This window comes from Streptomyces sp. NPDC006552 (assembly GCF_040611655.1).
Lineage (GTDB): Bacteria > Actinomycetota > Actinomycetes > Streptomycetales > Streptomycetaceae > Streptomyces.
This window is the reverse complement of the sequence record NZ_JBEXOS010000008.1, coordinates 110,832-159,237: the sequence shown is the minus strand read 5'-3', so window position 1 is coordinate 159,237 and position 48,406 is coordinate 110,832. Positions and strand designations below refer to the sequence as shown.

The following is a 48,406-nucleotide window of genomic DNA, read 5'->3' as shown; positions in this document are numbered from 1 at the left end:
GCCGTTCCCCGCGCCCCTGAGGGGGTTGCGGCTTCGCCGCTGCCCCCTCGGGGGCGTCCGGTGAGATGGCGCACGAAGTGCGCATCTCAGGGGCGCGGGGAACTGCGCGAGAAGCCCCACCGGCCGGCAGACGAAGAACTGCGCGGCCCGCCCCCACCGGGCCGCGGCCGATAACCCGTTACGCCGGACGCAGTCCCTGGTCACCGACCTCCGTGACGAACGACGCCGCCGTACTGATCGGCGCCCCGGGTGCCGAGACGAGCGGGACCGTCTTGAAGTCGGCCCGCGCCTCCTCCCGCCCGAGCCCCACGGTGACGTACCCGCGCCGCCCGTCGTAGAACTTCATGTGCGGATTGGCCCGGGTGTACGTCTCCCAGTTGGCCGGCCGCTCCGCCCCGTCCTTGCCGGAGGCGATGGACGTGGCGACGATCTCCGTGCCGACGGTGCGCGACGCCGGATCGGCGAAGTCCTCCTTGATGTCGAAGGCGTAGCCGACGTGCACGTCACCGGTGAGGACCATGAGGTTCTCGACGCGGGCCGCCTTCGCCCCGGCGAGGACCCGCGCCCGCGACGCCCGGTACCCGTCCCACGCGTCCATGGACAGCTTCGCGTCCGCGGTGAGGTCGAGCTTGCGCTCGGAGAAGGTGACCTGCTGCGGCACGACGTTCCACAGCGCGCGCGAGCGGCGCCAGCCGTCGATGAGCCAGCGCTCCTGCGTGGCGCCGGTGATGGTGCGCGCCGGGTCGTCGGACTCGGGTCCGGGCGCGTGGGCGGTGTCGCCGTAGGCCTGGTCGGAGCGGTACTGCCGGGTGTCGAGGATGTCGAACTGGGCGAGCCGGCCCCAGACCAGGCGGCGGTAGAGCTGCGCGTCGGGCCCGGTGGGCAGCTGGGGGCGGCGCAGCGGCTGGTTCTCCCAGTACGCGCGGTACGCGGAGGCGCGGCGCAGCAGGAACTCGGCCGGCCGGTCGTCGTTCTCGGAGATGTCGTCGGCGTAGTTGTTCTCGGTCTCGTGGTCGTCCCAGGTGACGACGAAGGGGTGCGCGGCGTGCGCGGCCCGCAGGTCCGGGTCGGACTTGTACAGGGCGTAGCGCAGCCGGTAGTCCTCCAGGGTGACCGTCTCGCGGTTGAAGACGTCGGGCAGGACGCGGTCGGTGTACTTGCGGTTCCCGCCCACGGAGTTGACGGCGTACTCGTAGAGGTAGTCGCCGAGGTGGAAGACGACGTCGACGTCGTCCTGGGCGAGGTGCTTGTACGCGGTGAAGTAGCCGTCGTGGTACGCCTGGCAGGAGACCGCGGCCAGGCTCAGCCGCGCGACGCGGTCGCCGGCGGCCGGGGCGGTGCGGGTGCGGCCGCTCTCGCTGACCCAGCCGCCCACGCGGAAGCGGTAGTAGTAGACGCGGCCCGGCGCGAGGTGCTCGACCTCGACGTGGACGGAGTGGTCGAACTCGGGGTGCGCGGTGGCGGTGCCGCGCCGGGCGATCCGCCGGAAGCGCTCGTCGTGGGCGAGCTCCCAGCGCACCTCGACGCGCTGGGCGGGCAGCCCGCCGCCGGTCTCGTACGGTTGCGGGGCGAGCCGGGTCCACAGCAGCACGGAGCCGGGCAGCGGGTCACCGGAGGCGACACCCAGGGTGAACGGGTCGGCGGTGATCTTGCGGGCGTCCAGCTCGGCGGCGGCCGCGGCGCCGGCGGCCGGCAGGTTCACACCGAAGGCCAGCGCCGAGGCCGCGCCCGCGACGGTGAGGAACCGGCGGCGGCCCAAGTGCTGGGCTGCTACGCGGAGTTCGGGTGCGTGCTGCGGTGTGCGAGACATGGAGCCCCTCCCCTGACTGCTGGCAACATCTGCTGTCAGGGGAATTGGAGTCGGCCGCGACGACGTTCGACTGTCGCGTACACAACAGCCACATGGCGGATCGGTGATCTCCGGGTGCCCGCTCCGCCCGTACGCTGCGGCCCCATGGACGATCAGCGAACCGCCAAGACGAGAACCGCCGTGGTCACCGGCGCCGGCTCCGGCATCGGCCGGGCCGTCGCCCTGGAGCTGCTGCGCGCCGGCTGGCGCGTGGCCCTCGCCGGCCGCCGTACCCAGACCCTGGAGGAGACGGCGGCGCTCGCCCCGGGCGCCGAGGCCCTCGCCGTCCGCACGGACGTGTCGGACCCGGACGACGTGGCGCACCTCTTCTCCGCCGTGGGCGACCGGTTCGGCCGGCTCGACCTGCTCTTCAACAACGCGGGCACCTTCGGGCCCGGCGGGGTGCCCGTCGAGGAGCTGGCGTACGACGCGTGGCGGCACGTCGTCGACACCAACCTCAACGGGGCGTTCCTGTGCGCGCAGGCGGCGTTCCGGCAGATGAAGGAGCAGGACCCGGGGGGCGGCCGGATCATCAACAACGGGTCGATCTCCGCGCACACCCCGCGCCCGCACTCGATCGCGTACACGGCGACGAAGCACGCCCTCACCGGCCTGACCAAGTCGCTCTCCCTGGACGGCCGCCCGTACCGGATCGCCTGCGGGCAGATCGACATCGGCAACGCCGCCACCGACATGACCGCCCGCATGCAGTCCGGCATCCCGCAGGCCAACGGCGAGCTGGCGGCGGAGCCGGTGATGGACGTGGCGGACGTGGCCCGCACGGTGCGGCACATGGCCGAGCTGCCACTGGAGGCCAATGTGCAGTTCGCGACGGTACTGGCCACGAACATGCCGTTCATCGGCCGGGGATGACCGGTTCGGCACCGCGTGCCGCAGCACCGGTTGCTTGAGAAGTACATCTCTACAAACGGAATGATGCCTACCGCCGGATGACCGGGCACCGCGGCCCGTATGCTCAGCTCCTCTCCACGAGAACTTCACATTTGGAGTGCATCTTGCGCATACGTTCCGCAGCCCCGGCCGCCGTCCTCGCCGCGGCGGCCCTCGCGGGTTCGCTGCTCGCCGCGGACCCGGCGTCCGCCGCCGCCCACCAGGGCGGGCTGCACCTCGGCTACATCCAGTACGACAGCCCGGGCTCGGACCGCGGCAGCAACACCTCGCTGAACGGCGAGTGGGTGAACATCCACAACAACTCCCGCTCCGCGCTCCAGCTCAAGGGCTACAAGCTGAAGGACAACACCGGCTACACGTACACCTTCGGCAGCTACAACATCGGTGCGGGCAAGACGGTCAAGGTCCGCACCGGCAAGGGCACGAACGCCGCCGGGGTCCGGTACTGGGGCCGGGGCGCGTACGTCTGGAACAACACGGGCGACAAGGCCCGCCTGTTCAAGCCGAGCGGTGCCCAGCTCGACTCCTGCTCCTGGAGCCGGCTCGGCTCGGGCGGGGTCAGCTGCCACTGAGCACCGCCCGCGAGACCACCACGAGGGGGGAGGGAGAGGGCGCCTGGCCTGGGGGGACAGGCGCCCTCTCCCGCGCGCGGGACGCAGTTGCTTTGATGGCCCCCATGACCGACGACGTCCTGCGTTACACCGCCTTCACCACGACCCCCGCCGGCGGCAACCCGGCCGGGATCGTCCTCGACGCCTCCGCCCTCGGCGCCGCCGACATGCTCGCGATCGCCGCCGGCCTCGGGTACAGCGAGTCCGCCTTCGTCACCCCGGGCCCGGACGCGAGCGACGAACGGGCCTATACCGTGCGGTACTTCAGCCCCAAGGCCGAGGTCTCGTTCTGCGGCCACGCCACCGTCGCCGCCGCCGTCGCCCTCGCGGAGCGCCGCGGCACCGGCGGCTACCTGTTCCACACCCAGGCCGGCGAGGTCCCGGTCAGCGTGGAGCGGGACGGGGGCGTCCTGCGCGCGACCCTCACCAGCGTCGCCCCGCACATCGAGGACGTGGCCGGCGACGATCTCACCGAGGCCCTGGCCGCGCTCGACTGGCCGGCCGCCGACCTCGACCCGGCCCTGCCGCCCCGCATCGCCTACGCCGGCGCCCGCCACCTCGTCCTGGCGGCGGCGACCCGGCAGCGGCTGGCCGACCTCGCCTACGACTTCGAGCGGCTCGCCGCGCTGATGCGCCGGCTGGACCTGACGACGGTCCAACTGGTGTGGCGGGAGGACGAGGCCACCTTCCACGTGCGCGACCCGTTCCCCGTGGGCGGCGTCGTCGAGGACCCCGTGACCGGCGCGGCCGCCGCCGCGTTCGGCGCGTACCTGCGCGAACTGGGGCTGGTGCCACCCGCGGCCGAACTCACCCTGTACCAGGGCGCGGACATGGGCCGCCCCGGCGAACTGGCCGTGTCGCTGCGGGAGGGCGATCCGCGGGTGCGGGTGAGCGGGGCGGCGGTCCCGATCCCGTAGCCGCGGGGCGGCGGGGGCTTTTGGAGGGCGGCCGGGCTCTTGGTGGCGGCGGGGCCGCGGGTCAGGCCTGGCCGGTCTCGAAGCGGGTGATCTTGCCGTCCGTCACGTCGAACGTCCACGTGGTGCGCATCTCGCCCCACGCGTCGTTGCTGTAGCGGGCGACGAGGGAGCGGCCGCCGGCCTTCTCCTTCTCGATCTCCATGTGGCCGTGCGAGTCGAAGATCTCGCGGGCCGTCCAGTCGGCGAGATCCCGCTCGGCGCCGTCGTCGGCCATGGTCGCGCCCGGCGCGAGCGCGGCGCGGAAGGCCTCTTCGTCGTGGGCGTTGAGCGCCGTGACGAAGGCACGGACGGCGGGGTCGCTGAGCTTTGCGGTCTGCATGGGCATGCGCCCAGGTTTGCACCGGGTCCCGGGAGCCGCCACCCGAATGGGCCCGCGCGCGAGGTGCGCGGGCCCCGGCTGCCGGACGGTGGGGGCATGACCTGCACACGCGCACGTACCGTCCGCTCCTGCCGTCTCTCCCGTTCCGCCCCCACGACGTGCGGCTCCCGCCGCCGCGACCTCGGGCTGCTCGCGCTGCGCCTGGGCACCGGCGGGGTGCTCGCCGCCCACGGCGCGCAGAAGCTGCTGGGCTGGTTCGGCGGGGGCGGTGTCTCCGGCACGGCCGCCGCCATGGACGCCATGGGGTACGCCCCCGCCAAGGCCAGCGCTCTCGCGGCCGGGCTCGGCGAGGCGGGCGGCGGGGCGCTCCTCGCCCTCGGCCTCGCCACCCCGCTGGGCGGCGCGGCGGCGGCCGGGACCATGGCCGGCGCGGCGGCCGTGCACGCCCCGAACGGATTCTTCGCGATGGAGGGCGGCTACGAGTACCCGGCGTTCCTCGGCTTCGTCGCGGCGGGCCTCGCGGTGACCGGCGCGGGCCGCTACTCCCTCGACCACGCACTGGGTCACGCCCTCGACCGGCACTGGATGGTGCCGGCGGCGCTGGTGGGGGCCGCGGCGGCGACGCTGGCCGTGGTGGGCTCGCGGACCAAGCGGGTGCGGGAGGCCGGTCCCTCCCCGGAGGACCCGGCCTCGGAGTCCGCCTCGTAGGCGTAGGCCGCCTCGACGGACGTGACGTAGACCGAGACGTGGGGCATGACGTAGGGCCGTGCCAGGGCACGCCTCGGAGCCCGCCGAGTGGGCGCGGGGCCGTAGGCTCGTCCGTCGTGACGACGAACGACGACGGACTCTGGACGGCCATCGACCGGCTGCGCGCCTGGCTGGACGAGAACAACCAGCACCCTCCCCAAGAGGCCCTGCTCCTAAGGATGTTGAAGCTCTCGGAGGAGGTGGGCGAGGCCGCGCAGGCGGTCATCGGTGCCGTCGGGCAGAACCCGCGCAAGGGCGTCAGCCACACCTGGCAGGACGTCGAGTCGGAGCTGTGCGACGTGGTCGTCACGGCGCTGGTCGCGCTCAGTACCCTCACCCCGGACGCTCGCGGGACGCTCTCCGCGCACCTGACGAAGGTGTCGGAGCGCTCGCTCGGGCCCGCGCCGGACGGCGGGCGGAGCTGATGCCCCCGCACGAGAAACCCGTGGTCGTCCCGCACGACCCGGCGTGGGCCGCTCAGGGCGCCGCCCTCTGTGCCCGGCTGCGGGGCGCGCTCGGCCCGTCGGCCCTGCACGTCGAGCACATCGGATCGACGGCCGTGCCGGGCATGGCCGCCAAGGCGGTCTACGACGTGCAGGTGAGCGTCGCGGACCTGGACGCCGCCGCTGCCGCGTTCGACCCGCCGCTGACCGCGCTCGGCTTCGTCCGGGCGCCCTACCTGGCCGACCACGTCCCCGCCGGGAGCGAGGCCCGGGAGGACCCCGCCGGCTGGGCGAAGCGCTACTGGTCGCGGCGGACGGCGGACGCCGCGCCCGTCAACCTGCATGTGCGCCGCGCCGGTTCGCCGAACGAGCGGCTGGCGCTGCTGTTCCGGGACTGGCTGCGCGCGACCCCGGCCGCCGTCCCCGCGTACGCCCGCTTCAAGTACGTACTGGCGGAAGCCGTCCCCGACACCGGCACGTACGCCGACGTGAAAGATCCCGTCGTCGACCTCATCGGTGTCGTGGCCGAGCGGTGGGCCGCGGAGACGGGCTGGCGGCCGCACGGTTGACGCCTTGCGGGACGCCGGCCGCTGGTCGCTCGGCCGGGGCCCCGCGACTAGGCTCTGGTGATCGGCAGCCACACGCAGGGGGACCCACGATGAGCGGTTTCGACGGCGCGATCGTCACGGCGGTCAGCAGCAACGGCACGTACTCCTTCACCAAACCGGCCCGCGACAGCATCACGCTGCTGGCCGGGCTCGGCGTCGAGGGCGACGTGCACGCCGGCGTCACCGTCAAGCACCGCTCGCGCGTGGCCAAGGACCCGACGCAGCCGAACCTGCGCCAAGTCCACCTGATGCACGAGGAGTTGTTCACCGAGGTGGCCGGGGCGGGCCACCGGGTGGCCCCCGGCGAGCTGGGCGAGAACGTCACCACGCGCGGCATCGACCTGCTCGCCCTGCCCACCGGCACCCTGCTGCACCTCGGCGACGGCGGCGCGGTCGTCGAGATCACCGGCCTTCGCAACCCGTGCACCCAGATCGACCGCTTCCAGCCGGGGCTCCTCAAGCGCGTCGTGGGCCGTGACCCGGCGACCGGCGCGGTCGTCCGCAAGGCGGGCGTCATGAGCGTCGTACGGGAGGGCGGGACCGTACGCCCCGGCGACGCCATCCGCGTACAGCTGCCGGCCGAGCCGCACCGGCCGCTGGAGAAGGTCTGACGGAGCCGCGCGCGGGGCCGGCGGCGCCGCGCCCGATGCCCTGCGAGGCCCCGGCAGGTGAACGGCTACCATCGCCGCCATGACAGACAGGCGCCTGACCACCGAACTCCCCCGCATCGGCGTGGCCATCGTCACCATGGGCAACCGGCCCAAGGACGTCGACGCGCTGCTGGAGTCGGTGGCGAAGCAGGACGCCCCGCCGGCCCGCGTCGTCATGATCGGCAACGGCACGCCGCTGCCCGCCTTCACCGGCCTGCCCTTCGAGGTCACCACCGTCGAACTCGACGACAACCTCGGCTGCCCCGGTGGCCGGAACGTGGCGCTCGCCCGGCTGCGGGAGTTCGGTGACGTGGACGTGGCCGTCGAACTCGACGACGACGGGCTCCTCGTCGACGCCGACGTCTTCTCCACGATCCAGGACCTGTACGCGGCCGACCCCCGCCTGGGCGTCGTCGGTTTCCGCATCGCGGACGAACTCGGCGAGACGCAGCGCCGGCACGTGCCCCGGCTGCGCGCGAAGGACCCGATGCGGCGCGGCCTGGTGACCGCGTTCCTCGGCGGCGCCCACGCCTTCTCGATGAAGATGCTCGCCGAGACCGGCGACTGGCCCGCCGACTTCTTCTTCACGCACGAGGAGACCGACCTCGCCTGGCGCGCGCTCGACGCCGGCTGGAAGGTCCTGTATGAGCCGTCCCTGCTGCTCCAGCACCCGAAGACGTCCCCGGCGCGGCACGCGGTCTACTACCGGATGACCGCCCGCAACCGCGTCTGGCTGGCCCGCCGCCGCCTCCCGCTCCCGCTGATCCCCCTCTACCTGGGGACATGGACGCTGCTGACCCTGGCACGGACCCGCTCGCTCGGCGGCCTGCGGGCCTGGGCGGGCGGCTTCCTGGAGGGAGTGCGGGCCCCTGCCGGGGAGCGGCGGCCGATGCGGTGGCGCACGGTGTGGCGCATGACGCGGCTGGGGCGGCCGCCGCTGATCTGAATTCTTCGAGCGGGAGATCGAGCCCTTCTCCCCAGGATCGCTCGAAGCGGTTCAAAACATAGTTGTCGTCATCGGCGGTCAGGCTGCTCGGCGTTTCCTGTGACAACAGCCTCGTCGTGTTCGTCGACTATTACTTCCACATCAACCACGCGGGGTGTCGGCTTCGTCATCATCTGGACACCGATGTAACCCGCGACCTTCTTCACCATCGGGTAGATGACGCCTTGAGTGAGCGCCTTCTGGGGCAGCTTCTTGGCGACCTGCTCCGCCATCATTTCCGGCAGCGGCGGAGAGAGCGCCGACCTTGCCGGTTTCGTAGCGGATGGAGTCGTCGGCCGCCTTGTCGAGGACCGCGACAGTGATGCCCGCCGCAGTAGCACTGGGCCCAAGTGGCCAGGTTCCGCATGGTAGTTGCGCGTTCCGCGCGTCAGTGATGGTGCACGGATGTGCCGGCTCGTGCGGGGCACCCGTGGAGCATGGCTTCTCTCGTCGAGGTGACCGCCGTCCTGGCCCAGGACAACAGACCGGACGGGCCTCCGTGGCTGAAGTGGGTGTTCCTGGCGTTCGTCGTCGTCAACGCGCCGTGGGTCCTCTACAAGCTGCATCAGCACGGTTACTTCAAGAAACGCCGCTAGGGGCCGTCCGGCGGGACTTTGATCAGTATGGTCATAGCGTCATGAAGGCTCTGGTCCTGCTCCTCGCCGCGCTTGGCCTCTTCGTCATACCGACCTCCCTGGTGTGGCTGGTAGGACGGCGGGCGAGGGCCCCGCATTGGATGCTGATCGCGTTCCTGCTGGCCGGATGGACGACAGTGGTCGTCGGTTGGGCCCTCTCGCAGCGCGCTCAGCCGAGCCTGTTTCCCGACACGTCGCCCTGTCACGGCACGCGCAGCACTCCTGTTTCGCGGTATTTCCCGCCCGACTCGTTCTGCCGCCACACCGACGGGGAGTTGCGGACGGTCAACGGGTCGAACGCCCGGCTCGTCTTCTGGACCGCGGCCAACGCCACCCTGGCCCTGGCGATCGGCTCCGCCTTCGCACGGCGTCAGACGCCCGTGACCAGTGAGTTCCGTGGTCATGGGTGCTGAGCGGCAGACGAGTCGGGCTGTACGCCGGGTTCTGTCGCCCGGTCACCTCGCGGTGGCCGGGGAGACGGCCATCCATCTAGGGCCGGTGTTGCCACCGGCCTCGTGCGGTCTACCCGCGGACTCGGGCGGGCAGCCCTCGAACGTCCGCGCAGAGCCGCCGAAGCGGCTCCTCTTGACCTTGCTCCAGGTGGGGTTTACCTAGCCGCCTGAGTCACCTCAGGCGCTGGTGGTCTCTTACACCACCGTTTCACCCTTACCCGGTGCCTGAGCGCCGGGCGGTCTGTTTTCTGTGGCACTGTCCCGCGGGTCACCCCGGGTGGCCGTTAGCCACCACCTTGCCCTGTGGAGCCCGGACGTTCCTCGGGGGGTTCCGGAGAATCCCACGCGGCCGTCCGCCCGGCTCGTCTGCCGTGCCGACCATGATACCCGGCGTCCGCGGACGCCCCGCTCGCCCGGGCCGCGCCGCCTTGACCCTTCCGTAGCGTCAACGTTTTTACTGAGGCCATGAGGATCGGAGAGCTCGCCGCGGCGGTCGGCGTCACCACCCGCGCCATCAGGCACTACCACCACCTCGGGCTGCTCCCGGAGCCCGAGCGGCAGGGCAACGGGTACCGCGTGTACGGGCTGCGGCACGCCGTCGAGCTGGCGCGTATCCGGCGCCTGACCGAGCTGGGGCTCGGCCTCGGCGAGGTGCGGGACGTGCTCGCCGACGACGCCGGGCGCGAGCTGGCCGAGGTCCTCGCCGAGCTGGACGCCGATCTGGCCCGGCAGGAGGCGGCGATCCACGCGCGGCGGGCCCGGCTGCGGGAGCTGCTGGCCGCCGCCGAGCAGGGCCGGCTGCCGGACGAGGGGCCCGTCTCGACCGAACTGGCTTCTCTTCTGGCCGAGTTGGGGGAACTGGACCTGATGTCGCCGATGGCCGCGAAGGACCGTGAGCTGCTGGCCCTGATCGACACCACGGCGCCGCCCGAGGTCCGCGGTCCCCTGATGACGGCGCTGTTGCCCACGGTCACGGACCCGGCCGCGATGGACGCCGCCCGTGACGTGTACGCCCGGCTCGACGCCCTCGCGGACGCCGCGCCGGACGATCCGCGGGTGGCCGAGGCGGCGCGGGCCCTGGTCGCGTGCCTGCCGCCGGAGCTGCCCGACGCCGGGACGCCGGCGCCGGCCGGTTTCCTCGCCGCGGTCCTCGCGGACTGCTCGCCCGCACAGGCCGAGGTGGTGCGGCTCGTGCTGGACGCGGTCGCCGGTGGCGGTGCGCGGTGAAGCGGGTCACGCGGGCGCTGGCCTGCGGGGTGATGGGCGCCGAACTCGGTTTCGCCGTATGCCTGTTGGTGGGGGTGCGCGTGCCCTGGTTCGTCGAGGCCGTCGTGGTCGGGGTGGTCGCCGTGGAGGCCGCCCTGCTCATCGCCGCGTACCGGCGCGGGGGCCGGGCCGCCCTCCGGGAGGTCCTGCCGCCGGCCGCGCGCCGCCTCGTCGGGCATGAGCTGCGGGTTTTCGGTAGCCTCGGGCTGTGGGTGGCGCGGCGGCGGCACGGCGTGCCCGCGGGGGCGGACGCCTTCCCGTACGCGCGGGCGCAGGCCTCGATGATGTACGCGTTCACGTTCGTCTGCGTCGTCGAGACCTTCGGGATGGGGGCGCTGCTGCGGGACTGGCCCGCGCTGCACCGGATCGTGCTCGTGCTCGACGTCTACACCGTGCTGATGGTGCTCGGGCTGCACGCGGCGGCCGTGACGCGGCCGCACGTCGTCACCGCCGAGGCGGTGCGGGTGCGCCGGGGCGCGTGGACCGATCTGCGGATACCGCTGGAGCGGATCGCTGCCGTGCGCCGGGAGAACCGTTACACGCACACGGAGGCCGACGGCGAGCTGCACCTCGATGTCGCCTCGCAGACCAGCGTCACCCTCGAACTCAGCTCCCCGGTACGGCACTTCACCCTCTTCGGGCGGGCCAGGGAGGTGTGGTGCGTGCGGCTGCACGCGGAGGATCCCGACCGGCTGGCGCGCAGCGTCGCGGCCCGGCTCACGCCGGCGCGAACCGCACCTTCGCCTGTCCCGGGTCGGCCTGGGTGAGCCGCACGCGCAGCCGTTCGCCCAGCGGCAGCGCGGCGGAGCCGCCCTCGACGCGGGCGACGACGGCCGGTTCGGTCAATTGTACGGTGCCGACGGCCGGTTCCTTCTCCTTCACGTCCACCACGTAGGCGTCGAACAGTTCGCCGACCCGGTGCCGCAGCAGCGCCGCCTCCACGAGGTCGACGCACTCGCGCTCCACGGTGTTGGCCCGCCGGGTGCCGTCCGCCATCTCCTTGGGCAGCGCGGTCAGCGCCGCGACCGCCCACTCCGGCGGCGGCTGCCCGGCGCAGGCGGCGAGGCACAGTTCGGCGGCGTACCTGTCGACGAGGCGGCGCAGCGGCGCGGTGCAGTGGGTGTAGGGCGCGGCGACGGCGGCGTGGGTGGTCAGGGCGGGCCGCTCGCCGCCGGTGAACGAGGTGTAGCCGGCGCCGCGCAGCAGGGTCGTGCACTCCTGGAGGAACGCCGCGTGGTGGGGGCGGTGGGGGTCGAGGGAGCGGATGAGGGCGGCGTAGGGGACGTGGTGCGGCCAGTCGATGCCCAGCGCCTTCGCGGTGTGGCGCAGCCGGCCGACGGCGCCGTCGGGGGCGGCGGGCAGCGTGCGCAGGATGCCGGTGCCCGCGGTGAGCATCAGGTCGGCGGCGGCCATGCCGGTGAGCAGGGAGATCTGGGCGTTCCAGGAGTCGGCGGGCAGCGGGGCGCGGTAGGCGAGTTCGTACGTGGTGCCGCGGGCGACGATCTCCTGCTCGGGGACGTCGAGGGAGATGCCGCCGCGGTCGGCCTCCCGTTCCTCGCGCAGCCGTCCGATGTCCTGGAGCAGGGCGAGGCTCTCCTCGGCGCTCGCGTCGTCGATGGCCCGCTGGACGCCTTCGTAGGCGAGTTTGGCGCGGCTGCGGACGAGGGCGCGGACGACGTCGGTGCGCTGGGTCCGGCCGTCCGCGTCCAGGTCGATCGTCCAGACTACGGCGGGCCGGGTCCGGCCGGGCAGCAGGCTCGCGGCGCCCTCACTGAGGACGGCCGGGTGGAGCGGGACCTTCTCGTCCGGGAAGTAGAGGGTGGTGACGCGGCGGTGGGCCTCCGCGTCGAGGGCGCCGCCGGGCGTGACGAACGCGGCGACGTCGGCGATCGCGTACCGCACCCGGTAGCCGCCGCCGGGGCGCCGGGACAGGTGCATGGCCTGGTCGAGGTCGGTGGAGGTGGGCGGATCGACCGTGAAGAACGGGATCGCCGTCTCGTCCCGCTCGGGCAGCCGGGGCGGCGCGGCGGCCACCTGTTCGGCCTCGGCCAGCACGTCGGCCGGGAACTCCTCGGGCACGCCCAGCTCCGTACGCAGGTCGCGCAGCACGGCACCGAGCGGCGCCTGCGCTGCGCCGGACACGCGGAGGTGACGGCGGGGCATGGGTCGAGCGTAGGCCGTGGGGGGCGGGGTGGCATGGCGGTGCGTGGGTGCGGGGTGTGGGCGGGCGGGGTGGACGCGGGGCCGCATGGTGCGGCCGGGCCTGACAGCCGGGTGGGACTGGCGCCGGGTCACATCGTTCCGCCCGCCCGGCTCGACGGCACGACCGTTCCGCGCGCCGATTACCCTGGCGCGGGGCCGCACCCCTGCCCGCCGCTCAGAAGGAGAACGCACGTGCTCGTCTTGCTGCCGCCGTCCGAAGGAAAGGCCGCTCCGGGGCGGGGCGCGCCGTTGCAGCCGGAGTCGTTGTCGCTGCCGGGGCTCGCCGGGGCGCGGGCCGCGGTTCTGGACGAGTTGGTCGCGCTCTGCGCCGACGCCGCCGAGGACGATGTGAAGGCGCGCGAGGTGCTCGGGCTGAGCGAGGGGCTGCGCGGCGAAATCGCCAAGAACGCGGAGCTGCGCACCGCGCCCACCCGCCCGGCCGGCGAGATCTACACCGGCGTCCTCTACGACGCCCTGGACCTGGCCTCGCTCGACGCCGCGGCGAAGAAGCGGGCGGCGCGGGCGCTGCTCGTCTTCTCCGGGCTGTGGGGCGCGGTGCGGGTGACCGACCGGATTCCCTCCTACCGTTGCTCGATGGGCGTGAAGCTGCCCGGACTCGGCGCGCTCGGCGCGTACTGGCGGGCGCCGATGGCCGAGGTGATGCCGGAGGCGGCCGGCAGCGGCCTCGTCCTCGATCTGCGCTCGGCCGCGTACGCGACCGCGTGGAAGCCGAAGGGCGAGGTGGCCGGGCGGACGGCGACGGTGCGGGTGCTGCACGCGCCGACCCGCAAGGTCGTCAGCCACTTCAACAAGGCGACGAAGGGCCGCATCGTGCGCTCGTTGCTGACCGCGGGCGCGGCGCCCGCGTCCCCGGAGGAACTGGTCGACGCGCTGCGGGAGCAGTCGTACGTGGTCGAGGTCGACCGGCCCGCGCAGGCCGGCCGGGCGTGGAGCCTGGACGTGCTTGTGGACGAGGTGCACTGAGTCCCGTCCGACCACTGTTGCAGCATGCGCAATGGGCTTTGCGCATGCTGCGCACCCCGGGGCAGGATGGCCCCATGACCTCCTCTGAGACCTCCTCCGTGCTCGATCTCGCCCCCGTCGTCCCCGTCGTCGTGGTGGAGGAGGCCGCCGACGCCGTGCCGCTCGCGCGGGCGCTGGTCGCCGGCGGGCTGCCCGCGATCGAGGTGACCTTGCGCACGCCCGCCGCCCTGGACGCGATCCGGGCGATCGCGGCCGAGGTGCCGGACGCGGTCGTCGGCGCGGGCACCGTCATCTCCCCCGCGAACGTCACCGACGCCGTCACCGCCGGCGCGCGCTTCCTCGTCAGCCCCGGCTGGACGGAGACGCTGCTCGGCGCGATGCGGGAGTCCGGGGTGCCGTTCCTGCCGGGCGTCTCGACGACGTCCGAGGTCGTGGCGTTGCTGGAGCACGGGGTGCGCGAGATGAAGTTCTTCCCCGCGGAGGCCGCCGGCGGCACGGCGTACCTCAAGTCGCTCGCCGGGCCGCTGCCGCAGGCCCGCTTCTGCCCGACCGGCGGGGTCTCCCCCGCGAACGCTCCCGCGTACCTGGCGCTGAAGAACGTCGGCTGCGTGGGCGGCAGCTGGATGCTCCCGGCCGACGCCGTCACGGCGAAGGACTGGGCACGGGTGGAGACCCTGGCCCGCGAGGCCGCCGCCCTGCGCGCCCAGGGCCGCACCAGGTCCTGAGAACCGGCCCTAGGAACCGTCCCGGCCCAGGTGCGCCGTCTCGTTGAGGCAGCGCACACTCGCGTTGCCGTCGGCGTAGTACGCGATCGTCGTCAGGGACGCAGCCGACAGCTCCATGCGGAACAGTGCCTCGGAAGGCGCGCCGAGCGCGAGCCGGACGAGTGTCTTGACCGGCGTGACGTGGCTGACCAGCAGGACGGTGCGGCCCCGGTGGGCGGCGGTGAGCCGGTCGCGGGCCGCGGCGACCCGCTCCGCGACCGCCGCGAAGCTCTCGCCGCCGCCGCTGGGGGCGGCGTCGGGCGCGGCGAGCCAGGCGGCCATGTCGGCCGGGAAACGCTCCCGGACCTCCTGGAACGTCAGCCCCTCCCAGGCCCCGAAGTCGGTCTCGCGCAGGCCGTCGTCGACCGTGACGGCGAGGCCGAGCCGCTCCGCCACGGTCTGCGCGGTCTCCCGGCAGCGGGTGAGCGGCGAGGAGACGATCGCCTCGACCGTGCCGCGCCGCGCGAGGGCCTCCGCCACGTCCCGCGCCTGGCGGCGGCCGGTGGCGGACAGCTCCGGGTCGCTGCCCTCGCCCCGGAGGTACCCGCTTCCGGAGAACCGTTTCTCCGGAGTGAGGGCCGTCTCGCCGTGGCGGAGCAGCAGGAAGGTGGCCGGGGGACCCAGGTCGGGCCCCGCGGCCGGTGACCTCTCGGCGTCCGCGCCGGTCAGAGCCCCGACTCCGCCGTACGGACCAGGATGCGGCGGCAGTTCTCGCAGCGGACCACCGTGTCGGGGGCGGCCGCGCGGACATCGTTCAGCTCGGTGATGTTCAGCTCCAGGCGGCAGCCCTCGCAGCGGCGCTGGAACAGCTTGGCCGCGCCGACGCCGCCCTCCTTCTCCCGGAGCTTGTCGTAGAGCTTCAGCAGGTCGGCGGGGATGGAGCCGGCCACGACCTCGCGCTCCTTGGTCACCGTCGCCGCCTCCAGGTCCAGCTGGCCGGACGCGGCGTCCCGGCGGGAGGTCGCGTCGTCCACCTTGGCCTGGACGGCGGCGAGGCGCTCGGCGTACTCGCGCACCCGCTCCTGCGCCGACTCGCGGCGCTCCATGACCTCCAGGACGACGTCCTCCAGGTCGCCCTGGCGCTTGGCCAGCGAGGCGATCTCGCGCTGGAGGTTCTCCAGGTCCTTGGGCGAGGTGACCGCGCCGGAGTCCAGGCGCTGCTGGTCCCGGGTGGCGCGCTGGCGGACCTGGTCGACGTCCTGCTCGGCCTTGGTCTGCTCGCGGGAGCAGTCGCTCTCCTCCGTCACCGCGGCGATGTGCAGGTCGCGCAGTTGCGCGAGGTCCTTGGTGAGCGAGTCGATCTCGGCGTGCTCGGGCAGGGACTTCTTCTTGTGCCTCAGCTGCTGGAGGCGGACGTCCAGATCCTGGACGTCGAGGAGGCGGATCTGGTCGGCGGGCGCGGCGTTCAGTTGGGGGCTCCAAAAGTAGTCAGGGGTGCGCGGTGGGACGCCGCGTGGGCGGTCCAGGGGTCGGTGACCGTACGCGAGACGTGGACCCGCAGGCCCCATCCCTCGCGGTCGGAGATCTCGTCGAGCTGGGCGGCGGCCAGCTCGCACCAGGGCCACTCGGTGGCCCAGTGCGCCGCGTCGAGCAGCGCGAGAGGGGTGTGGGCGCGGGCCTCGCTCGCCGGGTGGTGGCGCAGGTCCGCGGTGAGGAAGGCGTCGACGCCCGCGGCGCGCACGTCGTCGAAGAGGCTGTCGCCGCTGCCGCCGGAGACCGCGAGCGTCCGGATCGTCGCGTCGGGGTCGCCCGCGACGCGGATGCCCTGCGCGGTGGCGGGCAGCCGCTCGGCGGCGCGGGCCGCCAGCTCGCGCAGGGTCAGCGGGTGGTCGAGCGCGCAGACGCGGCCGAGGCCGCGGCGGCCCGCGGGGTCCGCCGGGTCGGGTACGAGCGGGCCCTCGACCCGGAGGCCGAGCGCGCCGGCGAGCGCGTCGGAGACGCCCGGGTCGGCCTTGTCGGCGTTGGTGTGCGCGACGTGCAGGGCCACGTCGTTCTTGATCAGGGTGTGCACGGCGCGGCCCTTGAAGGAGCCTGCCGCGACCGTCGTCGTCCCGCGCAGATAGAGCGGGTGGTGCGTGACCAGCAGGTCGGCGCCGAGCTGCACGGCCTCGTCGACGATCTCCTGGACCGGGTCGACCGCGAAGAGCACCCGGCGGATCCCGGCGTCCGGGTCCCCGGCGACCGTGCCGACCGCGTCCCAGCCCTCGGCGAGAGCGGGCGGCCAGAGGGCGTCGAGCGCGGCGGTGACTTCAGACAGACGGGGCACGCAGACAGGTTACCCGCGCCGCGTACCCCTCCCCCCAGCCCGGTGACCTCACGAGGCCGGTGCGGGGGCCGCCGGGGAACGCGTCGGCGGCGGTGGCGCCGTGGCCGCCGGTGAGGATCGGCCATCGGCGGCGTACGGTCCGGCCGCCCGACCGCACCCGTCCCGGCGCCCGCCGCCGGTCGGTGAGCACACCAAGCACTTGTGGCACAGCCGATCGGGGACACGGCCACCCTTTGGTGTGAAGAGGCGGGCGGTGCGGGCCGGGGAGGCAGGGGCGAAAACTAGCTTCGGCGGTGCGGAGGGGGCCGCGGCAGGGCGGGACACCAGGCAACCGAGGTACCCGGACGACAGGAGGCGACGGACCTTATGACGGCCTTGGCCACCGAGCCCGCGGCCGGCCCGCGCGCGCAGCCGCCGCGGACCGGCTGTGTGATCACGGCGGACGCCACGTACGCGGCGCGGCTCGCGCACGACGGGGCGAGCCCCGGGTCGTGGTTCCCCGAGCGCTGGACGCTGGACGGGCCCGAGCCGTACGCGGTGCCGCTCCCCGCCCACCAGCCGGAGGAGCCGGGCACCGACGTGCTGCCGCTGACCGACGGCCGGGTGCTGATCCGGCGCGCGGCCGACGGGCGGCATCTCTTCTCCCTCCTCTACCCGACCGGCCCCGGCACCGGCGAGGTGCAGCTGGGCGCCGTGGAGTGCGGCGCGCTGACGCTGCTGCCCCCGGCTCCGGACGGACGGCGCGCGTACGCGCTGGCCGTGGGCGAGCGGACGACGGACGTGTGGCTGGTGGCGGGCGGCGCGTTCGGGCCCGAGCACCTGGCGGAGATCGAGGGGCGCTGTTCGGGCGGGGTGTGGCTGGACCGCTCGGGGCGGCTGCTCGCGCTGGACCGGGCGGAGCCGGGCGGCGGTCCCGTCAAGACGGTGGCGGTCGACCTGGACCGGGGCGGCGAGGTCTCCCCGCTGCTGCAGATCACCGAGGAGAGCACGGACCGGCTGCTCTGCGCCGACCTGGACAGCGGCCTGATCATGGTCCGTTCGGATGCGGCGGAGCCGGGGCGGCCGCGGCTCGGCTGGGGCGTGCTCGGCAGTACGCTGCCGCTCCGTTTCCCGCGGGCGCTGCGGCCGGCGAAGTGCGCGGTGACCCCGTTCGCCGTGCAGCCCGGGCAGACGCTCATGCCGGAGGGGTGCGCGGTGGCGTTCCGGGTCGACGGCCCGGGCGGGACGGGTGACGGGGCGCCGTGGCTGGGTGTCTGGCGCCCCGCCGAGGGGACGCTGCGGCAACTGCCCGCGCCACGCGGCTGGCTGGCGGGGACCGGTTTCTGGACGCGGGAAGGGGTGCTGACGCTGCCGTACGCCACCGACGAGGTGCCCTGCGGTCTGGCCCGGCTGCCCGCGCCGGAGCCCGAGGCGCCGCGCGGGACCGTGCGGGACGACGCGCCCGCGCCCGCCGCGCCCCGTCCGGTGCCGTTGGCGCAGGCGCCGCTCGGCGGCCGCAAGGCGGCCGGTTAGACTCACCCGGCTGTAAGTGAAGGATGGTGTACGGGTTTACGGGGTGAGTTTTCCGATGACGGGAAGCAACGGCATAGCCGCCGGCAGGGACGGCGCGGAGCGGATCGACGGCCCGGACACCGGGCCCGGCCGGCACCGCGGCGCGGTCACGATGTCCTCCGCCCAGGAGGAGCAGCCGGAACCGCGCGGACGGCACCGGGGGCCTCGCGCCGACGAGGCGTAGGGCGCGCGGTACGTGTAACGGGGCGCGGGGCCCGGCTTACGGCCGGGCGCCGCGCCCCGTGCGCTGCGCCCGGTGTGGCGCGTGCCGGCTCAGCCGTGCTTGAGGCCGAGCACCTCGGCCGCCGCGAACGTCTCTCCCCGGGGACGGTCCCGGTAGTACGGGGTGAGCAGCGCGTCGAGTTCGTCGTACGTGAACGCGTCCTCGGCGGTGTCGAACTTCGCCGCCACCCGGGGCCGTTCGACGACCGCGACCATGCCGCCGTGCACGACGAGGAGCTGGCCGTTGACGTGCGCCGCCGCGGGTGAGGCGAGGTAGCCGACGAGCGGGGCGACGTGCTCCGGGGCCAGCGGGTCGAGGCCCGCGGCGGGCTCGGCGAACCCGGCGAAGACGTCCTCCGTCATCCGGGTGCGGGCCCGCGGGCAGATCACGTTGGCGGTGACGCCGTACTTGGCGAGGGCCAGCGCCGTGGAGGTGGTCAGGCCGACGATGCCGCCCTTCGCAGCGGCGTAGTTGGGCTGGCCCGCCGACCCGGCGAGGAACGCCTCGGAGGAGGTGTTGACGATCCGTCCGTGGACCGGGGTGCCGTCCGTCCTGGCCCGCTCCCGCCAGTGGCGGGCCGCGAAGTGGGTGGTGTTGTAGTGGCCCTTGAGGTGGACGTGGATGACCGAGTCCCACTCGTCCTCGGTCATCGAGAAGATCATGCGGTCGCGCAGGATGCCGGCGTTGTTGACGAGGATGTCCAGTGTGCCGTACGTGTCCACGGCCAACTGGACGAGTCCCGCCGCCTGTTGGTGGTCGGCGACGTCTCCGCTGTGCGGGGTGGCCGTGCCGCCGGCCGCACGGATCTCCTGGGCCACCTGTTCCGCCGGGCCGGGGGTGGCCGCCCCCGACCCGTCCCGGCCCGGCTGCCCGAAGTCGTTGACGACCACGTTCGCGCCGAGCCGCGCCAGCTCCAGCGCCTCGGCCCGCCCGAGCCCCCGCCCGGCCCCGGTCACGACGGCCGTACGGCCCTTCAGCGGCGTTGCCATGTCATGCGCCTCCTGTCCCTGTGCCTGTCCGAACACGCCCGAGATCGAGCCCTTCGTGGCCGGGCGGTCCTCCCGCGCCCCTGACGGGCCTAGATCTCGATGCACGTTCTCAGGGCGGAGCCGGTACGCATGTGGTCCAGCGCCTCGTTGATCCCCGCCAGCGGCACCCGGTGCGTGATGAGGGACTCCAGGTCGATCCGGCCGGCCCGCCACAGCGCGATCGCTCGTTCGTAGGAGCGCAGGACGTCCCCGCCGCCGTACATGGACGGCAGGATCCGCTTCTCGTCGAAGAACAGCTCGAACATGTTGAGTTGCAGGAAGTCGTCCATGGCGCCCGCGCCGACGACGACGAGGGTGCCGCCGCGCCGCGTCGTCTCGTACGCGGTCCGCGCCGTCGCCGACTTCCCGACGACCTCGAAGACGTAGTCGAACCCCTCCCCCGCCGTGATCCGCCGCTTGGCGTCGGCCAGTTCGCCGGGGGCCACCGCCTCGGTCGCGCCGAAGCGCAGGGCCCCCTCGCGCCGCGCCGCGACAGGGTCGACGGCGACGATCTGGGCGGCGCCCTTGAGCCGCGCTCCCTGGATCGCGGAGATGCCGACACCGCCGCAGCCGATGACCGCGACCGACGAACCCGCCTGTACGTCCGCGGTGTTGAGGGCGGCGCCGAGCCCGGTGGTGACGCCGCAGCCGATGAGCGCCGCGATGTCGAACGGCACGTCGTCGGGGACCGGGACCGCGCACCCCGCGTCGACCACGACCTCCTCGGCGAACGTGCCGGTGCCGGCGAAACCGAACACGTCGCCGCCGGGCCGCTTGAAGTTGGGGGTCCCCGCGTTCATGAACCCGGCGAGGCAGAGCTGGGTCTGGCCGCGCCTGCAGGCGGGGCAGGCGCCGCAGGCGGGCAGCCAGCAGACCAGCACGCGCTGCCCCGGCGTCAGGTGCGGCACGCCGTCCCCCACATCGAGGAGCTCGCCCGCGCCCTCGTGGCCCGGGACGAAGGGGGCGGGCTGCGGCAGCACCCCGTTCATGGCGGAGACGTCGGAGTGGCACAGCCCGGTCGCCCGGACCCGGATCCGCACCTTGCCCGGGCCGAAGCCGACCGCCTCGACGTCGTCCAGTACCTCCAGTTTCTCCTGGCCTGTCTCGTGCAGTACGGCTGCTCGCATGGCGTGCGGCTCCTTCGCGTGAGGTGCGGTGCGTGCTGGTCAGCTGTGGTCGATGACGGTGTCGGCCAGGACCGGGGCCTCGGCGCGCTCCGGGGCGCTCACCGCGGCCCGGACGCGGCGCGGCTCCTGCCACATCCGCACGCGCAGCGTCTCGCCGGGGAAGGCGACGCCGGCGAACCGGGCGGCGTAGCGGGTGACCCGGGAGGCGTCACCGCCGAGCAGGGTGTCCACGACCGCCTTGAGCGTCATGCCGTACGAGCACAGGCCGTGCAGGATCGGCCGGTCGAACCCGGCGAGCGCGGCGAACTCCGGGTCGGCGTGGAGCGGGTTCCAGTCGCCGGAGAGGCGGTAGAGGAGGGCCTGGTCCTCACGGACCGGGCGGTCGACGGTGCGGTCCGGCTCGCGCGCGGGGTCCGGCAGGCGTCCGGAGGGTCCGCGCTCGCCGCCGAACCCGCCCTCCCCGCGGACGAAGACCTGGGCGTCGCTGGTCCACAACGGCCCGTCCGCGTCAGCCGCTTCGGTGCGCAGGACCACGACGGCGGCCTTCGTCTTGTCGTGGACGGCGGCCACCTTCGCCGTCGTGCGCGCGCGGCCCGCGACCGGGATGGGGCGGTGCACCTCGATGCGCTGGCCGCCGTGCAGGACGTGCGCGAGGTCCACGTCGATGCCGGGCAGGGCGAGGCCGCCCGCCGTCGCCGTCCCGGCGCCCGCGACGGTCGCGAAGCTCGGCAGCACCTGGAGCCGGGACTCCAGGGTGTAGCGCAGTTCGCGGGGATCGGTGGCGGGGACACCAGCGCCGATGCCGAGGTGGTAGAGCTGGACGTCCCGGTGGCCCCAGGCGATCTCGGCGGTCCGGGGTTCGGCGGCTACGGCCTGTACGGGGTCGATGGGCATGGGGCGGGCGCTCCTCACACGGGCCGGGCGGACGGGCGGCGAGACCTCGGTGCGGCCGTCCGCACCGTCGGCCGCACCGAGGTCGTCGCGGGCCGGTTCTAGAACCTGTTTCATTCCGTCCGGCGATCCTCATGTATAGCCAAGAGCCGGTGGGTTGGGAAGGCCCGGGGACGGCTTTCCTGACGTCGCGTCAGTTCGCATACCGAGTGCCGTCATGACATTTGTCCTGCCCAGGTCGGGACAGGCACCTCTGCCGCGCCCCGGCCCCCGGTCCGTACCGTCGTGGCCATGACGAAGAGGGCGACAGAAGCGGCCGTGTCCTTCCGGGGGGCCGTCAAGACGTTCGGGGAGCTGCGGGCGGTCGACGGGCTCGACCTGGAGATCGCGGCGGGCGAGACGGTGGCGCTGCTCGGCCGCAACGGCGCGGGCAAGTCCACCACGATCTCGCTGCTGCTCGGTCTGGACGAACCGACCGAGGGCCGCGTCGAACTGTTCGGCGCCGCGCCGCAGGACTCCGTACGCGCCGGCCGGGTCGGCGCCATGCTCCAGGAGGGCCGCGCGGTGCCCCGGGTCACCGTCGCCGAGCTGCTGGGCTTCGTGGCCGGCCGCTACCCGGCGCCCATGGCCGTGCCGGAGGCGCTGCGGCTGGCCGGGATCGAGGAGCTGGCCGGGCGGCGGGTCGACAAGCTGTCCGGCGGGCAGACGCAGCGGGTGCGGTTCGCCGTGGCGCTGGCCGGGAACCCCGCGCTGATCGTGCTCGACGAGCCGACGGCCGCGCTCGACGTCGAGGCGCGGCACGCCTTCTGGGCGTCGATGCGGGCCTTCACCCGGCGCGGGCACACGGTCCTGTTCTCCACGCACTACCTGGAGGAGGCCGACGCCAACGCGGACCGGATCGTCGTGATCGACCACGGCCGGGTCGTAGCCGACGGCAGCGGCGAGGAGCTGCGCCGGGCGGGCGGCGGCAGCCTGGTCTGCGTCGACCTGGCGGGGCGCGGCACGGAGGGGCTCGACCTGCTGCCGGGTGTGCTCTCCGTGGAGATCCGCGGCGACCGGGCCCGGCTGCGCAGCGAGGACCCGGACGCGACGGTCATGGCGCTGGCCGCGCTGGACGCCGTACGGAACCTGGAGGTCGCCCCGGCCTCCCTCGACGACGCCTTCATGGCGCTGACCGCGGACCCCCGCGACCTGGAGCGTGTGTGATGTGGGACTATCTGCTGCTCGAAGTACGGCGCACGCTGCGGGACGGGAAGTTCGTCGTCGGCACGGTCGCGATGCCCGTGATGATGTACCTCCTGTTCACCAACATCGGCGGCGCCGACGGGACGTGGAAGACCGCCTCGATGATCGGCATGGCGGCGTACGGGGCGCTCGGCGCGGCCCTCAACACGGGGGCCGGGGTCGCCGAGGACAAGGCGATCGGCTGGCTGCGCCAGCTGCGGATCACCCCGATGACCCCGCGCCAGGGCGTGCTGGGGCGGGCCCTGACCGGGGCGGTGACGGTGCTGCCGGCGATCACCGCCGTGCTGCTCGCGGGTGCTGTCGTCAACGGCGTGCGGATGGACGCGTGGAAGTGGCCGGTCGTCGCGGTGCTGCTGTGGGCGGGCTCGCTGCCCTTCACCATGCTGGGCCTGGGCAACGGCTACCGGCTCACCTCGCAGGCCATGGGCGGCATCAACATGCTCTGCTATCTGGGGCTCGCGGTCCTCGGCGGTCTGTGGTTCCCGGTGGAGCTGTTCCCCGGCTGGCTGCGGCACGTCTCCTCCTTCACCCCGACCAACCGCTTCGCGCAGCTCGGCACGGCGGTCGCCGACGGGCACGCCCCCTCCCTCGCGGCGCCGGCCATCCTGCTCGGCTGGCTGCTGGCCTTCGGTTCCTACGCCCTGGTCTCGTACCGCCGGGCCGCACGCACCATCTGACCGGCACGACGGGGAGCGGAGAATCACGGACATGTCCTACTGGAGCAGGGTCCACGGTCACTTCCAGGAGCTGCGCGCGACGCAGGCCGAGTGGAAGGCGGAGAACGAGCGGGTGAAGGCGGAGCGCCGGGCGCGCGGCGAGCACGGCCGCCCGCCGGAGGAGCTGGGCCCGCCGCCGTCCGGCTTCGCGCTGCTGCCGTGGCTGCTCCTGGGCCTGGGCGCCTTCTCGAACATCGTCCAGGGCAAGACCGGCAGCCCCTGGCTCGGCGGCCTCGGGCTGCTCACCTTCAACTCCCTCTACGTGTATGTGGTGTTCCGGGCGTTCCACAAGAAGAGCCGCACCGCCACCTCGACCCGGGTCGCGCTGCTCCTGATGACCGTGCTGACCTGTGCCCTGGTCGGCGGGTTCGGCGGCAGCTGGCTGGCGTTCTTCCCGCTGCTGGGGCTCGCGGCCGGCGCGATCGTGCGCGGCCCGCACGTGGGCAAGGCGGGCCTGGCGCTGAGCGCGCTGGCGGGGTTGGTGGCCGGCCTGAAGGAGGGCTGGGACTCGATCGCCGTGGTCTACGGCACGTTCCTGTCGATGATGGTGACGGCGGCGATCCTCTCCCTCTCCGAGGCCGTACGGGAGCTGCGGGCGGCCCGCGAGGAGCTGGCGCGGCAGGCGGTGGAGAAGGAGCGGCTGCGCTTCTCCCGCGACCTGCACGATCTGCTCGGGCACACGCTGTCGGTGATCGTGGTGAAGTCGGAGGCGGCGCGGCGGCTCGCGCCGCGCAGCATGGACGCGGCGCTGGAGCAGGTCCGCGACATCGAGGCGGTGGGCCGCCAGGCGCTCACCGAGATCCGGGAGGCGGTGACCGGGTACCGGGAGGGCAGCCTCGCCACCGAACTGGACCGGGCCCGCTCGGCGCTGACCGCCGCCGGGATCGAGCCGGTCGTGCGCCGCTCGGGGCCGCCGCTGTCGGCGCAGACGGAGGCGCTGTTCGGCTGGGTCGTGCGGGAGGCGGTGACCAACGCGGTGCGCCACAGCGCGGCCACGACCTGCACGATCTCGGTGGAGGGCGCGGCGGAGCGGGTGGTGCTGCGGGTCACGGACGACGGGGCGGGTCCGGCCCCCGCGCCCGGGCCCACGGCCGGTCCCGCGGTCGGCGGCACCGGCATCAAGGGCCTCACCGAGCGGCTCGCCGCGGCGGGCGGCTCCCTGACGGCGGGGCCGGGCCCGCGGGGCGGATTCGTGGTGCGGGCCGAACTCCCGCCCGGCGAGCCGGAGTCGGCGCGGGAGGCTGCGCCGGCGGAGCAGGTCCGGGCGGCCGGCCGGGGCGGCGCCGCGTAATCTGCCCCCGTGACAGAGATGCCGCAAGACCACCGGACCGCCAAGAGTGTGCGTGTCCTGCTCGCCGAGGACCAGGGGATGATGCGGGGGGCGCTGGCGCTGCTGCTCGGCCTGGAGGCGGACATCGAGGTCGTGGCGCAGGTCGCGGCGGGCGACCTCATCGTCGACAAGGCGCTGGAGTGCCGTCCGGACGTCGCTCTCCTGGACATCGAGCTGCCCGGCCGCAGCGGGCTCGACGCGGCCGCGGAGTTGCGCGAGCAGGTGCCGGACTGCCGGGTGCTGATCCTGACGACGTTCGGGCGGCCCGGGTATCTGCGGCGGGCGATGGAGGCGGGCGCGGCCGGTTTCCTCGTCAAGGACGGGCCCGTCGAGGAGCTGGCCGAGGCGATCCGCAAGGTGCTGCGCGGCGAGACGGTGGTGGACCCGGCGCTCGCCGCGGCGGCGCTCAGCGCGGGGCCCAATCCGTTGACGGCGCGGGAGGCGGATGTGCTGCGGGCCTCTGCGGAGGGGGCGACGGTCTCGGACGTGGCCGGGGCCCTGCATCTCTCGGAGTCGACCGTGCGGAACTATCTCTCCTCGGCGATCGGCAAGACCGGGACGCGGAACCGGACGGAGGCGTTGCGGGCGGCGCGGCAGCAAGGGTGGGTGTAGGTGCGGGTCCGTCGCCGGGTGCGGGTCCGGTGGGGGCTGGTCGCGCAGTTCCCCGCGCGCGAAGCCCCACGGCGGGACAGCCGAACAACGGCCTCCCAGGGAACCTACTCCTCCGCACCCCCGGCGCCGGCCCTCGGCATCCACACCAGCAGCACCACCACCGCCACCCCCAAGATCCCCGCCCCACAGAGGAACGCCCCCGCATACCCCCGGGTCAGCCCGACCGGCCCCGCCACCCCCGCGGAGCGGCTCGCCGCGACGGTCGAGAGGATCGCGAGGCCCAGCGAACCCCCCAGCGTGCGGCTCGTGTTGACCAGCCCGGACACCAGCCCCGCGTCCCCCGGCGCCGCCCCGGACGTCGCCAGCGACGCGAGCGGCGTCATCGCGAACCCGGCGCCGGCCATCATCACCATGCCGGGCAGCATGATCGTCGTGACGTAGGACCCGTCCGCGCTCATCGTCGACTGCCAGGCGAACCCGGCCGCGGTGACGAGGACCCCGGCCACCGCCACGTTCCGCGCCCCGGCGATCCGCATCAGCCGCGGCGCCGTCTTCGAGCCCGCGACCACCGCGAGCGAGCTGGGCACCAGGGCCAGGCCCGCCTCGATCGGGGTGTAGCCGAGCACGTTCTGCGCGTACAGCGTCATGAAGAACCACATGGCGAAGCTGCCCATGCCGCAGACGAACATCGCCGCGTTGGCCGCGGCCACCGACCGCACCCGGAACAGTCCGAGCGGCATCAGCGGCAGCCGCGTACGGGCCTCGACGGCGAGGAAGGCGGCGATCAGCGCGAGCGCGACGCCGAGCGGCACCAGCGTGGCGGCGGCGCCCCAGCCCCGCGCCTCGGTCTGCACGATGGCGTAGGCGAGCGTGGCGGTGCCCGCCGTCACGAGGAGGGCGCCCGGCAGGTCGAGGCGGCGCTCGCCGCCGGCCCGGGACTCGCGGATCCAGCGGGCGGCGGCCGCGAGGACGACGGCGCCGAGGGGCACGTTGATGAGCAGCACCCAGCGCCAGTCCAGGCCCTCGGTGAGGACGCCGCCGACCAGTCCGCCGGCCGCGCCGCCACCCGCGCCGACCGCGGTCCAGGTCGCGATGGCGCGGGCCCGCGCCGCCCCTTCCGGTACGGCGGAGGTGAGGATCGTGAGGGTGGAGGGGGCGAGCACGGCGGCGCCCAGGCCCTGCGCGGCCCGCGCGGCGAGGAGCTGCCAGTCGTCCTGCGCGAGGCCGCCGGCGAGCGAGGCCAGGGTGAACAGGCCGAGGCCGACCAGGAACATCCGTTTGCGGCCGAAGAGGTCGCCCGCCCGGCCGCCGAGCAGCATGAACCCGGCGAACGCGATCGAGTACGCGTTCACCACCCACTGCAGCCCGGCCGGGCTCAGGCCGAGGTCGGCGCGCATGGAGGGCAGGGCGACGTTCACGACGGAGACGTCGAGGACGACGAGGAACTGTCCGGCACAGGCCACGGCCACCACCAGCCAGGCGGGCGGGGCGGCGGCGCGGCGCGGGCGTGTCCCGGACGGGATCGCGGTCTGGGGCTCGGGCTCGGTCCCGGGAGGGGTCTGCGGCATAAGTGTCATGGTCGCAGCCCGCGCGCACCCCGTACATCGGGATTTGGCCGCAGCCCCACCGGGCCCCGGGACACCCGCCTGCCGACCTAGGTCCTGTCCGCAAACCCCCGTCCGACCCTCGCGGGTCCGCGCCCGACGGCGTCCGCCCCGCAATCTTCTTGCCCCGCGGCCGCCCCTCGCGCACACTCCCCCGATGACCACCTCGCCCTTCACCCGCAAACCCGTCCTGACCGGGGAACACACCGTGCTGCGTCCCTTCACCGAGGCCGACGCGGACGTCATGGCCGGGATCCTCACCGATCCCGAGCTGCTGTACTTCACCGGCGGCGATCCGGCCCCCTTCGGCCTCGCCCACCTGCGGTCCTGGTACGGCTCGCGCGGCGCGCAGGACGACCGGCTGGATCTCGCCGTCACCGATCGGGCGAGCGGTGAGCTGGTCGGCGAGGTCGTGTTGAACGAGTGGGAGCCGCGCCACCGCCGCTGTACGTTCCGCACGCTGATCGGGCCGCGCGGACGCGGCCGTGGGCTGGGCACGGAGGCGGTGCGGCTCGTCGTCGGGTACGGGTTCGAGGTGCTCGGCATGCACCGCGTGCAGCTGGCGGCCTACGCCGACAACGCCCGGGCGCTGCGCGTCTACGAGAAGGCGGGGTTCGTCGTGGAGGGCGTCCGGCGCCAGGTCGAGCTGCGGGACGGAATCTGGCGGGACGAGGTGCTGATGGCGGTGCTCGCCGACGAGTGGGCCGGGGGCGGCGGACCGGCGTGACCACCGCCGCCCCGCCGAGTCCGGTGTTGCACGCGGGCCCGGCAGGGCGCGCCGGCTAGCGGAAGGCCGCGTGGCCGGTCAGCGCCTGGCCGAGGGCGAGCGTGTGCATCTCGGTCGTGCCCTCGTACGTCAGGACGGACTCCAGGTTGTTGGCGTGCCGGATCACCGGGTACTCCAGCGAGATGCCGTTGGCGCCCAGGATCGTGCGGGCGGTGCGGCAGATCTCGATGGCCTCGCGGACGTTGTTCAGCTTGCCGAAGCTGATCTGGGCCGGGTGCACGCCGGCGGGCGAGTCCTTCAGGGCGGAGAGCTGGAGCGCGGTCAGCGTCGCCTTGTGCAGCTCCAGCGCCATGTCGACCAGCTTCTGCTGGGTCAGCTGGAACGCGGCGATCGGCCGGCCGAACTGCTCGCGCTGCACGGCGTAGTCGCGGGCCGCCTGCCAGGCCGAGCGGGCGGCGCCGGTGACGCCCCAGACGATGCCGTAGCGGGCCTCGTTCAGGCAGGTGAGGGGCGCGCCGACACCCCGCGCCGCGGGGAGCCGCGCGGACGCGGGCAGCCGTACGCCGTCCAGGACCAGCTCGCTCGTCACCGACGCGCGCAGCGACATCTTGTGCTTGATGAGCGGCGCGGAGAAGCCGGGGGTGTCGGTGGGCACGACGAAGCCGCGTACGCCGTCCTCGGTCTGCGCCCAGACGACGGCGACGGCCGCCACCGAACCGTTCGTGATCCACATCTTGCGGCCGTCGAGCACCCAGTCGTCGCCGTCCCGGCGGGCCCGCGTCGTCATCGAGGCCGGGTCGGAGCCGTGGTCGGGTTCGGTCAGGCCGAAGCAGCCGATGGCCTCGCCCGCCGCCATCCGCGGCAGCCACTCCTGCTTGTGCTCCTCGGAGCCGAAGCGGTGGATCGCGAACATGGCCAGGGAGCCCTGGACGGAGACGAAGGAGCGCAGGCCCGAGTCGGTGGCCTCCAGCTCGCGGCAGGCGATGCCGTAGGCGCGGGCCGACATGCCGGCGCAGCCGTACCCCTCCAGGTGCATGCCGAGCAGGCCCATCCGACCGAACTCCCGGGCCAGTTCGGGCAGGTGCGGCAGCTCGCCGGATTCAAACCACTCGGCGATGTGCGGCTCGACCTTGTCGTCGAGGTACTGGCGCACGGTGTCCCGCACGGCCCGCTCCTCGTCGGTCAGGAGGGCTTCGAGGTTCAGCGGGTCGACGGGGTCGAGTGCGGGGAACGGCATGGCGATCAGGCTCCTTGCGGTTGAGGGTCGTCGGGCGCGGCGGACAGGAGACGGTCGATCTCCGTCTCCCCGTACCCGAGTTCGGCGAGAATGTCGCGGCTCTGCTGTCCGAGGGTGGGCGGTGCGCTGCGTACGGGCGGCCGCTCGCCGCGGAAGGTGACCGGGAACGCCACCTGTTTCAGGGGCCCCACCACCGGGTGGTCCACCTCCTGCACCATGGCGAGGGCGGCGGTCTGCGGGCAGGCGTAGACCTCGTCGAGGGTGCGGATGGCGGCGACGGGCACGCCCAGCGGTGCGAGCAGGCCGGTCCAGTGGGTGACGGGCTCGTCGACCAGGACCGCTTCCAGTTTGGCGTTGAGGGCCGTCCGGTGGGCGACCCGGTCACGGTTGGTGGCGAACCGCGGGTCGTCCGCCCACCCCGGGTGGCCGAGGGCGCCCGCGAGGCGGCGGAACAGGACGTCGTTGCCGACCGCGATCACGAAGTGGCCGTCGGCCGCCCGGTACGCCTGGTACGGGACGAGGCTGGGGTGGCCCGAGCCGAGCCGGGTGGGGCGCTCGCCGGTGGCGAAGTAACCGGTCGCCCAGTTGATGTGCAGGGCGAGCTGGGACTCGTAGAGGGAGGTCGTCACGGACTGCCCACGGCCCGTGCGCTCGCGCTCGACGAGGGCCGCGGTGAGGCCGACGAGGCCGAACAGGGCCGCGCCCAGGTCGCCCATGGCGTATCCGGCCTTGACGGGCGGGCCGTCCGGTTCGCCCGTCAGGGACATCAGGCCGGCGCTCGCCTGCGCCACCATGTCGTAGCCGGGCTCGTCGCGCAGGGGCCCGGTGTCGCCGAACGCCGAGATGTGCAGGATGACCAGGCGCGGGTAGCGGGCGGCCAGCTCCTTGTGGTCGAAGAGGCGGGCGAGGGTGGAGCCGGGCCGGAAGTTCTCGACCATCACGTCCGCGCCGGCGAGCATCCGGTGCACGGCTTCCTGGCCGGCCGCGGACGTGAGGTCGAGGGTGACGGAGCGCTTGCCCCGGTTGGCCGCCAGGTAGTAGGTGGCGTCGGGGCCGTTGAAGGGCGGGCCCCAGGAGCGGGTCGGGTCGCCGCCGTCCGGGTGTTCGACCTTGATGACGTCGGCGCCCAGGTCGGCGAGGGACATGGTGACGTACGGGCCCGCGAGGATCTTCGAGAGGTCGACGACCTTCGTGCCGGCCAGGGGCGCCGGTCCGGCGAAGCGCTCCGGTGGCGGGGTGGCGTGGGCCCGTGTCGCGCGGCGGGCCTCGGTGTCGGTGCGGGGTATCGGCTCCACGGACCCCGACCCTACGCACCGCCGCCGGACCGACACCCCCGGCCCCGGGGAACAGAATGCGGGGTCATGTAAACAAAAGGTCAAGGTTCGGGTTCGTACGACGATCGTCGGAATAGTCGCCTCGGGAAACAAGTTCGACCTACACACAAGTAGCCCGCAGCAGACTCGTCCGCACGGACGCGAACCTTTCCGACGCCGAACTTCCCCGACGCCGCCCCTTTTCCGACGCCGCCCCCCATTCTTTTCGACGCCGACGCACGCGCGCCCACCGCCGTACGCGCCCCCTCGCCGTTCTTCGAGACCGCCTTCCGGAGGCCCTCCGTCATGTCCCAGCCGACGACCGTCCCGCGCAGAACAGCCGGTGTCGTCCCCGTCCTCGCCTTCGCCGGCATCGTCGTCGCGGTCATGCAGACCCTGCTGGTGCCGGTGATCAAGGACCTGCCCGCCCTGCTGAGCACCGCGCCCTCGAACGCCACCTGGGTGATGACCGCGACCCTGCTCGCCGGCGCCGTCTCCACCCCGATCATGGGCCGCCTCGGCGACCTCGCGGGCAAGCGCCGGATGCTCCTCATGAGCCTGGCGATCATGGTGGTGGGGTCGCTGGTCTGCGGCTTCACCGACCAGCTCGTGGTCATGATCGCGGGCCGCGCGCTCCAGGGCTTCGCCATGGGCGCCATCCCGCTCGGCATCGGCCTGATGCGCGACATGCTGCCGCCCGAGAAGCTCGGCTCGGCCATGGCCCTCATGTCCTCCTCCATCGGCGTCGGCGGCGGCCTCGCGCTGCCGCTCGCCGCGCTCGTCGCACAGCACGCCGACTGGCACGCGCTGTTCTTCGGCGCCGCGGGCCTCGGCGTCGTCTCGATCGTCCTCACCCTGGTCTTCGTCCCGGAGAGCCCGCTGCGCGCCAAGGGCACCTTCGACGTCGCGGGCGCCCTCGGCCTCTCGCTCGGCCTCGTCCTGTTCCTGCTGCCGATCACCAAGGGCAGCGACTGGGGCTGGAGCAGCGGCACCACACTCGGCCTGTTCGCCGCCGCGCTCCTCGTGCTCCTCGCCTGGGGCGTGATGGAGCTGCGCCTGAAGGCCCCGCTGGTCGACCTGCGCACCACCGCCCGCCGCGAGGTGCTGCTCACCAACCTCGCCTCGATCATGGTCGGCGTCGCGTTCTACGCGATCTCCCTGGTCCTGCCGCAACTGCTCCAGCTGCCCTCCGCCACCGGCTACGGCCTCGGCCAGTCGATGGTCGTCGCCGGGCTCTGCGTGGCCCCGCTCGGCCTGACGATGATGTTCACGGCCCCCGTCTACGCCCGCCTGTCCGCGCGCTTCGGCCCGAAGGTCACCCTGATCCTCGGCATGCTGATCATCGGGATCGGCTACGGCGCGGGGCTCGGCCTGATGAGCGCCGCCTGGCAGACCATCGTGATCTCGGTGGTCGTGGGCGCGGGCATCGGCCTCGCGTACTCCTCGCTGCCCGCGCTGATCATCGGCGCGGTGGACGCCTCCGAGACGGGCGCCGCCAACGGCCTCAACACCCTGATGCGCTCCATCGGCACGTCGGTGTCCTCGGCGGTCATCGGCATGGTCCTCGCCAATACGGCCGACCACGTCGGCGGCGCCGCGGTCCCCACCATGCACGGCTTCCGTGTCTCCTTCCTCATCGCCACGGGCGCGGTCGCCGGCGGTCTCCTGCTCGCCCTGTTCCTGCCCGGGCGGCGCGCGGCCACCGTGCGCCAGCACGTCCAGTTGCGCGCCAGCAGCGCGGAGGACGCCGGTCTGGCCCGTGCCGAGCAGGCCCTCGCCGACTTCCGCGGCCAGGTCCTGGACCCGGCGGGCCTGCCCGTCGCCCACGCCAAGGTGACGCTCATCGACCGGCACGGCCGCCAGGCCGGCGCGGCGCTGACCGACGCCGAGGGCCGGTACGCGCTCACGGTCCCGGCCGGCGGCGCGTACGTCCTCGCGGCGACGGCCCCGGGCCACGCCCCGCACGCCTCGGCCGCAACGCACCACGGCGAGCAGCGGCCGGTCCAGGTCGACCTGGCGCTGCGGGCGGTCGCGGAACAGGTCTGACCCGACCCGGCCGAGAACGGCGAACGGGGCTGCGGGCAGCCCCGCTGAAGACGCGTCGCGCAGGTTGCGCGGCGCGTCTTCTCGTGTGCGGGGCACGTCGTCCTGTGCGGGGCGGCCCGCCCGGGTGTGACCGGGCCTGCCGACCGGGCTCGGCGCGGCGTACGGCAGCATGAGCCCATGACCAGCACACCGCCCACCCCGAACGCCGACGTCCTCGCCGCCTTCGAGCGGGCCAAGGGGTTCATGCCGCGCGGCGAGGGCCTCGCGCTGTACGCGGCCGCGGTCGAGGCCGCCGCACTCGGACTGCCGCTCCTGGAGGTCGGCACGTACTGTGGCCGCTCCACCCTGCTGCTCGCCGACGCGGCCCGCGCCGCCGGGGTCATGGCGCTCACCGTCGACCACCACCGCGGCAGCGAGGAGCAGCAGCCGGGCTGGGACTTCCACGATCCGCAGACGGTCGATCCGGTCGTCGGGCTCATGGACACGCTGCCCGCCTTCCGGCGGACGCTGCACGCGGCGGGCCTGGAGGAGCACGTGATCGCGCTGGTCGGCCGCTCACCGCAGGTCGCCCGGGTCTGGGGCGGCGCGCTCGGCCTGGTCTTCGTCGACGGCGGCCACACCGACGAGCACGCGAACGCCGACTACGAGGGCTGGGCCCCGCACGTCGCCGAGGGCGGGCTGCTCGTCATCCACGACGTCTTCCCCGTCAAGCACGACGAGTGGACGGGCCAGGCCCCGTACCGCGTCTACCTCCGGGCGCTGGAGTCCGGCGCGTTCACCGAGGTCTCGCAGTGCGATTCCCTGCGCGTCCTGCGCCGGACGGGCGCGGGGATCTGAACTCACGGTTATCGTCGACGTCGTGTCGTACGTAGGTCCGGAACCGGACGGCTTTGATGACTTCTACCGCGACGACGACCCGGGGCGGGGCCCCGGCGGGCGTCGGTTCCGCGGTCGCCCCGCGCTGATCGCCCTCGCCGCGCTGGTGCCGACGGCGCTCGCGGCGTATCTGGTCTGGCAGGTCGTGAGCGGGCCCGGGGACGGCGAGCCGCCCCAGGTGGCCCCGGCGCCGGGCACGTCCGCGGCCTCCTCGGCGTCGCCCTCGGACACGGACGCGGACGCGAAGGCGCCGAGCCCGGCCCCGTCCCGGTCCGCCACCGCCTCCGCGCCGCCGACCACGTCGAAGGCCCCCTCGAAGCCGGCGGGCGGCGGCTCGGGTCCGCTCAGCGGCAAGGTCGTCGTCGTCGACCCGGGTCACAATCCGGGTAACTTTCGGCACCCGGCCGATATCAATCGCCAGGTGGACGTCGGCAACGCCAGCAAGGAGTGCGACACCACCGGCACCTCCACCAACGCCGGGTACACCGAGGCGCAGTTCACGCTCGACGTCTCGCGCCGCCTGCGCACCCTCCTGCAACAGCAGGGCGCCACGGTGAAGTTGACGCAGAACGGCGACCGGGCCTGGGGGCCCTGTGTCACCGAGCGCGCCGCGATCGGCAACCAGGCGAAGGCGGACGCGGCGATCTCCGTGCACGCGGACGGCTCGGCCGCGGGCAACCGCGGCTTCCATGTGATCCTGCCCGCATCCGTGCACGCGGGCGGCGCCGACACCCGTCCGATCGTCGCCTCCTCGAAGGACCTCGGGGAGCGGATCGCGGGCAAGTTCCTCCAGGCCACAGGCCAGCCGCCGTCGAACTACATCGGCGCGGGCACCGGCCTCGACACCCGCAGTGACCTGGGCGGACTCAACCTGTCGACGGTGCCCAAGGTCTTCATCGAGTGCGGCAACATGCGGGACGCGCAGGACGTGGACCGGCTGACCTCCGGCGCCTGGCGGCAGAAGGCGGCGCAGGGCATCTCTGAGGGAATCGTGAGTTTCCTGCGGGGGTAGGTGACACCCTGTGGATCTCGGCGGACACCCTCAGGACGTGGACGATAGTGTCCTCCGTACGATGTGGGGCCACTCCCGCGCTTGGCGCCGCCTCCTCCGACGACGAGACGACTGACGAAGGACCCTGAAGTGAATATCCGCTCCCTCACTCGAGGCGACGGCGTGGTGATCGGAGCAGCGGTGTTGCTGTTCATCGCCTCGTTCCTCGACATCTACTCGCTCGGTGACAACGTCCCCGACAGCATCAGCAGCCCGAACTCGTGGGGCAGCGGCCCGCTGCTGATGAGCGTGGTCCTCGCGGGCATCATCGGCGCGGTCCTCATCGTCCTCGCCCGGGGCCTGCCCCAGCCGACCAAGGTCCTCGGTCTGGACCTCGGCCAGTTCGGTGTCGCGTGCACCGTGCTCGCCGCGTGGGCCGCGCTCGGCAACATCTTCGACCCGTCCGGTGGCGCCAACAACTTCGGCGGCGGCGGCGACAGCGCCGACGCCGGCATCGGCGCCATCCTCGCCCTGATCGCCACCCTGGTCATGGCCGCCGCCGCGATCGCCACCCCGTTGGTCCCGGCCCTCAAGGGCGCTCTCGTGGGCGCGCCGCGCCCCCAGCAGCCCCAGCCCTACGGCGGTCAGCCGCAGGGCGGCTACGGCTACCCGGGCGCCCAGCAGCAGCCGGGCCAGCCGTACGGCGCGCAGCCGGGCCAGCCGGGTCAGCCCGGCCCCGGCCACCCCGGCGCCGGCCACCCCGGCGCCGCTCAGCCCGGTCCCGGCCAGCCGTTCGGCGGGCAGCCGCAGCAGGCGGCCGCCGCTGCGGCGCCCGGTCCCGCCCAGGGCGGCCAGCCGGCCGGGGACTTCTCCCCGTTCTGGTTCGCCGTGCCGGTGCCGCGTCCGCTGTACGCGGAGGACGGCTCGCCCACGCCGATCGCCGAACTGGCCCCGGGTACCTGGTACTTGGCGGTCGAGCAGCGCGGCCCCGGCCTCGTCGCCCAGACGCAGGACGGCCGTCGTGGCGTGCTCCAGGACACCACGGGGATCCAGCGCGGCTGACCGTCCCCTGCGCCGTCAGGCCCCTCGCCCACCTTCCGGGCGAGGGGCCTTTCGCGTACAGTCACCCCCCGAACTGATGGCCCATCAGGCGGAGGTCCGGCAAAGGGGGCGCGCATGCGGCTCGGACTCGCACTCGGCTACTGGGGGCGCGGGCCCGACCCCGGTCACCTCGGACTCGTGCGCGCGGCCGAGGCGTTGGGGTACGACTCGGTGTGGACCTCGGAGTCCTGGGGCAGCGACGCCTTCACCCCGCTGACCTGGTTCGCCGCGCACACCAGCCGGATCCGGCTGGGGACCGCCATCGCGCAGATGGCGGCCCGCTCCCCCACCACGACCGCGATGCACGCGCTCACCCTGGACCACCTCTCCGGGGGCCGGATGATGCTGGGCCTCGGCCTGTCGGGGCCGCAGGTGGTGGAGGGCTGGTACGGGCGCCCGTTCCCCCGCTCCCCGCTGACGGCGACCCGGGAGTACGTCGACGTCGTCCGCCAGGTCCTGCGGCGTGAGGGGCCCGTGGAGTCCGCCGGACGCTTCCACGCGCTCCCCTACCGGGGCGAGGACGGGACCGGGCTCGGCAAGGCCCTGAAGCCGATCACCCACCCGCTCCGCGCGGACCTGCCGGTCCTGTTGGGCGCCGAGGGGCCGAAGAACATCGCGCAGACGGTGCGGATCGCGGACGGCTGGCTGCCGCTGTACTGGTCGCCGGCGCGGACCGACGTCTACGAGGCGGCGTTGGCCGGGCGCGGGGACGGCTTCATGGTCGCGCCGATGGCCCGGGCGCAGCTCTGCGACGACGTCGCCGAGGGGCTGCTGCCGGTCAAGGCCATGCTCGGCTTCTACATCGGCGGCATGGGCCACCGCACCCGCAACTTCCACGCCGATCTGATGGCGCGCATGGGGTACGAGGACGCGGCCCGCCGCGTCCAGGAGCTGTTCGCGCAGGGGCGGCGGGAGGAGGCGGTGCTCGCGGTGCCGGACGCGTTCGCCGACGAGATCTCGCTCGTCGGGCCGCGCGGGCGGATCGCCGAGCGCCTCCAGGAGTGGCGCGGGGGCCCGGTGACGGATCTGCTCCTGCTCTCCCCGGACCCGGCCACCCTGCGCACGCTGGCGGAGCTGAACTCCTAGAAAGCTAACTGCCCTTGGTGAGTTCGGAGGTGGAGGGCACCTTGTCCTCGACGGGTGCGCCCGCGTCGTTGCCCGCGCTCTTGACCTTGTTGATGATGTCGTCGAAGGACGAGGAGACCGCGTCGGTGCCGTCGCCCTTGCGGAGCTTGGCCGGCAGGTCCTTGAGCGCGTCGATGCCGGAGGTGAGCGGGGCGATCGCCTTGGCGAGGGCGGGGTCGCCCTCGGCGTTCTTCTTGGCGGCCTTCAGCCGGTTGTAGGTCAGCGCGCCCGCGAGCCCCGCTTTGACCAGTGCGAACTTGCGGCCGTCCGCGCCCTTCTTGAACTTCCCGGCCTTCCACGGCTTGACGATCCACTGGTAGGTGGCGCCGGCCGCGATGCCCGCGTTGGCCACGAAGCGGGTTTTGGCGAGCTTCTGCCGCTCGGCCGTGGAGGAGGTGCTGGGGTTCGCCGTCGTGTCCTTGTCGTCACCGCCGCAGGCGGTGGTGCCGGCCAGCAGGGAGCCGCACAGGAGCACGGCCACGAGCAGGCGGCGCACGGGAAGGGGGGAGCTGGGCACCACGGGTTACCTCCGGGCCGTTGGCTGCACTGCTGGCAGCCTCACCCGGTCCCGGTCACCGCGCCACCCGGGCACGCCCGTCCGTGTCGGCGTCCCGCGCCGTGGTTTTCGCGCGGGATTCGGGGACATCTGGACTTCATGTCTGTGAATCGGAGAGGCTCAAGCGCAGGCCGGGTTGTCATGATCATTGCAGACATCCTGGCCGTCATCCTCGTCCTGTGGATCCTGATGTATCTGCTGGACGCGAACCGGGGCAACGACCTGGTCCAGTGGGTCCACGAGGCGGCGAACTGGCTCGCCGGCTGGTCGCACGACCTGTTCACCTTCGACGCCGCGTGGGCGCGCGTGGTCGCGGGCTACGGCCTCGCCGCGGTCGTCTACCTGGCGATCGGCCACTTCGTGGCGAACCAGCTGCGTCGCCACTGACCGCCTCCGCCGCTGTCCCGGGTCCCTGCGCCGGTCAGGGACAGCAGTCCGGGTCCACCCCCGACGGCAGCAGCTCGCCGCCGAACACCTGGCAGGTCGCTTCGTCCCCGCCGAGCGCCGCCACGGCGAGCAGTACGGACCCCGCGGTCCACGTCGTGAGCTCCTCGGGCCATACGGACCGGTCCTCGAAGACGTAACCGGTCCAGTACAGGCCGGTCCGCGGGTCGCGCAGGTGCTGGATGTCCTGAAGAATCGTCAGCGCACGGTCGGACTCGCCCGTCGCCCACAGGGCGAGGGCGAGTTCGGCGCTCTCCCCGCCGGTCACCCAGGGGTTCGGCACGACGCAGCGCACCCCGAGCCCGGGCACCACGAACCGCTCCCACTCCGCCTCGATCCGCGCCTTCGCCTCGGCTCCGCGCAGCGCGCCGCCGAGCACGGGGTAGTACCAGTCCATCGAGTAGCGATCCTTGTCGAGGAACCGCTCGGGATGGCGGCGGATCGCGTGCCGCAGCGCACCGAGCGCCAACTCCCAGTCGGGCTGCGGCTCTTCGCGCTGTTCGGCGATGGCGAGCGCGCACCTGAGGGCGTGGTGGATCGACGAACTGCCGGTCAGCAGCGCGTCGCTCACCGCGCTCCCGTCGGCGTCGCGCTTCCAGCCGATCTGGCCGCCGGGCTGCTGGAGCCGCAGGACGAACTCGATCGCCGCGTACACGACCGGCCACATGCGGTCCAGGAAGGCGTCGTCACCGGTGGAGAGGTAGTGGTGCCAGACGCCGACGGCCACGTACGCGACGAAGTTGGTCTCGCGGCCGCGGTCGGTGACGTCGTCGGGGTCGCCGTCGTGGTAGGCGGCGTACCAGGAACCGTCGTCGTTCTGGTGCCGGGCGAGCCAGTCGTAGGCGCGCGCCGCGGCCTCGTGCTCGCCGGCCACGTCGAGTGCCATGGCGGTCTCGGTGTGGTCCCACGGGTCGAGGTGGTGGCGGCGGAACCACGGGATGGCGCCGTCCGGGCGCTGCACGGCGAGCAGCCCGCGCACCGTGTGCGCGACCTGATCGGCCGTCAGGACGCCGTCGAGGACGAGGAGTTCGGTCCGCTCGGGACTGCTCACGCAGCGGCCCCGCTGTCCTTCGTGGGCAGGTGCGGCTTGGTGGCGTAGGCGACGAAGCTCTTGCCGACGACCGGGTTGAGCAGCTGCTCGGCGACCCGGGTCAGGGCGGGCTTCTTCATGATGTCCCAGACCAGGAGCTTGTGGTACGCCTTCACCGGCAGCGCCTTGTCGTTGTCGACGCCGAACGCGCACTTGAGCCACCAGTACGGGGCGTGCAGGGCGTGCGCGTGGTGGGTGCCGTACGGCTTGAGGCCCGCTTCGCGCATCCGGCCGAGCAGTTCGTCGGCCTTGTAGATCCGGATGTGACCGCCCTCGACCTCGTGGTACTCGTCGGACAGCGCCCAGCAGACCTTCTCGGGGCCGTAGCGCGGGACGGTGACGGCGATGCGGCCGCCGGGCTTGAGGACGCGCACCATCTCGGCGAGCACGCCCTTGTCGTCGGGGATGTGCTCCATCACTTCGCTGATGATGACGACGTCGAACGACTCGTCGGGGAAGGGCAGGTGGAGCGCGTCGCCCTCCATCGCGGTGGCGGACGCACCGGCCGGGGCCTCGCCGGCCTCCTTCATGGCGGCGAACCACTTGGCGACCTCGGCGATTTCCTGCGCGTTCTGGTCGAGCGCGACGACCTGCGCCCCGCGCCGGTAGCACTCGAAGGCGTGCCGGCCGGCTCCGCACCCGAGGTCGAGGACGCGATCACCCGCGGCGAGCGGGAAGCGGGTGAAGTCGACGGTCAGCACGTGGCCCTGCTTTCCTGAGGAGTTTCCTGGGTCGGTCGTACGGAGGCGGTGGGGGCGGCGTCGATGGCCGCGCGGTACAGCTCGGCCGTGCCCTGGGCGGCCCGCGCCCACGTGAAGCGGGCCAGGACCCGGGCGCGGCCCGCGGCGCCGAGGCGGGCACGCAGGGGCTCGTCGCCGAGGAGCCGGACCAGGGCGGCGGCCAGCGCGCCCGCGTCGCCGGGCGGCACGGCGAGGCAGGTCTCACCGTCGGGGCCCGCGACCTCGGGGATGGCGCCGCCGGTGGTGGCGACGAGCGGGGTGCCGGTGGCCATGGCCTCGGCGGCGGGCAGCGAGAAGCCTTCGTAGAGCGAGGGCACGCACGCGACCTGCGCGGAGCGCACGAGGTCCACCAGTTCCCGGTCGCTGATGCCCTTGACGAACTGGACGGCGCCGTCGAGCCCGTACCGCTCGATGGCCTGGGCGACGGGCCCGTCCTCGGCGCGCTTGCCGACGACGACGAGGTGCGCCCCGGGGTGCTCGGCGCGCGCCTTGGCGAGCGCCTCGACGAGGAAGACGAGCCCCTTGAGCGGGACGTCGGCGCTGGAGGTCGTCACGATCCTGCCGGGCACCACGGGCACGGCGGGGTCCGGCGAGAAGAGGTCGGTGTCGGCGCCGATGTGGACGACGTCGATGCGGCTGCGCGGGACGCCGAGGTGCTGGACGATCTCCTCGCGGGAGGTGCCGGAGACGGTGAGCACGGACGGCAGGCGGCGGGCGACGCGCTTCTGCATGCGGGTGAACGCGTACCAGCGGCGCACCGACATCCGCCGCCGCCGGGTCGCCGCGGCGTCCAGCTCCAGCTGCCGGTCGACGGTGATCGGGTGGTGGATGGTGGTGACCAGCGGGGCGCCGAGGGCGGCGGGGCCGCCGAGCAGGCCGTAGCCGAGGGTCTGGTTGTCGTGCACGACGTCGAACTCGCCGCGGCGGGCACGCAGATGGCGCCGGGCGCGCAGGGAGAACGTCAGGGGTTCGGGGAAGCCGCCGGTCCACATGGTGGCGACCTCGGCGGCGTCGATCCAGTCCCGGTACTCGCCGCGCTCCGGGGTGCGGAAGGGGTCGGGGCTGCGGTACAGGTCGAGGCTGGGCAGCTCGGTGAGGGTGAGCCCGTCGAGCCCCGGGCCCTCGTCCAGGACGGGGTAGGGCTGCGCCCCGATCACCTCGACCCGGTGCCCGAGCCGGGCCAGCTCACGGGAGAGGTGGCGCACATACACGCCCTGGCCCCCGCAGAACGGGTTGCCCTTGTACGTGAGGAGCGCGATGCGCAACGACTCCGCGGTCACTCCAGGCCACCCTTCTCCCTGCTTGCCCGTGGACACTGGACACTACGTGGGGACGCTAATCTAGAACAAGTTTCAGACTTGATCGTTCAATGAGCACCGAATCTACCGGCAGGTAGCCAGGCTGTGACCGGCGGACCGGGTGATTCACGCCACGGCCGGGACCAGGGGAGACGGAAGCGAACTGATGACAGCTCCGGACGCCAGAAGCTCCGCGCAAGGTGCCCCCGCGCTCACCGAGCGGCAGGAGGCGCGGCGCCGCCGCATCCTGCACACGACCGCCCAGCTGGCGTCCCGCGGGGGCTTCGACGCGGTGCAGATGCGCGAGGTCGCGGAGGACTCGCGGGTCGCGCTCGGCACGCTGTACCGCTACTTCCCGAGCAAGGTCCATCTGCTGGTCGCGACCATGCAGGACCAGCTCCAGCACATGCACACCACCGTCCGCAAACGGCCGCCGTCCTCCGACTCCCCCGCCGAGCGGGTCGCCGAGACGCTGATGCGGGCCTTCCGCGCGCTCCAGCGCGAACCGCACCTGGCCGACGCCATGGTCCGCGCCCTCACCTTCGCCGACCGCAGCGTCAGCCCGGAGGTCGACCAGGTCTCCCGGCAGACCACGGCGATCATCCTGGACGCGATGGAGCTGGACGACCCGACGCCCGCGCAGCTCTCGGCCGTCCGGGTCATCGAGCACACCTGGCACTCGGCGCTCATCACCTGGCTCTCCGGCCGGGCCTCCATCGCCCAGGTGAAGATCGACATCGAGACCGTGTGCCGGCTCATCGACCTGACCGATCCCGGCCAGGACTGACCCCCCGGTAGCCGTTGGCCAGTTCTGTGCAGCCATACCGGGGAACCCGCCGGTTGAATTGCTGACACGCGCTTGAACGAGGCGACCGCGAGCCGACGGTCGTGAGGGGGGCAGACGTGACCCGGGTACTTCTTGTGCACGATTCGTGTCTGATGCGTTCGGCCCTGGCCGAACAACTGGCGAAGGAACCGGACCTGGAGGTGGACCACGCGCCGTGGCGCAGTGCGCCCGGCAAGGCGGGCTCGCTGAGACCGCAGATCTGCGTCGCCGACCTGGACTGCGAGATGCCGTACGGCATACCGCCGCTGACCGAACTGAGGTGCTCACTCGTGGTGCTGGCCAGTACGAGCAGACCCGGCCTCCTGCGCCGGGCCGTGGAGGCGCAGGCGATGGGGTACGTGGACAAGGACGGGCCCGTCGAGCGGCTCCTGCTCGGCATCCGGCAGGTGGCGAAGGGACAGCGGTTCGTCGACGACTCACTGGGCTTTGGCTTCCTGAAAGCCTCTCAGAATCCGCTGACCTTACGGGAGTTAGGTGTGCTGTCGCTCGCCGCCGGGGGCGCTTCGATCCCGGAGATCGCCCGCAGCCTGCACCTGTCCAACGGCACGGTGCGCAACTACATGGCCGCCATCACCCGCAAGATCGGCGCCCGCAACAGGATCGACGCCATACGGATCTCCCAGGGTGAGGGCTGGCTGTGACCGGCCGGCCGCGTCCCACGCCCCGGCCAGGTCGCGGTAGAGCGAGGACCGTACGAGCAGCTCCTCGTGCCCGCCGCAGGCGGTGCGCGGCCCGTCCATGACGAGGATCTGTCCGGCCCGGCGCGCGGAGCTCATCCGGTGGGCGACGACCACCAGGGTGCCGCCGGGCCGGGCGGCGAACGCCCGCTCGGCGCGCTCCTCCGCCACCGGGTCGAGGTGGCAGGTGGCCTCGTCGAGCAGGGCGAGCGGGGCGGGCGAGAGGTAGGCGCGGGTCAGGGCGATCAGCTGCCGCTCGCCCGCGGAGAGCGCCGCCGGGTCGAGCCGGGCGTCTGGCCCGCCGAGGCGCGTGAGCAGCGCGTCGAGGCCGATCGCGGCGGCGGCGCGGGCGAGTTCGCCGTCGGGGACCGGGTCCGGACGCAGGCAGCCGAGGTTCTCGCGCAGGGTGCCGCTGAAGACGTACGCCTCCTGCGGGATCAGCACGCGCCGCGCGGCCGCGCCGGGGGCGCGGGCGGGTCGGCCGCAGACCCGGATCTCGCCGGAGCCAGGAATCAGCAGCCCCGCGGCGAGCCCCGCCAGGGTGGATTTGCCGATGCCGCTGGGGCCGACCACGGCGAGGTGGCCGCCCTGGGGGACGGTCAGCGCGAGGCCGTCGAGGACCGGCTCGGCCCCCGGACCGTAGGCGAAAGTCAGCGCGGTCACCTCCAGCGCGGGTGCCGGAGGGGATACGGGGCTCGCCGTCAATGTGGCCTTTTCGGCCGTTCTTGGCGCCGGTGCGCCAGGCAGTTCCGCCGTCCGGCGCTCCGGGGCCGGTTCCGCCGTCAGCCGGCGCAGGACCACCACGAGGCGCGAGCCGCCCGCGCCGAGGCCGTGGACCAGGTTCTGCAGGGCGGGCAGCAGGGACTGGCCGACGTAGGCGAGGGCGCCGACCAGGGCGCCCGGGCTCACCCCGCGGTCCAGGGTCCAGGGCGCGGTCACCAGGAGCAGCAGCAGCGGGAGCTGGCCGCCGATGCCGAGGGCGAGCACCCGGGGCACCCCCCACCACGCGAGGGTCCGGGCCGTCCGGTACTCGCGGTCGATCAGCGTGCCGGCGGCGCGGGCGGTCGGCTCCTCGGCGCCGGCCGCGGTGACGTCCCGGAGCCCGGCGCAGACCGTGGTGAGGCGGGCCGAGACCGTCTCGTCGGCGATCAGGAACGCCTCCTGCCCGCGGGCGAGCGGGCGCAGCGTGCCGAGGAAGAGGGCGACACCGGCGACGAGCGGCGGCGCGACCACGAGCAGCAGCACCGGAGCCAGCGAGAAGAGGCCGATCAGGGCGCCGGCCGCGGTGAACACGAAGGCGCGCGAGACCATGACGAGCCCGGCGAAGGTGTCACGGGCGATCTCCACCTGCTGGGTGAGCCGGGAGACCGCGGCCCCGTCGCCGGCCCGTACGCCGCGCTCGACGACCCGGCGCACGAGGAGGTCGCGCAGCGGTTCGACGAGCCCGGCCACGGCGCCGTAGACCCGGGCGGTGCCGAGCGCGCCGGCGCCGACGCCGAGCACGGCCACGCCGAGCCAGAGCAGGCCGGTCCCCTGGCGCCCGGCCAGGAACCCGTCGTCGAGGGCGCGGGCGAGGGCCTGCCCGAGCAGGAACGTCTGCCCGGTCTCCAGGACCGACCAGCCGATGAGCCGGGCGACGGTGGTGCGGCGGCGCAGCAGGAAGCGCAGTCCTCTTCGGTACGTGCCGGGCCGCGGCGGGGTGGCGGTCACGCCGCCCCACCGGCCTCGCCGCGCGCTCCCGAGCGGCCGGCGCCACCGGCCGGGTCACTGTCGCTGTCGGTGGCGGCGTCGGTGGCGGTGTCGGTGTCGGTGTCGGTGGCGGTATCGGTGGCGAACACCGCTCGGTAGGCCGGGTCGCGCCAGAGGCGTTCGTGGGGGGCGAGGGCGCGGACGCGGCCCGCGTCGAGCCAGGCCACGGCGGAGGCGCGAGCCGCGGTCGTGGCGCGGTGGGCGACGACGAGCCGGGTGGTGCCGGGGGCGTGCCGCAGGAGCGCGGCGGCGATCTCCCGTTCGGTGATCATGTCGAGGCTGGAGAGCGCGTCGTCCAGGACGAGCAGCCGACCGCCGTGCGCGAACGCCCGGGCCAGGCCCAGACGTTGCACCTCCCCGCCGGACAGCGGCGCGTCCGCGCAGGCGGTGGCGTATCCGGCGGGCAGGCGGCGGACGAAGCCGTCGGCGTGGGCGGCCCGGGCGGCGCGCACGGTCCGGTCGTCGCCCGGCGCCGGCGGGCGCGGGCCGAGGGCGATGGTGTCGGCCAGGGTGTCGCCCAGCAGCGTGGGCCGCTCGAAGGCGTACCCGACGGCCGCGCGCAGTTCGGCGCGGGTCAGGTCGGGCAGCGGGGTGCCGTCGAGGAGCACGGTGCCCTCGTCCGGGTCGGTGAGCCGTCCGGCGAGCGCGGCGAGCAGCGACTTGCCCGCCCCGGAGGCGCCGACGACGGCGAGCGTCTCCCCGGCGGGGACGGTCAGGTCGACGGCGTCGAGGACGGTGCGGCCGTCGTGGCGCGCGGTGACGCCGCGGAACTCCAGCCGGCCGCCCTCGCGGGCGAGCGGAGTGGTCCCGTAGCCGGGCGCCGGTACGGCCAGGACGTCGGCGAGGCGCTGTCCCGCGGCCCGCGTGCGCACCAGGGCGGAGAGGTCGCCGACGAGCATGCCGACCCCGGTGGCGAGGACGGCGTAGCGCGAGGAGGCGAGCAGTTCGCCGACGGTCAGGCGGCCGTGGAGCAGGAGCAGGCCCGCCGTCGCGATCACCGCGATCTGCAGCAGCGGCGCGAGGGTCACCGCGCCCGCGCTGGCCCGGCCCTGCACCCGCCACAGCCGCAGGCCCTGGTGGCCGAGGCGGGGCAGCGGTTCGAGGACCCGCGCCGTCTCCCGGTCGGCGATGCCCGCGGCGGCGATGGTGCGGGCCCCGCCGATCGCCTCGGTGAGCCGGGTCGCGATCTCGCCCTGCTCCTTGAGGTAGGCGGAGACGCAGTCGGAAGAGGCGCGGGCGAAGGCGCGCAGCAGCAGGGCGAGGGCCGGCGCCCCGGCGACGAAGGCGGCGACGAGCCAGAGGTCGGTGAGGGCGAGCGCGGCGATCGCGCCGACGGGCAGGACGAAGGTGGCGGCGAAGGCGGCCACGGTCGCGGGGGCGGGTCCGGCCTGCGCGGTGCCCCCGACGAGCCGCGCGACGAGGTCGCCCGCGGGGAACCGGGCGGTGGCCCGGGGTCCGGTGGCGAGGACGTGCCCGAGCAGGCGGTGGCGCAGCCAGGCCGTGGTGCGGGCGCCGGTGGTGCCGGTGAGCACGGACTCGCAGGAGTCGAGGAGGGTGAGGCCGCCGAGCAGGACGGCGCAGCGCAGCAGCCAGGTGCCGGCGTCGCCGCCGGACGCGGCGCCGGCCGCGGCGGAGTCCGCGGCGAACAGGGCGTCCAGGGTCCGCCCGAGGACGTACGGCAGGAGCAGGCCGGCGCCCGCGGAGACGACGGTGAGCAGGCACAGGGCCACGCACCGGCCGGCGCTGTGGCGGGTCGCGGCGCGCAGCAGGGCGTCGCCCGAGGTGCCGTCCGGCGTCTGCACTGGCGTCTTCACGGAGCCTCGCATCCGGGGTCGCGTCCAGGGGGCGGGGGGTGGGAACGGGGACGGGGCCGCCCGCAGTGGGGCGGCCCCGCCGTCATCCGTGCGCGGGCCTCAGCGGTGTCTGCAGGCCCTCAGCGGCGGACGTTCGGTCACAGGCACAGGATCGTGCTGTTGGAGCTGTGCTTGTCACAGAGCAGCAGGCTCACGTTGCTGCCCTCGCCGCCGCCGCCACCGCCACCGCCGGTGGTCTCGTCGGCTTCCATGCTCTGCAGGTCGAGAAGTGCCATGGTTTTTCCCTTTCGTCGACGTTCATTCCTGTGGGGACGGGTGGTGCGGTTGTGTCACGACTCCGAACGTGCCGGAACCGGTCTCAGGGCTGCCGCAGGGGCGGCAGGAAGGGCAGATGAGCGCCGCGGCCGGGGTCCAGGGCCGCGCTGAGCGCGAGCAGGCAGCCGGCGGTGCCGGTGCCGAGGTCCATGGACAGGCGCATCATCTGGTGTCCGGGGAAGGCGAGGTGGCCCTGGTAGCGCATCGACAGCCAGGACAGCGCGTCGATCTGCCCGGCGAGCGGCGCGCCGGCGGCGCCGGGCGTGGTGGTGCGGGCCAGGTGCAGGATCATGCCGGCGCGGCCTTCGAACAGGCCGGGCTGGACGTAGAAGCGGGAGGTCGCGGCGGTGAGGACGGCCGCGCGCAGCTCCTCGGCGGACCGGTCGCCCAGCTCCGCGTCCGGGGCGGCTTGCAGGTAGTCGTCGAGGACCATACCGACTCCGGCGCTGCCGTCCCCGAGGTAGGGCATGGTGCGCCAGCCCTCGTCGACGTGGAGGCCGCCGTCGGAGGAGGTGCGGCACCGGTCCAGGTCGAGCGTCAGCGCGTCACCGGCGAGCCGCAGGCAGTCCGCGCCGCCCGTCTGCTCGTAGCGGCGCAGCAGGAAGAGGGCGGGCCCGCTCAGGCCGCGCATCAGTCCGGCGCGCCGTTTCGAGGTGGGCACCCGGTCCGTGGCGCCCACCTCCACGATCCGGTCGGCGACGAGCCGGGTGGCTTCCGCGGCGCGGTCGGCGAGGGTGCTCTCGCCGGTGGTGCGGGCGAGGTGGTCGAGGACGAGGCCGACCCCGGCGAGTCCGCTGTGCAGGCCGACCGCGAGCCGTTGCCACTTCTCGCTCAGCAGCCGCTCGGTCAGGTCGAGGGCGCGCTGGCGGTGCCCGAGCCGGTCGAGGACGTAGGCGACGCCGGCGATGCCGTCGTAGAGGCCGAGCGCGGTGCCGGGCGGCACCGGGTCGGTGTGGTCCAACAGCCAGCGCTCGCCCTGTTCGTAGCGGTCGGCGCCGGTCTCGGTGAGGGCGTGCAGGACGCCGGCCGCGCCGTAGGCGAGGCCGAGGCCGCCGCCGGTGGCGAACTGGACGACGTCGCCGGGGAAGAGCCGGTCGTCGCGGTCCGGGGTGGCCGAGGCGAGGATGCCGGCGACCATGGAGTCGCGGCTGCGCGGCCAGTCGCCGGGCTCGGCGGGGCGCGTGGCGCCGCTCGCGTTCCGGGTGCCGGTCGGCCGGGCGGTGGCGTCGCGGGTGATCTCGGCGACCGCCTCGTCCAGGAACTGCCGGGGCACGGTGGGGAATTCGTCCGCGATGATGTCGGCCAGGTGGGCGGCCTTGGCCCGGTCGACGACGAACAGGGTCGTCACGGGCAGGAACATGGCGATCCGCAGGCAGGCGAGGGCGTAGCGGTCGATGTCGGTGCCGGTGCGGTCCAGCGGCGCCCAGAAGCCCGGGTGGGCCAGCATCTGGCTGCCGTTCTCCTCGACCCGGGTGGCCGCCTCGAAGTCGATGAGGGTGACGCTCTGTTCGTCGGGGGCGACCATGATGTTGAACAGGTGCAGGTCGTTGAAGACGATGCCGCGTTCGTGGACGGCGGCCACGGCCTTCTCGACGGCGTCGTTGATCCGCAGCACCCAGGCCGCGTAGTCGGCGACCGCGGCCGGGTCGGGGGCGGGCGAGAGCAGCGGGTGGCGCTCGGCGAAGAACGCGTTCAGGGGGCGTCCCTCGACGTGGTCCATGACGAGGAAGCGGTGGTCGCCGACGAGGAACCAGTCGCGCACCTCGGGGGCGACGCCGAGCCCCGACAGCCGTTCCAGGGCGGCCTTCTCGCGCTCCAGGCGGGCGATGGCGTCGCCCCCGTCGGCGGCGAGCCCGGCGTGCGGGCGGCCTTCCTTGAGGACGACCTTGCGGCCGTCGCGGCTGTCCGTCGCCCGGTAGACGCCGCCGCCGTTGGAGAAGTGCAGGGCCTTCTCGAAGCGGTAGGGCAGGTCGGTGACGGTGGTGGCGTTACGGGCGTCGACGTGCGGTTTGAGGAACGCGGGCAGGGGCACCCAGTCGGGGACCTGGAAGGACGGTTCCCGGTTGTCGGGCACGAGGCGGCCCGCGCCGTCCTCGATGGCGCTGACGAGCGTCCCGCGTTCGTTCACCACCATGCGGCGGGAAAAGGCGCCGTAGCGCACATAGAGGGGGCCTTCGCCGATACGCAGGTCGGTGAGAATATACGGTCCTTCGCCGCCGCGCAGGAGTTCTCCGAGTTCTTCCAGGATCAGCTGACATCGTTCGTCGTCGGCCGGATAGATGGTGACGAACTTTCCACTGGTGTCACGGCCGGCGTATTTCGCGTTCCGCAAGTGAAGAACGTGCGGGGCGGGAACGAATTTGAACGGAATGCCGCGTGGCACGCAGTAGTCCCAGACGGTCGCGGCGGTCTGCTCGGCGGCGGTCCTGGTGGCCGACACGTGGATCTTCCAGCCCTGGGCGG

The 48,406-nt window shown here is 73.8% G+C and carries 47 protein-coding genes, 1 other RNA gene and 3 pseudogenes (1 of these 51 running past the window's edge); 29 read left to right on the top strand and 22 right to left on the bottom strand.

The window, feature by feature from the left end; genetic code table 11:
• Positions 1–178: 178 nt before the first annotated feature.
• Positions 179–1,810, bottom strand: a complete 1,632-nt coding sequence (locus tag ABZY33_RS07900; RefSeq protein ID WP_356490613.1) for an alkaline phosphatase D family protein — start codon at positions 1,808–1,810, stop codon at positions 179–181.
• 144 nt (positions 1,811–1,954) lie between these two features.
• Here ABZY33_RS07900 and ABZY33_RS07895 point away from each other — a divergent pair, with 144 nt between their 5' ends.
• From ABZY33_RS07895 to ABZY33_RS07885, 3 genes are all read left to right on the top strand, one after another.
• Entirely contained in the window at positions 1,955–2,722 is a 768-nt protein-coding gene (locus tag ABZY33_RS07895) for an SDR family oxidoreductase (protein ID WP_356490612.1), read from the top strand.
• A gap of 143 nt (positions 2,723–2,865) precedes the next feature.
• On the top strand, positions 2,866–3,333 hold the full coding sequence (locus ABZY33_RS07890) for a lamin tail domain-containing protein (RefSeq protein WP_356490611.1): 468 nt from the start codon (positions 2,866–2,868) through the stop codon (positions 3,331–3,333).
• Between the two features lie 104 nt (positions 3,334–3,437).
• Positions 3,438–4,289, top strand: a complete 852-nt coding sequence (locus tag ABZY33_RS07885) for a PhzF family phenazine biosynthesis isomerase (protein WP_356490610.1) — start codon at positions 3,438–3,440, stop codon at positions 4,287–4,289.
• A gap of 61 nt (positions 4,290–4,350) precedes the next feature.
• Here ABZY33_RS07885 and ABZY33_RS07880 read toward each other — a convergent pair whose 3' ends face one another.
• Positions 4,351–4,674 carry a nuclear transport factor 2 family protein gene (locus ABZY33_RS07880; protein WP_356490609.1) on the bottom strand — a complete coding sequence of 108 codons (324 nt, stop codon included), beginning with the start codon at positions 4,672–4,674 and terminating at the stop codon, positions 4,351–4,353.
• Positions 4,675–4,764: 90 nt separating this feature from the next.
• Here ABZY33_RS07880 and ABZY33_RS07875 point away from each other — a divergent pair, with 90 nt between their 5' ends.
• The 5 genes from ABZY33_RS07875 to ABZY33_RS07855 all read left to right on the top strand — a co-directional run bounded on the left by ABZY33_RS07875 (position 4,765) and on the right by ABZY33_RS07855 (position 8,062).
• The gene (locus tag ABZY33_RS07875) at positions 4,765–5,376 is read left to right on the top strand and encodes a DoxX family protein (RefSeq protein WP_356490608.1); all 612 of its coding nucleotides are present in this window, start codon (positions 4,765–4,767) and stop codon (positions 5,374–5,376) included.
• A gap of 116 nt (positions 5,377–5,492) precedes the next feature.
• Positions 5,493–5,840, top strand: a complete 348-nt coding sequence (locus ABZY33_RS07870; protein WP_356490607.1) for a MazG-like family protein — start codon at positions 5,493–5,495, stop codon at positions 5,838–5,840.
• Complete coding sequence (locus ABZY33_RS07865) at positions 5,840–6,427, top strand: GrpB family protein (protein ID WP_356490606.1); 588 nt, start codon at positions 5,840–5,842, stop codon at positions 6,425–6,427. Before ABZY33_RS07870 ends, ABZY33_RS07865 begins: the two co-directional genes overlap by 1 nt.
• An 89-nt stretch (positions 6,428–6,516) precedes the next feature.
• Positions 6,517–7,077: an MOSC domain-containing protein gene (locus ABZY33_RS07860; RefSeq protein ID WP_356490605.1), complete on the top strand. Its 561-nt coding sequence runs from the start codon at positions 6,517–6,519 to the stop codon at positions 7,075–7,077.
• A 79-nt stretch (positions 7,078–7,156) separates the two neighbouring features.
• Positions 7,157–8,062, top strand: coding sequence for a glycosyltransferase (locus tag ABZY33_RS07855; RefSeq protein ID WP_356490604.1), 906 nt, complete (start codon positions 7,157–7,159; stop codon positions 8,060–8,062).
• Positions 8,063–8,130: 68 nt separating this feature from the next.
• Here ABZY33_RS07855 and ABZY33_RS07850 read toward each other — a convergent pair.
• Positions 8,131–8,434: pseudogene (locus ABZY33_RS07850) on the bottom strand (hypothetical protein); the annotation flags it as partial.
• Between the two features lie 104 nt (positions 8,435–8,538).
• Between ABZY33_RS07850 and ABZY33_RS07845 the strand changes: the two are divergent.
• Both ABZY33_RS07845 and ABZY33_RS07840 read left to right on the top strand, forming a co-directional pair.
• Positions 8,539–8,697, top strand: coding sequence for a hypothetical protein (locus ABZY33_RS07845; RefSeq protein WP_356490603.1), 159 nt, complete (start codon positions 8,539–8,541; stop codon positions 8,695–8,697).
• A gap of 41 nt (positions 8,698–8,738) precedes the next feature.
• The gene (locus tag ABZY33_RS07840) at positions 8,739–9,149 is read left to right on the top strand and encodes a hypothetical protein (protein ID WP_356490602.1); all 411 of its coding nucleotides are present in this window, start codon (positions 8,739–8,741) and stop codon (positions 9,147–9,149) included.
• 4 nt (positions 9,150–9,153) lie between these two features.
• Here ABZY33_RS07840 and rnpB read toward each other — a convergent pair.
• An RNA gene (gene rnpB / locus ABZY33_RS07835) (RNase P RNA component class A) lies at positions 9,154–9,553 on the bottom strand.
• Positions 9,554–9,653: 100 nt separating this feature from the next.
• Here rnpB and ABZY33_RS07830 point away from each other — a divergent pair.
• On the top strand, positions 9,654–10,415 hold the full coding sequence (locus tag ABZY33_RS07830) for a MerR family transcriptional regulator (RefSeq protein ID WP_356490601.1): 762 nt from the start codon (positions 9,654–9,656) through the stop codon (positions 10,413–10,415).
• Positions 10,412–11,221 carry a hypothetical protein gene (locus ABZY33_RS07825; RefSeq protein WP_356490600.1) on the top strand — a complete coding sequence of 270 codons (810 nt, stop codon included), beginning with the start codon at positions 10,412–10,414 and terminating at the stop codon, positions 11,219–11,221. The genes ABZY33_RS07830 and ABZY33_RS07825 overlap by 4 nt, the downstream gene beginning before the upstream one ends.
• Here ABZY33_RS07825 and ABZY33_RS07820 read toward each other — a convergent pair.
• Positions 11,172–12,617 (bottom strand): RNB domain-containing ribonuclease, encoded by a 1,446-nt coding sequence (locus ABZY33_RS07820; protein ID WP_356490599.1) that lies wholly within the window; start codon positions 12,615–12,617, stop codon positions 11,172–11,174. The two genes, ABZY33_RS07825 and ABZY33_RS07820, sit on opposite strands and share 50 nt — an antisense overlap.
• Positions 12,618–12,848: 231 nt before the next feature.
• Here ABZY33_RS07820 and yaaA point away from each other — a divergent pair, with 231 nt between their 5' ends.
• Positions 12,849–13,640, top strand: a complete 792-nt coding sequence (gene yaaA / locus ABZY33_RS07815) for a peroxide stress protein YaaA (protein ID WP_356490598.1) — start codon at positions 12,849–12,851, stop codon at positions 13,638–13,640.
• A gap of 74 nt (positions 13,641–13,714) precedes the next feature.
• Positions 13,715–14,365, top strand: coding sequence for a bifunctional 4-hydroxy-2-oxoglutarate aldolase/2-dehydro-3-deoxy-phosphogluconate aldolase (gene eda / locus ABZY33_RS07810; protein WP_356490597.1), 651 nt, complete (start codon positions 13,715–13,717; stop codon positions 14,363–14,365).
• A 9-nt stretch (positions 14,366–14,374) separates the two neighbouring features.
• Here the strand turns inward: eda and ABZY33_RS07805 are convergent.
• The 3 genes and pseudogenes from ABZY33_RS07805 to ABZY33_RS07795 form a co-directional block, all read right to left on the bottom strand.
• Positions 14,375–15,037: pseudogene (locus ABZY33_RS07805) on the bottom strand (histidine phosphatase family protein); the annotation flags it as partial.
• 32 nt (positions 15,038–15,069) lie between these two features.
• Positions 15,070–15,813, bottom strand: a complete 744-nt coding sequence (locus tag ABZY33_RS07800) for a C4-type zinc ribbon domain-containing protein (protein ID WP_356490626.1) — start codon at positions 15,811–15,813, stop codon at positions 15,070–15,072.
• Positions 15,810–16,670: a Nif3-like dinuclear metal center hexameric protein gene (locus ABZY33_RS07795; RefSeq protein ID WP_356490596.1), complete on the bottom strand. Its 861-nt coding sequence runs from the start codon at positions 16,668–16,670 to the stop codon at positions 15,810–15,812. The genes ABZY33_RS07800 and ABZY33_RS07795 overlap by 4 nt, the downstream gene beginning before the upstream one ends.
• A 366-nt stretch (positions 16,671–17,036) precedes the next feature.
• Between ABZY33_RS07795 and ABZY33_RS07790 the strand changes: the two genes are divergently transcribed.
• Together ABZY33_RS07790 and ABZY33_RS07785 are read left to right on the top strand one after the other, a co-directional pair.
• Positions 17,037–18,182, top strand: a complete 1,146-nt coding sequence (locus ABZY33_RS07790; protein ID WP_356490595.1) for a hypothetical protein — start codon at positions 17,037–17,039, stop codon at positions 18,180–18,182.
• A 55-nt stretch (positions 18,183–18,237) separates the two neighbouring features.
• Positions 18,238–18,405 carry a hypothetical protein gene (locus tag ABZY33_RS07785; RefSeq protein WP_356490594.1) on the top strand — a complete coding sequence of 56 codons (168 nt, stop codon included), beginning with the start codon at positions 18,238–18,240 and terminating at the stop codon, positions 18,403–18,405.
• Positions 18,406–18,494: 89 nt separating this feature from the next.
• Here the strand turns inward: ABZY33_RS07785 and ABZY33_RS07780 are convergent, their stop codons facing one another.
• The 3 genes from ABZY33_RS07780 to ABZY33_RS07770 form a co-directional block, all read right to left on the bottom strand.
• On the bottom strand, positions 18,495–19,433 hold the full coding sequence (locus tag ABZY33_RS07780) for a 3-oxoacyl-ACP reductase (protein WP_356490593.1): 939 nt from the start codon (positions 19,431–19,433) through the stop codon (positions 18,495–18,497).
• A gap of 89 nt (positions 19,434–19,522) precedes the next feature.
• Positions 19,523–20,599 (bottom strand): Zn-dependent alcohol dehydrogenase, encoded by a 1,077-nt coding sequence (locus ABZY33_RS07775; RefSeq protein ID WP_356490592.1) that lies wholly within the window; start codon positions 20,597–20,599, stop codon positions 19,523–19,525.
• A gap of 39 nt (positions 20,600–20,638) precedes the next feature.
• Positions 20,639–21,493 carry a MaoC/PaaZ C-terminal domain-containing protein gene (locus tag ABZY33_RS07770; RefSeq protein WP_356490625.1) on the bottom strand — a complete coding sequence of 285 codons (855 nt, stop codon included), beginning with the start codon at positions 21,491–21,493 and terminating at the stop codon, positions 20,639–20,641.
• 288 nt (positions 21,494–21,781) lie between these two features.
• Here ABZY33_RS07770 and ABZY33_RS07765 point away from each other — a divergent pair, with 288 nt between their 5' ends.
• Genes ABZY33_RS07765 through ABZY33_RS07750 form a run of 4 tightly spaced genes read left to right on the top strand, consistent with a single transcriptional unit; the run spans position 21,782 to position 25,393 of the window.
• Positions 21,782–22,696, top strand: coding sequence for an ABC transporter ATP-binding protein (locus tag ABZY33_RS07765; RefSeq protein WP_356490591.1), 915 nt, complete (start codon positions 21,782–21,784; stop codon positions 22,694–22,696).
• Positions 22,696–23,412, top strand: a complete 717-nt coding sequence (locus ABZY33_RS07760) for an ABC transporter permease (RefSeq protein WP_356490624.1) — start codon at positions 22,696–22,698, stop codon at positions 23,410–23,412. The genes ABZY33_RS07765 and ABZY33_RS07760 overlap by 1 nt, the downstream gene beginning before the upstream one ends.
• 31 nt (positions 23,413–23,443) lie before the next feature.
• Positions 23,444–24,742, top strand: coding sequence for a sensor histidine kinase (locus ABZY33_RS07755; RefSeq protein WP_356490590.1), 1,299 nt, complete (start codon positions 23,444–23,446; stop codon positions 24,740–24,742).
• Between the two features lie 18 nt (positions 24,743–24,760).
• Complete coding sequence (locus tag ABZY33_RS07750) at positions 24,761–25,393, top strand: response regulator transcription factor (protein ID WP_356490623.1); 633 nt, start codon at positions 24,761–24,763, stop codon at positions 25,391–25,393.
• A 104-nt stretch (positions 25,394–25,497) separates the two neighbouring features.
• On the opposite strand, the gene ABZY33_RS07745 is transcribed toward ABZY33_RS07750, so the two are convergent.
• A complete protein-coding gene (locus ABZY33_RS07745; protein WP_356490589.1) occupies positions 25,498–26,970 on the bottom strand; it encodes an MFS transporter in 1,473 nt (490 codons plus the stop codon).
• Between the two features lie 184 nt (positions 26,971–27,154).
• Here ABZY33_RS07745 and ABZY33_RS07740 point away from each other — a divergent pair, with 184 nt between their 5' ends.
• Entirely contained in the window at positions 27,155–27,724 is a 570-nt protein-coding gene (locus tag ABZY33_RS07740; protein WP_356490588.1) for a GNAT family protein, read from the top strand.
• A gap of 55 nt (positions 27,725–27,779) precedes the next feature.
• Here the strand turns inward: ABZY33_RS07740 and ABZY33_RS07735 are convergent, their stop codons facing one another.
• Both ABZY33_RS07735 and ABZY33_RS07730 read right to left on the bottom strand, forming a co-directional pair.
• Positions 27,780–28,961, bottom strand: a complete 1,182-nt coding sequence (locus ABZY33_RS07735) for an acyl-CoA dehydrogenase family protein (RefSeq protein ID WP_356490587.1) — start codon at positions 28,959–28,961, stop codon at positions 27,780–27,782.
• 5 nt (positions 28,962–28,966) lie between these two features.
• On the bottom strand, positions 28,967–30,256 hold the full coding sequence (locus ABZY33_RS07730) for a CoA transferase (RefSeq protein ID WP_356490586.1): 1,290 nt from the start codon (positions 30,254–30,256) through the stop codon (positions 28,967–28,969).
• 324 nt (positions 30,257–30,580) lie between these two features.
• Here ABZY33_RS07730 and ABZY33_RS07725 point away from each other — a divergent pair, with 324 nt between their 5' ends.
• From ABZY33_RS07725 to ABZY33_RS07705, 5 genes are all read left to right on the top strand, one after another.
• A complete protein-coding gene (locus tag ABZY33_RS07725) occupies positions 30,581–32,320 on the top strand; it encodes an MFS transporter (protein WP_356490585.1) in 1,740 nt (579 codons plus the stop codon).
• 177 nt (positions 32,321–32,497) lie between these two features.
• The gene (locus ABZY33_RS07720; protein WP_356490584.1) at positions 32,498–33,157 is read left to right on the top strand and encodes a class I SAM-dependent methyltransferase; all 660 of its coding nucleotides are present in this window, start codon (positions 32,498–32,500) and stop codon (positions 33,155–33,157) included.
• 124 nt (positions 33,158–33,281) lie between these two features.
• Positions 33,282–34,208 (top strand): N-acetylmuramoyl-L-alanine amidase, encoded by a 927-nt coding sequence (locus ABZY33_RS07715; RefSeq protein ID WP_356490622.1) that lies wholly within the window; start codon positions 33,282–33,284, stop codon positions 34,206–34,208.
• A 129-nt stretch (positions 34,209–34,337) separates the two neighbouring features.
• The gene (locus tag ABZY33_RS07710; RefSeq protein ID WP_356490583.1) at positions 34,338–35,249 is read left to right on the top strand and encodes a hypothetical protein; all 912 of its coding nucleotides are present in this window, start codon (positions 34,338–34,340) and stop codon (positions 35,247–35,249) included.
• 114 nt (positions 35,250–35,363) lie between these two features.
• On the top strand, positions 35,364–36,374 hold the full coding sequence (locus tag ABZY33_RS07705) for an LLM class F420-dependent oxidoreductase (protein WP_356490582.1): 1,011 nt from the start codon (positions 35,364–35,366) through the stop codon (positions 36,372–36,374).
• Between the two features lie 4 nt (positions 36,375–36,378).
• Here the strand turns inward: ABZY33_RS07705 and ABZY33_RS07700 are convergent, their stop codons facing one another.
• Positions 36,379–36,930, bottom strand: coding sequence for a hypothetical protein (locus ABZY33_RS07700; RefSeq protein WP_356490581.1), 552 nt, complete (start codon positions 36,928–36,930; stop codon positions 36,379–36,381).
• A 138-nt stretch (positions 36,931–37,068) separates the two neighbouring features.
• On the opposite strand from ABZY33_RS07700, the gene ABZY33_RS07695 reads away from it, so the two are divergent.
• Positions 37,069–37,356: a hypothetical protein gene (locus tag ABZY33_RS07695; protein WP_356490580.1), complete on the top strand. Its 288-nt coding sequence runs from the start codon at positions 37,069–37,071 to the stop codon at positions 37,354–37,356.
• Between the two features lie 34 nt (positions 37,357–37,390).
• On the opposite strand, the gene ABZY33_RS07690 is transcribed toward ABZY33_RS07695, so the two are convergent.
• Genes ABZY33_RS07690 through ABZY33_RS07680 form a run of 3 tightly spaced genes read right to left on the bottom strand, consistent with a single transcriptional unit; the run spans position 37,391 to position 40,523 of the window.
• Entirely contained in the window at positions 37,391–38,464 is a 1,074-nt protein-coding gene (locus ABZY33_RS07690) for a prenyltransferase (protein WP_356490579.1), read from the bottom strand.
• Entirely contained in the window at positions 38,461–39,204 is a 744-nt protein-coding gene (locus ABZY33_RS07685; protein WP_356490578.1) for a class I SAM-dependent methyltransferase, read from the bottom strand. The genes ABZY33_RS07690 and ABZY33_RS07685 overlap by 4 nt, the downstream gene beginning before the upstream one ends.
• A complete protein-coding gene (locus ABZY33_RS07680) occupies positions 39,198–40,523 on the bottom strand; it encodes a glycosyltransferase family 4 protein (protein WP_356490577.1) in 1,326 nt (441 codons plus the stop codon). The genes ABZY33_RS07685 and ABZY33_RS07680 overlap by 7 nt, the downstream gene beginning before the upstream one ends.
• A 184-nt stretch (positions 40,524–40,707) precedes the next feature.
• Between ABZY33_RS07680 and ABZY33_RS07675 the strand changes: the two genes are divergently transcribed.
• Both ABZY33_RS07675 and ABZY33_RS07670 read left to right on the top strand, forming a co-directional pair.
• Positions 40,708–41,328: a TetR family transcriptional regulator gene (locus ABZY33_RS07675; RefSeq protein WP_356490576.1), complete on the top strand. Its 621-nt coding sequence runs from the start codon at positions 40,708–40,710 to the stop codon at positions 41,326–41,328.
• 152 nt (positions 41,329–41,480) lie between these two features.
• Positions 41,481–41,945 (top strand): annotated as a pseudogene (locus ABZY33_RS07670) (response regulator transcription factor); the annotation flags it as partial.
• On the opposite strand, the gene ABZY33_RS07665 reads toward ABZY33_RS07670, so the two are convergent.
• The 4 genes from ABZY33_RS07665 to lanKC form a co-directional block, all read right to left on the bottom strand.
• Entirely contained in the window at positions 41,859–43,775 is a 1,917-nt protein-coding gene (locus ABZY33_RS07665) for an ABC transporter ATP-binding protein (protein ID WP_356490575.1), read from the bottom strand. The pseudogene ABZY33_RS07670 and the gene ABZY33_RS07665 sit on opposite strands and share 87 nt — an antisense overlap.
• Positions 43,772–45,628 (bottom strand): ABC transporter ATP-binding protein, encoded by a 1,857-nt coding sequence (locus tag ABZY33_RS07660; RefSeq protein ID WP_356490574.1) that lies wholly within the window; start codon positions 45,626–45,628, stop codon positions 43,772–43,774. The genes ABZY33_RS07665 and ABZY33_RS07660 overlap by 4 nt, the downstream gene beginning before the upstream one ends.
• Positions 45,629–45,765: 137 nt before the next feature.
• Positions 45,766–45,903: a SapB/AmfS family lanthipeptide gene (locus ABZY33_RS07655; RefSeq protein ID WP_356490573.1), complete on the bottom strand. Its 138-nt coding sequence runs from the start codon at positions 45,901–45,903 to the stop codon at positions 45,766–45,768.
• A gap of 83 nt (positions 45,904–45,986) precedes the next feature.
• Positions 45,987–48,406: the 3' portion of a class III lanthionine synthetase LanKC gene (gene lanKC, locus ABZY33_RS07650; protein ID WP_356490572.1), read on the bottom strand. 205 nt of this gene lie beyond the right edge of the window; the window shows 2,420 of its 2,625 coding nt (coding positions 206–2,625); the start codon falls outside the window, past its right edge — the gene reads right to left on this strand; its stop codon occupies positions 45,987–45,989.

Coding starts and splice junctions, on each gene's coding strand:
- ABZY33_RS07770 (WP_356490625.1), bottom strand. CDS start 21,493: ATGCCCATCGACCCCGTACAGGCCGTAGCCGCCGAACCCCGGACCGCC.
- ABZY33_RS07790 (WP_356490595.1), top strand. CDS start 17,037: ATGACGGCCTTGGCCACCGAGCCCGCGGCCGGCCCGCGCGCGCAGCCG.
- ABZY33_RS07830 (WP_356490601.1), top strand. CDS start 9,654: ATGAGGATCGGAGAGCTCGCCGCGGCGGTCGGCGTCACCACCCGCGCC.
- ABZY33_RS07845 (WP_356490603.1), top strand. CDS start 8,539: ATGGCTTCTCTCGTCGAGGTGACCGCCGTCCTGGCCCAGGACAACAGA.
- ABZY33_RS07865 (WP_356490606.1), top strand. CDS start 5,840: ATGCCCCCGCACGAGAAACCCGTGGTCGTCCCGCACGACCCGGCGTGG.
- ABZY33_RS07840 (WP_356490602.1), top strand. CDS start 8,739: ATGAAGGCTCTGGTCCTGCTCCTCGCCGCGCTTGGCCTCTTCGTCATA.
- ABZY33_RS07855 (WP_356490604.1), top strand. CDS start 7,157: ATGACAGACAGGCGCCTGACCACCGAACTCCCCCGCATCGGCGTGGCC.
- ABZY33_RS07860 (WP_356490605.1), top strand. CDS start 6,517: ATGAGCGGTTTCGACGGCGCGATCGTCACGGCGGTCAGCAGCAACGGC.
- eda (WP_356490597.1), top strand. CDS start 13,715: ATGACCTCCTCTGAGACCTCCTCCGTGCTCGATCTCGCCCCCGTCGTC.
- ABZY33_RS07720 (WP_356490584.1), top strand. CDS start 32,498: ATGACCAGCACACCGCCCACCCCGAACGCCGACGTCCTCGCCGCCTTC.
- ABZY33_RS07740 (WP_356490588.1), top strand. CDS start 27,155: ATGACCACCTCGCCCTTCACCCGCAAACCCGTCCTGACCGGGGAACAC.
- ABZY33_RS07895 (WP_356490612.1), top strand. CDS start 1,955: ATGGACGATCAGCGAACCGCCAAGACGAGAACCGCCGTGGTCACCGGC.
- ABZY33_RS07655 (WP_356490573.1), bottom strand. CDS start 45,903: ATGGCACTTCTCGACCTGCAGAGCATGGAAGCCGACGAGACCACCGGC.
- ABZY33_RS07750 (WP_356490623.1), top strand. CDS start 24,761: ATGCCGCAAGACCACCGGACCGCCAAGAGTGTGCGTGTCCTGCTCGCC.
- ABZY33_RS07885 (WP_356490610.1), top strand. CDS start 3,438: ATGACCGACGACGTCCTGCGTTACACCGCCTTCACCACGACCCCCGCC.
- ABZY33_RS07705 (WP_356490582.1), top strand. CDS start 35,364: ATGCGGCTCGGACTCGCACTCGGCTACTGGGGGCGCGGGCCCGACCCC.
- ABZY33_RS07900 (WP_356490613.1), bottom strand. CDS start 1,810: ATGTCTCGCACACCGCAGCACGCACCCGAACTCCGCGTAGCAGCCCAG.
- ABZY33_RS07880 (WP_356490609.1), bottom strand. CDS start 4,674: ATGCCCATGCAGACCGCAAAGCTCAGCGACCCCGCCGTCCGTGCCTTC.
- ABZY33_RS07785 (WP_356490594.1), top strand. CDS start 18,238: ATGACGGGAAGCAACGGCATAGCCGCCGGCAGGGACGGCGCGGAGCGG.
- ABZY33_RS07775 (WP_356490592.1), bottom strand. CDS start 20,599: ATGCGAGCAGCCGTACTGCACGAGACAGGCCAGGAGAAACTGGAGGTA.
- ABZY33_RS07765 (WP_356490591.1), top strand. CDS start 21,782: ATGACGAAGAGGGCGACAGAAGCGGCCGTGTCCTTCCGGGGGGCCGTC.
- ABZY33_RS07735 (WP_356490587.1), bottom strand. CDS start 28,961: ATGCCGTTCCCCGCACTCGACCCCGTCGACCCGCTGAACCTCGAAGCC.
- ABZY33_RS07780 (WP_356490593.1), bottom strand. CDS start 19,433: ATGGCAACGCCGCTGAAGGGCCGTACGGCCGTCGTGACCGGGGCCGGG.
- ABZY33_RS07820 (WP_356490599.1), bottom strand. CDS start 12,617: ATGCCCCGCCGTCACCTCCGCGTGTCCGGCGCAGCGCAGGCGCCGCTC.
- ABZY33_RS07755 (WP_356490590.1), top strand. CDS start 23,444: ATGTCCTACTGGAGCAGGGTCCACGGTCACTTCCAGGAGCTGCGCGCG.
- ABZY33_RS07675 (WP_356490576.1), top strand. CDS start 40,708: ATGACAGCTCCGGACGCCAGAAGCTCCGCGCAAGGTGCCCCCGCGCTC.
- ABZY33_RS07725 (WP_356490585.1), top strand. CDS start 30,581: ATGTCCCAGCCGACGACCGTCCCGCGCAGAACAGCCGGTGTCGTCCCC.
- ABZY33_RS07745 (WP_356490589.1), bottom strand. CDS start 26,970: ATGACACTTATGCCGCAGACCCCTCCCGGGACCGAGCCCGAGCCCCAG.
- ABZY33_RS07760 (WP_356490624.1), top strand. CDS start 22,696: ATGTGGGACTATCTGCTGCTCGAAGTACGGCGCACGCTGCGGGACGGG.
- ABZY33_RS07875 (WP_356490608.1), top strand. CDS start 4,765: ATGACCTGCACACGCGCACGTACCGTCCGCTCCTGCCGTCTCTCCCGT.
- ABZY33_RS07695 (WP_356490580.1), top strand. CDS start 37,069: ATGTCTGTGAATCGGAGAGGCTCAAGCGCAGGCCGGGTTGTCATGATC.